General features: G+C 61.2%; 53 protein-coding genes (1 of these 53 cut by a window edge). 26 read left to right on the forward strand and 27 right to left on the reverse strand.

Annotated features, from left to right (window positions below):
- Positions 1-218 precede the first annotated feature (218 nt).
- The 3 genes from choV to JBE38_RS24945 all read right to left on the reverse strand — a co-directional run bounded on the left by choV (position 219) and on the right by JBE38_RS24945 (position 3,256).
- A complete protein-coding gene (choV, locus tag JBE38_RS24935) occupies positions 219-1,397 on the reverse strand; it encodes a choline ABC transporter ATP-binding protein (RefSeq protein ID WP_104994887.1) in 1,179 nt (392 codons plus the stop codon).
- Positions 1,394-2,239 (reverse strand): choline ABC transporter permease subunit, encoded by an 846-nt coding sequence (gene choW, locus JBE38_RS24940; RefSeq protein WP_017139374.1) that lies wholly within the window; start codon positions 2,237-2,239, stop codon positions 1,394-1,396. The genes choV and choW overlap by 4 nt, the downstream gene beginning before the upstream one ends.
- 69 nt (positions 2,240-2,308) lie before the next feature.
- Positions 2,309-3,256, reverse strand: coding sequence for a choline ABC transporter substrate-binding protein (locus JBE38_RS24945; protein WP_060753384.1), 948 nt, complete (start codon positions 3,254-3,256; stop codon positions 2,309-2,311).
- A gap of 415 nt (positions 3,257-3,671) precedes the next feature.
- Here JBE38_RS24945 and JBE38_RS24950 point away from each other — a divergent pair, with 415 nt between their 5' ends.
- The gene (locus JBE38_RS24950) at positions 3,672-5,048 is read left to right on the forward strand and encodes an L-serine ammonia-lyase (RefSeq protein ID WP_060753383.1); all 1,377 of its coding nucleotides are present in this window, start codon (positions 3,672-3,674) and stop codon (positions 5,046-5,048) included.
- Between the two features lie 457 nt (positions 5,049-5,505).
- Positions 5,506-6,609, forward strand: coding sequence for a choline metabolism transcriptional regulator GbdR (gbdR, locus tag JBE38_RS24955; protein WP_060753382.1), 1,104 nt, complete (start codon positions 5,506-5,508; stop codon positions 6,607-6,609).
- Between the two features lie 128 nt (positions 6,610-6,737).
- On the opposite strand, the gene JBE38_RS24960 is transcribed toward gbdR, so the two are convergent.
- The 6 genes from JBE38_RS24960 to JBE38_RS24985 form a co-directional block, all read right to left on the reverse strand.
- Positions 6,738-7,001 carry a hypothetical protein gene (locus tag JBE38_RS24960; protein ID WP_060753381.1) on the reverse strand — a complete coding sequence of 88 codons (264 nt, stop codon included), beginning with the start codon at positions 6,999-7,001 and terminating at the stop codon, positions 6,738-6,740.
- A 376-nt stretch (positions 7,002-7,377) separates the two neighbouring features.
- The gene (locus JBE38_RS24965; protein ID WP_090368324.1) at positions 7,378-8,538 is read right to left on the reverse strand and encodes a gamma-butyrobetaine dioxygenase; all 1,161 of its coding nucleotides are present in this window, start codon (positions 8,536-8,538) and stop codon (positions 7,378-7,380) included.
- Positions 8,539-8,547: 9 nt separating this feature from the next.
- A complete protein-coding gene (locus tag JBE38_RS24970; protein ID WP_126870814.1) occupies positions 8,548-9,027 on the reverse strand; it encodes a thioesterase family protein in 480 nt (159 codons plus the stop codon).
- Between the two features lie 14 nt (positions 9,028-9,041).
- On the reverse strand, positions 9,042-10,007 hold the full coding sequence (locus tag JBE38_RS24975; RefSeq protein WP_090368329.1) for an L-carnitine dehydrogenase: 966 nt from the start codon (positions 10,005-10,007) through the stop codon (positions 9,042-9,044).
- Positions 10,008-10,133: 126 nt separating this feature from the next.
- Positions 10,134-11,021, reverse strand: coding sequence for a 3-keto-5-aminohexanoate cleavage protein (locus JBE38_RS24980; protein WP_060753377.1), 888 nt, complete (start codon positions 11,019-11,021; stop codon positions 10,134-10,136).
- 87 nt (positions 11,022-11,108) lie between these two features.
- Complete coding sequence (locus JBE38_RS24985; RefSeq protein ID WP_060753376.1) at positions 11,109-12,053, reverse strand: choline ABC transporter substrate-binding protein; 945 nt, start codon at positions 12,051-12,053, stop codon at positions 11,109-11,111.
- Between the two features lie 194 nt (positions 12,054-12,247).
- On the opposite strand from JBE38_RS24985, the gene JBE38_RS24990 reads away from it, so the two are divergent.
- A complete protein-coding gene (locus JBE38_RS24990) occupies positions 12,248-13,192 on the forward strand; it encodes a GlxA family transcriptional regulator (protein WP_060753676.1) in 945 nt (314 codons plus the stop codon).
- A 68-nt stretch (positions 13,193-13,260) separates the two neighbouring features.
- Positions 13,261-14,439, forward strand: a complete 1,179-nt coding sequence (locus tag JBE38_RS24995) for a hypothetical protein (protein ID WP_198762675.1) — start codon at positions 13,261-13,263, stop codon at positions 14,437-14,439.
- A 111-nt stretch (positions 14,440-14,550) separates the two neighbouring features.
- Here the strand turns inward: JBE38_RS24995 and JBE38_RS25000 are convergent, their stop codons facing one another.
- Both JBE38_RS25000 and JBE38_RS25005 read right to left on the reverse strand, forming a co-directional pair.
- Positions 14,551-14,967 carry a DUF3010 family protein gene (locus tag JBE38_RS25000; RefSeq protein WP_205345382.1) on the reverse strand — a complete coding sequence of 139 codons (417 nt, stop codon included), beginning with the start codon at positions 14,965-14,967 and terminating at the stop codon, positions 14,551-14,553.
- Positions 14,968-15,006: 39 nt separating this feature from the next.
- On the reverse strand, positions 15,007-15,408 hold the full coding sequence (locus JBE38_RS25005) for a lysozyme inhibitor LprI family protein (RefSeq protein ID WP_090368335.1): 402 nt from the start codon (positions 15,406-15,408) through the stop codon (positions 15,007-15,009).
- Between the two features lie 218 nt (positions 15,409-15,626).
- Between JBE38_RS25005 and JBE38_RS25010 the strand changes: the two genes are divergently transcribed.
- From JBE38_RS25010 to etfB, 6 genes are all read left to right on the forward strand, one after another.
- Positions 15,627-16,604 carry a dipeptidase gene (locus JBE38_RS25010; RefSeq protein WP_060753372.1) on the forward strand — a complete coding sequence of 326 codons (978 nt, stop codon included), beginning with the start codon at positions 15,627-15,629 and terminating at the stop codon, positions 16,602-16,604.
- Between the two features lie 75 nt (positions 16,605-16,679).
- Complete coding sequence (locus JBE38_RS25015) at positions 16,680-17,210, forward strand: DUF5943 domain-containing protein (protein WP_027606002.1); 531 nt, start codon at positions 16,680-16,682, stop codon at positions 17,208-17,210.
- A gap of 15 nt (positions 17,211-17,225) precedes the next feature.
- Entirely contained in the window at positions 17,226-19,286 is a 2,061-nt protein-coding gene (dgcA, locus tag JBE38_RS25020) for a dimethylglycine demethylation protein DgcA (protein ID WP_205345383.1), read from the forward strand.
- A 153-nt stretch (positions 19,287-19,439) separates the two neighbouring features.
- Positions 19,440-21,383, forward strand: coding sequence for a dimethylglycine demethylation protein DgcB (gene dgcB, locus JBE38_RS25025; RefSeq protein ID WP_060753370.1), 1,944 nt, complete (start codon positions 19,440-19,442; stop codon positions 21,381-21,383).
- Positions 21,383-22,603 carry an electron transfer flavoprotein subunit alpha gene (gene etfA, locus JBE38_RS25030; RefSeq protein ID WP_205345384.1) on the forward strand — a complete coding sequence of 407 codons (1,221 nt, stop codon included), beginning with the start codon at positions 21,383-21,385 and terminating at the stop codon, positions 22,601-22,603. Before dgcB ends, etfA begins: the two co-directional genes overlap by 1 nt.
- A 10-nt stretch (positions 22,604-22,613) precedes the next feature.
- Positions 22,614-23,384, forward strand: coding sequence for an electron transfer flavoprotein subunit beta (gene etfB / locus JBE38_RS25035; protein ID WP_205345385.1), 771 nt, complete (start codon positions 22,614-22,616; stop codon positions 23,382-23,384).
- A 673-nt stretch (positions 23,385-24,057) separates the two neighbouring features.
- Here the strand turns inward: etfB and gbcA are convergent.
- Positions 24,058-25,353, reverse strand: a complete 1,296-nt coding sequence (gene gbcA / locus JBE38_RS25040) for a glycine-betaine demethylase subunit GbcA (RefSeq protein WP_060753367.1) — start codon at positions 25,351-25,353, stop codon at positions 24,058-24,060.
- Between the two features lie 282 nt (positions 25,354-25,635).
- Between gbcA and gbcB the strand changes: the two genes are divergently transcribed.
- On the forward strand, positions 25,636-26,736 hold the full coding sequence (gene gbcB, locus JBE38_RS25045) for a glycine-betaine demethylase subunit GbcB (RefSeq protein WP_060753366.1): 1,101 nt from the start codon (positions 25,636-25,638) through the stop codon (positions 26,734-26,736).
- Between the two features lie 628 nt (positions 26,737-27,364).
- Here the strand turns inward: gbcB and JBE38_RS25050 are convergent.
- The 3 genes from JBE38_RS25050 to JBE38_RS25060 all read right to left on the reverse strand — a co-directional run bounded on the left by JBE38_RS25050 (position 27,365) and on the right by JBE38_RS25060 (position 29,403).
- The gene (locus tag JBE38_RS25050; RefSeq protein WP_090368343.1) at positions 27,365-27,898 is read right to left on the reverse strand and encodes an REP-associated tyrosine transposase; all 534 of its coding nucleotides are present in this window, start codon (positions 27,896-27,898) and stop codon (positions 27,365-27,367) included.
- A 91-nt stretch (positions 27,899-27,989) separates the two neighbouring features.
- Positions 27,990-28,190 carry a hypothetical protein gene (locus JBE38_RS25055; RefSeq protein ID WP_205345386.1) on the reverse strand — a complete coding sequence of 67 codons (201 nt, stop codon included), beginning with the start codon at positions 28,188-28,190 and terminating at the stop codon, positions 27,990-27,992.
- Positions 28,191-28,362: 172 nt separating this feature from the next.
- Positions 28,363-29,403 (reverse strand): threonine aldolase family protein, encoded by a 1,041-nt coding sequence (locus tag JBE38_RS25060; protein ID WP_060753363.1) that lies wholly within the window; start codon positions 29,401-29,403, stop codon positions 28,363-28,365.
- Positions 29,404-29,493: 90 nt separating this feature from the next.
- On the opposite strand from JBE38_RS25060, the gene JBE38_RS25065 reads away from it, so the two are divergent.
- The 8 genes from JBE38_RS25065 (at position 29,494) to fdhA (ending at position 39,445) form a co-directional block, all read left to right on the forward strand.
- Positions 29,494-30,222: a TraX family protein gene (locus JBE38_RS25065; protein WP_205345387.1), complete on the forward strand. Its 729-nt coding sequence runs from the start codon at positions 29,494-29,496 to the stop codon at positions 30,220-30,222.
- A 236-nt stretch (positions 30,223-30,458) separates the two neighbouring features.
- The gene (glyA, locus tag JBE38_RS25070) at positions 30,459-31,712 is read left to right on the forward strand and encodes a serine hydroxymethyltransferase (RefSeq protein WP_060753361.1); all 1,254 of its coding nucleotides are present in this window, start codon (positions 30,459-30,461) and stop codon (positions 31,710-31,712) included.
- Positions 31,713-31,734: 22 nt separating this feature from the next.
- Positions 31,735-32,985, forward strand: a complete 1,251-nt coding sequence (locus JBE38_RS25075) for a sarcosine oxidase subunit beta (protein ID WP_010207084.1) — start codon at positions 31,735-31,737, stop codon at positions 32,983-32,985.
- Positions 32,986-33,000: 15 nt separating this feature from the next.
- Positions 33,001-33,303, forward strand: coding sequence for a sarcosine oxidase subunit delta (locus JBE38_RS25080; RefSeq protein ID WP_027605979.1), 303 nt, complete (start codon positions 33,001-33,003; stop codon positions 33,301-33,303).
- Positions 33,300-36,317 carry a sarcosine oxidase subunit alpha gene (locus JBE38_RS25085; RefSeq protein ID WP_161548693.1) on the forward strand — a complete coding sequence of 1,006 codons (3,018 nt, stop codon included), beginning with the start codon at positions 33,300-33,302 and terminating at the stop codon, positions 36,315-36,317. Before JBE38_RS25080 ends, JBE38_RS25085 begins: the two co-directional genes overlap by 4 nt.
- 131 nt (positions 36,318-36,448) lie before the next feature.
- Positions 36,449-37,081 carry a sarcosine oxidase subunit gamma gene (locus JBE38_RS25090; RefSeq protein ID WP_090368355.1) on the forward strand — a complete coding sequence of 211 codons (633 nt, stop codon included), beginning with the start codon at positions 36,449-36,451 and terminating at the stop codon, positions 37,079-37,081.
- 124 nt (positions 37,082-37,205) lie between these two features.
- Positions 37,206-38,063, forward strand: a complete 858-nt coding sequence (gene purU, locus JBE38_RS25095; RefSeq protein WP_005792124.1) for a formyltetrahydrofolate deformylase — start codon at positions 37,206-37,208, stop codon at positions 38,061-38,063.
- 182 nt (positions 38,064-38,245) lie between these two features.
- Positions 38,246-39,445 carry a formaldehyde dehydrogenase, glutathione-independent gene (gene fdhA / locus JBE38_RS25100; protein WP_060753358.1) on the forward strand — a complete coding sequence of 400 codons (1,200 nt, stop codon included), beginning with the start codon at positions 38,246-38,248 and terminating at the stop codon, positions 39,443-39,445.
- A gap of 46 nt (positions 39,446-39,491) precedes the next feature.
- Here the strand turns inward: fdhA and JBE38_RS25105 are convergent, their stop codons facing one another.
- Positions 39,492-39,842, reverse strand: coding sequence for a hypothetical protein (locus JBE38_RS25105; RefSeq protein ID WP_240202604.1), 351 nt, complete (start codon positions 39,840-39,842; stop codon positions 39,492-39,494).
- 171 nt (positions 39,843-40,013) lie between these two features.
- On the reverse strand, positions 40,014-40,472 hold the full coding sequence (locus tag JBE38_RS25110; RefSeq protein ID WP_060753357.1) for an anti-sigma factor domain-containing protein: 459 nt from the start codon (positions 40,470-40,472) through the stop codon (positions 40,014-40,016).
- Positions 40,473-40,683: 211 nt separating this feature from the next.
- Here JBE38_RS25110 and JBE38_RS25115 point away from each other — a divergent pair, with 211 nt between their 5' ends.
- Together JBE38_RS25115 and JBE38_RS25120 are read left to right on the forward strand one after the other, a co-directional pair.
- Complete coding sequence (locus JBE38_RS25115; RefSeq protein ID WP_060753356.1) at positions 40,684-41,247, forward strand: DUF2780 domain-containing protein; 564 nt, start codon at positions 40,684-40,686, stop codon at positions 41,245-41,247.
- Between the two features lie 144 nt (positions 41,248-41,391).
- Complete coding sequence (locus JBE38_RS25120) at positions 41,392-41,763, forward strand: hypothetical protein (protein WP_205345388.1); 372 nt, start codon at positions 41,392-41,394, stop codon at positions 41,761-41,763.
- Here JBE38_RS25120 and JBE38_RS25125 read toward each other — a convergent pair.
- Positions 41,760-42,653 carry an acyltransferase gene (locus JBE38_RS25125; protein WP_104994873.1) on the reverse strand — a complete coding sequence of 298 codons (894 nt, stop codon included), beginning with the start codon at positions 42,651-42,653 and terminating at the stop codon, positions 41,760-41,762. The two genes, JBE38_RS25120 and JBE38_RS25125, sit on opposite strands and share 4 nt — an antisense overlap.
- A 171-nt stretch (positions 42,654-42,824) precedes the next feature.
- Here JBE38_RS25125 and rloA2 point away from each other — a divergent pair, with 171 nt between their 5' ends.
- From rloA2 to creD, 4 genes are read left to right on the forward strand one after another with little or no spacing between them, the layout of a single operon-like run.
- A complete protein-coding gene (gene rloA2, locus JBE38_RS25130; RefSeq protein WP_060753353.1) occupies positions 42,825-43,325 on the forward strand; it encodes a retropepsin-like aspartic peptidase RloA2 in 501 nt (166 codons plus the stop codon).
- Positions 43,326-43,333: 8 nt separating this feature from the next.
- Entirely contained in the window at positions 43,334-44,002 is a 669-nt protein-coding gene (gene creB / locus JBE38_RS25135; protein ID WP_060753352.1) for a two-component system response regulator CreB, read from the forward strand.
- Positions 44,002-45,441, forward strand: coding sequence for a two-component system sensor histidine kinase CreC (creC, locus tag JBE38_RS25140; RefSeq protein ID WP_205345389.1), 1,440 nt, complete (start codon positions 44,002-44,004; stop codon positions 45,439-45,441). The genes creB and creC overlap by 1 nt, the downstream gene beginning before the upstream one ends.
- Before the next feature lie 52 nt (positions 45,442-45,493).
- Positions 45,494-46,867: a cell envelope integrity protein CreD gene (gene creD, locus JBE38_RS25145; RefSeq protein ID WP_205345390.1), complete on the forward strand. Its 1,374-nt coding sequence runs from the start codon at positions 45,494-45,496 to the stop codon at positions 46,865-46,867.
- An 84-nt stretch (positions 46,868-46,951) separates the two neighbouring features.
- On the opposite strand, the gene JBE38_RS25150 is transcribed toward creD, so the two are convergent.
- The 8 genes from JBE38_RS25150 to JBE38_RS25185 form a co-directional block, all read right to left on the reverse strand.
- Entirely contained in the window at positions 46,952-47,581 is a 630-nt protein-coding gene (locus JBE38_RS25150; protein WP_205345391.1) for a glutathione S-transferase family protein, read from the reverse strand.
- Positions 47,582-47,617: 36 nt separating this feature from the next.
- Complete coding sequence (locus JBE38_RS25155) at positions 47,618-47,794, reverse strand: hypothetical protein (RefSeq protein ID WP_090368369.1); 177 nt, start codon at positions 47,792-47,794, stop codon at positions 47,618-47,620.
- Positions 47,791-48,894 carry a PepSY-associated TM helix domain-containing protein gene (locus JBE38_RS25160; protein WP_205345392.1) on the reverse strand — a complete coding sequence of 368 codons (1,104 nt, stop codon included), beginning with the start codon at positions 48,892-48,894 and terminating at the stop codon, positions 47,791-47,793. Before JBE38_RS25160 ends, JBE38_RS25155 begins: the two co-directional genes overlap by 4 nt.
- Positions 48,895-48,956: 62 nt before the next feature.
- The gene (locus JBE38_RS25165; RefSeq protein ID WP_205345393.1) at positions 48,957-51,386 is read right to left on the reverse strand and encodes a TonB-dependent siderophore receptor; all 2,430 of its coding nucleotides are present in this window, start codon (positions 51,384-51,386) and stop codon (positions 48,957-48,959) included.
- Positions 51,387-51,619: 233 nt separating this feature from the next.
- The gene (locus JBE38_RS25170) at positions 51,620-52,612 is read right to left on the reverse strand and encodes a FecR domain-containing protein (protein WP_205345394.1); all 993 of its coding nucleotides are present in this window, start codon (positions 52,610-52,612) and stop codon (positions 51,620-51,622) included.
- Positions 52,579-53,097, reverse strand: coding sequence for an RNA polymerase sigma factor (locus JBE38_RS25175; RefSeq protein ID WP_060753345.1), 519 nt, complete (start codon positions 53,095-53,097; stop codon positions 52,579-52,581). The genes JBE38_RS25170 and JBE38_RS25175 overlap by 34 nt, the downstream gene beginning before the upstream one ends.
- Positions 53,098-53,197: 100 nt before the next feature.
- Positions 53,198-53,905 (reverse strand): exonuclease domain-containing protein, encoded by a 708-nt coding sequence (locus JBE38_RS25180; protein ID WP_205345395.1) that lies wholly within the window; start codon positions 53,903-53,905, stop codon positions 53,198-53,200.
- Entirely contained in the window at positions 53,902-55,824 is a 1,923-nt protein-coding gene (locus tag JBE38_RS25185) for a putative nucleotidyltransferase substrate binding domain-containing protein (protein WP_198762654.1), read from the reverse strand. The genes JBE38_RS25180 and JBE38_RS25185 overlap by 4 nt, the downstream gene beginning before the upstream one ends.
- Before the next feature lie 246 nt (positions 55,825-56,070).
- Between JBE38_RS25185 and JBE38_RS25190 the strand changes: the two genes are divergently transcribed.
- On the forward strand, positions 56,071-56,517 hold the full coding sequence (locus JBE38_RS25190; RefSeq protein ID WP_060753342.1) for a response regulator: 447 nt from the start codon (positions 56,071-56,073) through the stop codon (positions 56,515-56,517).
- 99 nt (positions 56,518-56,616) lie between these two features.
- Here JBE38_RS25190 and JBE38_RS25195 read toward each other — a convergent pair whose 3' ends face one another.
- A protein-coding gene (locus tag JBE38_RS25195) for a malate synthase G (protein WP_205345396.1) crosses the window boundary here: on the reverse strand, positions 56,617-56,770 show its 3' portion. The gene runs 2,024 nt beyond the window's last position; the window shows 154 of its 2,178 coding nt (coding positions 2,025-2,178); its start codon lies beyond the right edge, outside the window — the gene reads right to left on this strand; the stop codon is at positions 56,617-56,619.

Genomic DNA, 56,770 nt, shown 5'->3' on the forward strand with positions numbered 1-56,770 from the left:
CTGATGGGCTTCACCCAGGAGCAGATCACCCGGGATGTGCTCGACCAGTTTGAAAGCCATCGGCAACTCCTTGGCCGTGTCTACAGCTAGCCGCTGAATGCTCGTTCCCACGCTCCGCGTGGGAATGTAGCCATGGACGCTCCGCGTCTGCTCTTGAAGGCGTGACGCGGAGCGTCACCGGATGCATTCCCACGCAGAGCGTGGGAACGATCATGCTGCTAGCCCAGGTTTTTGCCCAGGAGGGCGTGGTAGAGCTCACTGTCGCCCAGAATCCCCACCACCTGGTTGTTGTCATGCAACACCAGTTTGTTGCCGGTCTGATAGCGAATCTGCAGCGCATCACGCATGCCGATGTTCGAATCCACCAGTGTCGGCACCCGCGCCAGACCTTCCACTGCTTGCCCCGGCGCCCAGTTCTGCAGGTTCATGGCCACGCCATTCTGACGTGCGCCCTTGATGGTGTTGCCTTCGGCCAGGTCCAGCCAGGAATCACCGCCCGGGTCCAGGCACACTGAACCGTTGATACGCTTGCAGTTATCCAGAGTGCGCATCAGGCTGCGGCCGCACAGTACGTTCAGCGGGTTGGTATGGGCGACGAATGTGCGCACATAGTCATCCGCCGGGTTCAGCACGATCTCTTCCGGCACGCTGTACTGGATGATCTTGCCGTCCTTCATGATTGCGATACGGCTGCCCAGCTTGAGCGCCTCGTCCAGGTCGTGGCTGACGAACACGATGGTCTTGCTCAGCTTGCGTTGCAGTTCCAGCAGTTCATCCTGCAGCCCCTGGCGAATCAACGGGTCGAGGGCGGAGAACGGTTCGTCCATCAGCAGGATGTCGGCGTCCATGGCCAGTGCGCGGGCCAGGCCGACGCGTTGCTGCATGCCACCGGACAGCTCGTCAGGCTTCTTGTTGCGCCATTGGCTCAGGCCCACCAGTTCGAGCTTGTCGTCGACCAGCTTGCGGCGGTCTTTTTCCGGGCGACCCTGCATCTCAAGGCCGAAGCTGATGTTCTCGCGCACCGTCAGCCAGGGCATCAGCGCGAACTTCTGGAACACCATGGCGATGCGCTTGGTGCGCATCATTTTCAGCTCGGCAGGCGTGCAGGAAGCGATATCGATCTGGCGCCCTTCATGTTCCACAAACAGTTGGCCACGGCTGACGGTGTTGAGGCCATTGATGCAGCGCAGCAAGCTCGACTTACCTGAGCCCGACAGGCCCATCAGTACGCAGATCTCGCCTTTCTCGATGTCCAGGCTGGCTTTTTCAACGCCGACAATCTGCCCGGTCTTTTTCAGGATCTCGTTACGGCTCATGCCCTGGTCCAGCAGCTTGAGCGCTTCGCGTGGGTCTTTGGAGAAGATCACGTCGACATTGTCGAATCGGATAATGCTCATGCATCACCCCCTACTTTAGCGTCGGGTTGTTTGCAGATGCGGTCGAGCATGATGGCCAGCAATACGATCGCCAGGCCCGCTTCAAAGCCCAGGGCGATGTCGGCGGTATTCAGCGCGTTGACCACCGGCTTGCCGAGGCCGTCGGCGCCTACCAGGGCCGCGATCACCACCATCGACAGCGACAGCATGATGCATTGGGTAATGCCGGCGGCAATGCTCGGCATGGCGTGGGGCAGTTCAATGCGTGAGAGCAACTGACGGCGCGAGCAGCCAAAGGCCTTGCCTGCGTCCATCAACTCTTGCGGTACATCGCGGATACCCAGGTAGGTCAGGCGGATAGGCGCGGCAATCGCGAACACCACCGTGGAGATCAAACCGGGCACCACACCCAGCCCGAAGAGGGTCAGGGTCGGGATGAGGTAGACGAAGGTCGGCACGGTCTGCATCAGATCGAGTACCGGCCGCATCATGGTGTAGAACAGCGGCTTGTGCGCGGCAACAATGCCCAGCGGCACGCCGATGACCACGCAGACCAGGGTGGCGAACAACACCTGCGCGAGGGTTTCCATGGTTTCCTGCCAGTACCCCAGGTTGAGGATCAGCAGGAAGGAGGCGATGACAAAAACGGTCAGGCCCCATTTGCGTTGAATAAAGTGAGCGAGTAGCGCAATCAGACCGATCAATGCCAGCGGATTGAACCAGGTCAGCGCAAACGTCACGCCGTGGATCATCGTTTCCAGTGTCGATGCGATTGCGTCGAAATAGTTGGCGCCATGCTTGGTCAACCATTCGACGAAGGCAGCGATGTACTGGCCTAGTGGGATTTTCTGTTCAGTCAGCATGGTAGTGAATGTCCACATGCGAAGGGGAAAACATCCCGGGCCAGCGCACCGGCCCGGGGTCAGCGGTGACTACTTGGCGAGATAAGCTTTTACGGCCTCCAGGCCTGGTTTGCCGTCCACGGTGGTTACGCCGGCAAGCCAGGTTTCAAGCACTTGCGGGTTCTTCTGCAGCCAGGCTTTCGCCGCGGCGTCGGGCTTCATTTTGTCGTCCAGGACGTTGCCCATCAGCGAGCTTTCCATGTTCAGCGTGAACGACAGGTTCTTCAGCAACTGACCCACGTTGCTGCATTCCTGGGTGTAGCCCTTGCGGGTGTTGGTATAGATAGTGGCCTGGCCGTAGTTGGGGCCGAATGAGTCATCACCCCCGGTCAGGTACTTGATCTTGAAGCGGGTGTTCATCGGGTGGGGTTCCCAGCCGAGGAACACGATGGGCTGGCCGCGCTTGGTGGCGCGTTCAACCTGGGAAAGCATCCCGGCTTCGCTGGACTCCACGACCTTGAAGCCCGCGTCTTTCAAACCAAACTGGTTCTTGTCGATCAGGGTCTGAATGGTGCGGTTGCCGTCGTTGCCCGGTTCGATGCCGTAGATCTTGCCACCCAGCTCATCCTTGAATTTGGCGATGTCGGCGAAGTCTTTCAGGCCCTTGTTGTACAGCTCTTCGGGCACGGCGAGGGTGTACTTGGCGTTTTCCAGGTTGGCACGTACGGTTTCCACGGTGCCGGCATCACGGTACTGCTTGATGTCGTTTTCCATGGTCGGCATCCAGTTGCCGAGGAAGACGTCCATGTTCTTGCCGTCAGCCAGGGACTTGTAGGTCACTGGTACCGAAATCATCGTGGTGCGCGGCTTGTAGCCCAGGCCCTTGAGGATTTCGCTGGTGGTCGCGGTCGTGACGGTGATGTCGGTCCAGCCGACATCGGAGAAGTTGACGGTCTGACATTGTGCCGGTTCTGCAGCGTGCGCCAGGACTGGCAGACTCAGCATGGCGGCCAACAACAACGAGGGTGAAGCTTTCATGGGGCTAGACTCCTGTGTTTTTTCTGACGGCATTCGCCGCGCTTTATAAGGGTTGCGGTTGGAGCGTGCTTTGAGGCGGCGCCACGGGGCCTTGCAAACGAGTCGAGACTGATCATGTACCAGTGAAAATCTGACGCCTACAGGGCGCGTCGTATCCAGTACAGGGAGGGTCGTATCCAGTGTCGGTGACGTCGCTTACAGATTTTTTAAGCCTCAAATCCAGGGTTTCCAGCGATCTGCACCGCAAAAAACGGCCAAAATGGCCCGTTGCCCGGGGGCGACGCTGGTGAGCATGGGTACGTCGGTGTGAGACGCCGTGGGCGGCAAAAAAAGCTTGATGATGCCGCCATTCAGGCGACTTGAGCGTAGCAGCTCCTGGTCGCCCGGCCTGTGCTCATAAAGAGGTTCCACGGCAATGGCTATCAGCGTTTTCGACTTGTTCAAGATCGGCATCGGGCCTTCGAGTTCGCACACCGTCGGCCCCATGCGCGCCGCGGCGTTGTTTGTTCAAGCACTGCGTGAGCGTGACCTGCTGGAGCAGGTGCGGCGCGTCGAGGTTCAACTATACGGTTCATTGTCGGCCACCGGTATCGGCCACGGCAGCGACACCGCCACCATCATGGGGTTGATGGGCGAATGGCCTGATGCAATCGACCCGTCGCAAATCGGTGTGCGCATCCATACCCTGCGCGAAACCGACACCCTGTTGCTCGACGGACGCCTGCCGGTGCCTTTCATCTGGGCTCGCGATATGCGCCTGCTCGACGAAAACCTGCCGTTCCATCCCAACGCCATGACGTTGGTGGTGTTCGGCGATGACGGTGAGCTGTACCGAGACACCTACTATTCGGTCGGTGGCGGTTTTGTGGTGGACGAAGCCCAGGCGCAAAGCGGTGTCGCCGACATGGACCGCACCGAACTGCCGTATGATTTTTCCAGCGCGGTGGAGCTGTTGCAGTTGTGCAAGAGCCATAACTTGCGTGTGGCCGAGTTGATGATGGCCAATGAAAGGGTCTGGCGCTCCGAAGAAGAAATCCGCAGTGGCCTGATGAAGCTTTGGCGTGCCATGCAAGACTGCGTGGAGCAGGGCCTCAAGCACGAAGGTATCTTGCCCGGCGGCCTCAACGTGCGCCGCCGCGCTGCCAAGTTGCACCGCAGTTTGCAGGAGCTGAACAAGCCCAATGTGATCGGCTCGACCTTGAGCGCCATGGAGTGGGTCAACCTGTTCGCCCTGGCGGTCAACGAAGAAAACGCCGCCGGTGGGCGCATGGTCACCGCACCCACCAACGGCGCGGCAGGGATCATCCCGGCGGTGCTGCACTATTTTATGAAGTTCAGCGAAGACGTCACCGAAGCCAACGTGGTCGACTATTTGCTCGGCGCGGCGGCGGTAGGGATTCTGTGTAAAAAGAACGCATCGATCTCCGGTGCCGAAGTCGGCTGCCAGGGCGAAGTCGGCTCGGCCTGTGCGATGGCCGCCGCCGGGTTGGCCGAAATCCTGGGCGCCACGCCGGAACAGTTATGCAACGCGGCCGAAATTGGCCTGGAACATAACCTCGGCCTGACCTGCGACCCGGTGGGCGGGCTGGTCCAGGTGCCGTGCATCGAGCGCAATGCGATTGCGGCGGTGAAGGCGATCAATGCGGCACAAATGGCGCTGCGCGGGGATGGCCAGCACTTTATCTCCCTTGATCGGGTGATCCGCACCATGCGCGACACCGGCGCAGATATGCATGACAAGTACAAAGAAACATCGCGGGGTGGGTTGGCGGTCAGCGCGGTTGAGTGCTGAGACCGTGTCGCCTGTATCGGGGGCTTGCCCCCGATAGCAATCACCCAGGCGCCACTGCTCATAAAGTGAACACCCGGACCAAAAGCGCCACCTTTTAGAGCGTCGCAAATAGATAAGTAGCTTGCGAACGATTTGCCGCTTGACCACTGGTCATCCGTGCTTGCGGTGACAGACTTTCCCTACGCCCCCAAAGCGCCTTCCCACAAGTGCTACCGTTCTGCTCACAGCCCTTGAGTAGGGCCGTTCCTACGTCTATTTCAGGTCATATCCCACGCATACCGCGCGGGCTTATATAGACGCGTCATCAGGTCGTTTTCAGGAGTTATTGAATGGCCATTCAATTTTAGGCACGGCATTTGCTCTACCCATTCAAAGCCTCTCGCCTTGCCGGATGAAGAGCGCAATAACAAGAGCCTCGCCTGAGGCCATCACCCGCTTTGTGTGAGGAGATACTGCGATGACGTCGTTCAACTCCGGGGCTCAACCCCAGAACCGTGCGCCTCAATCCATCGGCTTTTTGCTGCTGGACAATTTCACGCTGATTTCCCTGGCTTCAGCAGTGGAACCACTGCGTATGGCCAACCAGCTGTCCGGCCGCGAGCTGTATCGCTGGACGACCCTGAGTGTCGACGGAAACCAGGTGTGGGCCAGCGACGGTCTGCAAATCACCCCTGACGCCGCCATGCACAAAGCCCCGGCCCTGGACACGGTGATCGTGTGCGGTGGCGTGGGTATCCAGCGTACCGTGACTCGTGAGCACGTGTCTTGGCTGCAGAGCCAGGCGCGCCAGTCCCGTCGCCTCGGCGCGGTTTGCACCGGAAGTTGGGCACTGGCCTGCGCCGGTCTGCTCGACGGTTTCGATTGCAGCGTGCACTGGGAATGCCTGGCGTCGATGCAGGAAGCCTTCCCTCGCGTGTCGATGAGCACCCGGTTGTTCACCCTCGACCGTAACCGCTTCACCAGCTCCGGCGGCACCGCACCGCTGGACATGATGCTGCACCTGATCAGCCGCGATCACGGCCGTGAGTTGTCGGCCGCGATCTCCGAAATGTTTGTGTATGAACGCATCCGCAACGAACAGGACCACCAGCGTGTGCCGCTCAAGCACATGCTCGGCACCAACCAGCCGAAGCTGCAGGAAATCGTCGCGCTGATGGAGGCCAACCTCGAGGAGCCGATCGACCTGGATGAACTGGCGGTGTACGTGGCCGTATCGCGTCGCCAGCTGGAGCGCCTGTTCCAGAAATACCTGCACTGCTCGCCGTCGCGCTACTACCTCAAGCTGCGCCTGATCCGTGCGCGACAGCTGCTCAAGCAAACGCCGATGTCGATCATCGAAGTGGCGTCGGTGTGCGGGTTCGTCTCCACGCCGCACTTCTCCAAGTGCTATCGCGAATACTTCGGCATTCCGCCACGGGATGAGCGTGTGGGCTCCAACACCACCCAGCAGGTGGCGATGATGCCGATTCCGCAGGCGCTGGTATTGTCACCGTTGTCGGGGCCGATGTCGGCGTTGAGCCAGGCTCGGAATGAGTCGACTTTTGCCAGTGTAAGGCTCTAGTCCGAGGTGCTGCTATCGGGAGCAAGCCCCCTCCCACATTTGACCGCATTCACACATTTGGATGTGTAAACACAGTCAGTGTGGGAGGGGCGGTGCGACGATTCGACTTGCTCCCGATCAGCGGCGCCTCAGGCGCCGGAGTTCTGCTTGAACTGCATCAGAGCCGGTAACAGCTGCTTGTCGATCGCCTGGCGAACGGCCGGCAGAATCGTCGCGCTGCCGGTGTACATCTGCTCCACCATGCCCTTGAGTGCCTTGGCCCGCGCCGGGCTCAAGCCGCGTACTGCGCACTCGCAGGCCTGCTCGGCGGTGGCACCGCTGGACACTTCAAAACCCAGCGAGCGCAGGTGGCCCAGCAGGTCATCCTGGTCAATCAAATCCGCGTGCATCATGACATTCATCCTGGTGTAGAGAGCGGGGGTCGATTGGGATTCTGGTAGGCCAATGACCGGTCGGCAAGGGCAGAATCCACGAATGACTCAGATGGCTATGGACAGGTCGTTTTCGGGCCATTTGCTGATGGAAGGAATAGGCACACTGGGCACCAGGCACACACCTTGAAGGTTTGGTCACCCTCGGGATGTCACGCTCACACCAAGCGCTCTGCCCCGATCCAGTCACGGCTGGACCGGGGCTTTTTTGTCTGGAATCTGGAGTGACCGCACTGGCCTCTTCGCGAGCAAGCCCGCTCCCACACTTGATTGCATTCCAAAGGCGGAACTCGGTCAAATGTGGGAGCGGGCTTGCTCGCGAAGGCCGCGCTGCGGTCTATCGCTGCAACACCAGAATCCTGGAGAGCAACTCATCCCGGTCGATGTAGCACCCCTGGAAATGCCGCGCTCCGGACCCAGGGTCAAAAGCATTGCGCGCATGCAGGGTGCGGCGGTTGTCGAAGCACCACAGCTCCCCCGGATTCAGGCGCTTTACCAGGCGAAAACGCGCCTCGCGCGTCATGCCGATAAAGCGTCGATACGCACGATACAGCAACGGCATCCGGGCAACGCTGGTCTCGAACGGGCCACGCAAAAAGTTGGCCATGCGGATCTCCGCCACATCACCCATGGCATCCAGTGCAATGATCGGCGCCAGGCGGCGATAGTCGCTGTGACGGTCCTTGTTGCGAAACTCCACCGGGATTTCACACAGTGCCTGGAACGCTTCGGGATCCTCCTGACGCAAGGCGCTGGCGATGGCGAACCCATCGACAAAAATGCTCTCGCCGCCGTTGGCATCGTTCACCAGGCAATGCAGCAATTGCAGCCCCGGTTGCAGCTCCCGCGTAGGCAAATCGCTGTGCAGCGGCAGGTTGAAAGCCGTGTAGGCATTGCTGTCGGCATCGGCTTTGGATTGCACGTTGAACAGCACGCCAAAGTTACTCTCGCGGATAAACGCAATACGCCTGGCGACCAGCGCGAGGGAGCCGGGCTCGGTGGGGACGCCGCGGATTTGGGTGAGGCCGCCATCGCGCAGGGCCAGCAGCCATTGCAGCAGCGCGTTGGCGTCCTCCATGACTGCCGAATAGTCGAAAACCGGTAACTGCAACTGACTGTCCCATAGCCGGGGCTTGGGTTTTGCCGCACGCCGTTCAGCACGGGATTCATCGTCATAGGCGTGAGCCCGCAGCCAGCCGGGATCGTACCGGCTGCGGTGGCCGCCGCTCCATTCCACGCTCAGGTTGCCTTGATCGATGCGCGCAAAGGTCGCACTGAGGTCGGCATCCACATCGACGATCTCAAGCACCTGCTCGCGGGTCACGCTGTACACGCATTCCGGGCACGGGCAGTTGTCCCGCAGCCACTGATGATGAAACGGGCTGACCCGCCCATCGGCCCACTGCACAAGGAGCTGATCGGCCTGCACCTGCACCTGCGCGAGGTCGCAGATCTTCGGGTAAGTACGGAAATCGGCAACAGCGGCGGCGGTTTGCATGGCGGCTCCTTATGGTTTCTTGGGTGGCAATCCAATCACTCGGCCGAGCAGGGCAGGGCGCGGCAGGTCGGCCTGTTCGGCCAGGATGGCGGCGAGTTTTTCCAGCGTGGCCTCAGTGAACGGTGTCGAACTCGGCCCCGCCAGATCGACGTGCAACAGCATCTGTTCGTTGCCCGCCAGCTCCTTCGCATCGCCCACCCCATGCAGGCTGTGATAGAGGTGCAGGCGCTTGGCGTCATGCGCGATCAGTTGGGTGTGCACTTGCACCTGCGCACCGAGTTTCACTTCGTGCAGGTAGTTCAGGTGCAGCTCCAGGGTGAACAGCGAATGGCCGCTGGCTTCGCGGTTTTCGCAGGTCAAGCCCAGGGTGTCCATCAGCGCGTCGGTGGCGTAGCTGAAGATCAGCAGGTAGAACGCGTCGCGCAGGTGGCCGTTGTAGTCCACCCAGTCGGGGTGGACCTGGGTGGTGTAGGTGGTCAGTGCGGGCATGTCAGGGTTTCCCGTTATTCGGCGAAAGTCATGCCGTGCTTGGCTTTGGTGGTTTTCACCGCTTCCAGCACCGCCAGCAGGCAGTCATCACGATAGCGCTCCAGCGCCGAAATGCTGTGTTTGCCCAGTTGATCGCTGGTGCCATCGACCACGTCGTCGATCAGCTTGTCGGTCAGTTCCGGCGCCGGCAGGTAGGTCCACGGCAATTGCAGCGCCGGGCCGAACTGCGCCATGAAATGCCGCATCCCGGCATCGCCGCCCGCCAAGGTGTAGGTGAGGAAGGTGCCCATGAACGACCAGCGCAGGCCTGCGCCAAAGCGGATGGCGTCGTCGATCTCGCCGGTGGTGGCCACGCCGTCATTGACCAGGTGCAGTGCCTCACGCCACAACGCTTCGAGCAGGCGGTCGGCGATAAACCCGGGGACTTCCTTGCGCACGTGCAAGGGGCGCATGCCGAGGGACTCATACACCGTGATGGCCGCTTGAATCGCTTGCGGCGCGGTGTTCTTGCCGCCAACGACTTCCACCAGCGGCAACAGGTAAACCGGGTTGAACGGGTGACCGACCACGCACCGCTCAGGGTGGGTCGAGCCCTCGTAGAACTCACTTGGCAACAGGCCGGACGTGCTCGAACCAATCAACGCATTCGGCTTGGCCGCCGCGCTGATCTTGCTGTGCAACTCCAGCTTCAATTCCAGCCGTTCCGGCGCGCTTTCCTGGATGAAGTCGGCGTCTTTAACGCACTCTTCAATGGTGGCAACAAAGCGCAGGCGGTCCTGCGACGCACCCGGTGCCAGGCCCTGTTTCTCCAGGGCGCCCCAGGCATTGGCGACGCGCTTGCGCAGGGCGGCTTCGGCCCCGGGCGCCGGGTCCCAGGCGACCACATCCAGGCCGTGGGCGAGGGCGCGGGACACCCAGCCGCTGCCGATGACGCCACTGCCGAGGGCGGCGAAGGTTTTGATTTCAGTGATAAAGCTCATGGCAAATTCCTAAAGAGTTCGGTGATTCATGTGGGAGGGGGCTTGCTCCCGATGGCGGTAAGTCAGTCAACGAACCCGGCAACAGATCCACCACCATCGGGAGCAAGCCCCCTCCCACAAGTTTGATTAATGGCGTTTGGCAAGGCCCATTTTTGCCCGACCTTCGGCCGGGGTCAGAACCCGTGCGCCCAGGCGGCTGAGGATTTCACCGGCGCGCTCCACCAGTTGGCCGTTGGTGGCGAGCACGCCTTTGTCCAGCCACAGGTTGTCTTCCAGGCCGACCCGTACGTTGCCGCCCAGCAGCACCGCTTGCGCCGCCATTGGCATTTGCATGCGGCCGATGCCGAAGCCGGCCCACACCGCATCAGCGGGCAGGTTGTCGACCATGGCTTTCATGGTGGTGGTATCGGCCGGTGCGCCCCATGGGATGCCCAGGCACAGTTGAAACAGCGGGTTGTCGAGCAGGCCCTCTTTAATCATCTGCTTGGCGAACCACAGGTGGCCGGTGTCGAAGATTTCCAGTTCGGCCTTGACGCCCAGCTCCTGGATGCGTTTGGCGCCTGCACGCAGTTGCGCCGGAGTGGACACGTAAATAGTGTCGCCATCGCCGAAGTTCAGGGTGCCGCAGTCCAGGGTGCAGATTTCCGGCAGCAGCTCTTCCACGTGGGCCAGGCGGGTCAGCGGGCCGACCAGGTCAGTGTTGGGGCCGAAGTCCATCGGGCTTTCGCCGCCGCCGATTTCCAGGTCGCCGCCCATGCCGGCGGTGAGGTTGACGATAATGTCGATGTCGGCCTCACGGATCCGCTCCATCACTTCGCGGTACAGGGCAACGTCGCGGCTGAACTTGCCGGTTTGCGGGTCACGCACGTGGCAGTGCACCACGGTCGCGCCGGCCTTGGCGGCTTCAACGGCTGCGGCGGCGATTTGTTTGGGGGTGACCGGCACGTGCGGGCTTTTGGCGGTCGTGTCGCCAGCACCGGTGAGTGCGCAGGTGATGATGACGTCGTGGTTCATGAGGCGGTTCCTTACAGGCGTGATTTCAAGGGCGTGGCGATGCCGCTCGCGGTCGGAAGTGACCGCGAAACGGTGTTCGAAACAGATTTACTTACTGGTCAATTGCAGGTTCGCCGCCGCCGGCTTGCCGTCGAAGGTGGTGACACCTTCCAGCCAGCGCGCCTGGTCTTGCGGGTGGTCCTTGAGCCACTGCTTGGCGGACTCGATGGGGTCCTTGTGATCCAGCAACGGCTGCATCATTCGGCTCTCATCGGCGGCGGTGAAGGTCAGGTTGGTCAGCAGCTTGTGAACGTTGGGGCACTGTTGGGCGTAGTTGGGTGAAGTCACGCTCCACACCGTGGCCATGCCTTCGTTCGGGCCGAGGGCGTCGTCGCTGCCGGTGAGGTAGGTCATGGCGACGTTGACGTTCATCGGGTGCGGCGCCCAGCCGAAGAACACCACAGCCTCCTTGCGGCGTACCGCCCGGTCGACGGCGGCGAGCATGCCGGCCTCGCTGGATTCCACCAGCTGGAATTTACCCAGGCCGAACTGGTTCTTGGCAATCATGGCTTTGATCTGGGTATTGGCCCCCGAGCCTGGCTCGATGCCGTAGATCTTGCCGCCCAGCTCTTTCTCGAACTTGGCGATGTCGGCGAAGGTTTTCAGGCCCTTGTCCGCCAGGTAAGTCGGTACGGCGAGGGTGGCGCGGGCATCTTCCAGGCTGGGCTTTTCGAGCACCTTGACTTGCTTGGCGTCGACGAATGGGGTGATGGTCTGGGTCATCAGCGGGTTCCAGTACCCCAGGAACAGGTCCAGGCGCTGGTCGCGGATACCGGCGAAGATGATTTGCTGGGAGGCGCTGGTTTGTTTGGTCTTGTAGCCGAGGCCGTCGAGCAGCACTTGGGTCATGGCGCTGGTGGCGATTACGTCGGTCCAGTTCACCACGCCCATGCGCACGTTCTGGCAAGACGCCGCGTCGGCAGCCAGTACGTTCGTGCTCAAGATGGCGCTGGCGCTGAGTGCAAGCACACAGCGGCTGATCAGTCGGTTCATGGTGGATCCCTCGGCAGGTCGTTATTGTGGGGTTCCGGCGTCTTTGTGCGCCGTGAGGCCAAGTTACGCAAGCCAGGGGGCGGCAAAGCGCACGGCGGCGACCAGCTCTTGCACTGCAGCGACCTGCCCCCTTGAATCCGTGCATGAACGGGAGTATCACAGTGCCACGCTGCCCGTATGACGAGTGCGCCACCATGTCCCAGGATTTCTACTTTTTGCTGATGCCGGGTTTCTCGGCCATTGGCTTTATCTCCGCGCTGGAACCGCTGCGGGTGGCCAACCGCTTTCGGGGCGAGCTGTACCGCTGGCACGTATTGAGTGCCGATGGCGGAGCGGTGTTGGCCAGCAATGGCATGTCGGTGAATGCCGACGCCGCGCTGGAACCCCTGAAAAAAGGCGCGACGTTGCTGGTGGTCGCCGGCTTTGAACCGTTGCAGTTCGCCACGCCGGCACTGGAGCACTGGCTGCGCCGTCTCGACCACGACGGCGTGACGCTGGGGGCCATCGACACCGGGGCCTGCGTGCTTGCTGAAGCAGGCTTGCTCGACGGCTACCGCCTGACCCTGCACTGGGAGGCCATCGACGCTTTCAAGGAATCGTATCCACACTTGAGCGTGACCCAGGAACTGTTCGAGATCGACCGGCGCCGCATTACCTGCGCCGGAGGCACGGCCTCCATCGACCTGATGCTCGACCTGATCGCCCAGGCCCACGGCCCTGACCTGGCGATCCAGGTGTCCGAACAGTTCGTGCTCGGCCGTATCCGCCCACGCAAAGACCACCAGCGCATGCAGATCGCCACGCGTTATGGCATCAACAACAAGAAGTTGGTGCACGTGATCGGCGAGATGGAACAACACACGGAACCGCCGCTGAGCACCCTGGCCCTGGCCGACGCGATCAAGGTGACCCGGCGGCAGTTGGAGCGGCTGTTTCGCCTGCACTTGAATGATACGCCGAGCAATTTCTACCTCGGCCTACGCCTGGAAAAGGCCCGGCAACTGTTGCGCCAGAGCGGTATGAGTGTGTTGGAGGTGAGCATTGCCTGCGGGTTTGAGTCGCCGTCGTATTTCACCCGCAGCTACCGTGCGCGGTTTGCGAAATGTCCACGGGAGGATCGGCGACGGGAGGCGGTTTGACGGGCAATTATAGTTAATTATACTCAAGGCTATAATTTATAGTTGAATCCATAATTGGGTATAAAGGCATGTCCAAGAACAGCGGCTTTGTGTTTCGCCGTCCCGCCCTGGCAAGCAGCATCGCCGACGGATTGGTGGGGGTGGGGATTCAGGACTTCACGTCGGGGCTGTTTCTCGCGGCCCCTCGGCGCACCGGAAAAAGTACGTTCTTGCGCGAAGACCTGATCCCGGAGTGTCAGTTGCGGGGTTGGCTGGCCGTTTACGTCGATCTGTGGGCCGACAAGGAGAAAGACCCTGCGCAGTTGATCGCCAGCGCTATTGCGGCGGCCCTGGCGCCCTACGAAAAAGGCATTCGTAAACTGGCCAAGAACATTGGCATCGAGAAACTGAGCTTTCTGCGTACCCTGTCCTGGGACTTCACCCAGCCACAACTGCCTGCTGGTGCGACGCTGACCCAGGCCCTGGAATTGCTCCACAGCGCCGCAGAAAAACCCGTCGTGCTGGTGATCGACGAGGCGCAGCACGCGCTGACCAGTGAGTCGGGCCTCAATGCGATGTTCGCGTTGAAGGCTGCCCGGGATCAGCTCAACCAGGGCCGTGACGAGGAGGGCAGCGGTTTGCTCCTGGTGTTCACCGGTTCCAACCGCGACAAGCTGGCCCATTTAGTGTTGGGCAAGAGCCAACCGTTTTTCGGGTCGAGCATCACGCCGTTTCCGCTGCTGGGTAAAGAGTTCACCCAGGCATACACCGCACACCTCAACGCGCACCTGGCCCAGACCAACCAATTTAATGCTGCCGATATTGATGAAGCCTTCGAGCTGGTAGGCCGGCGCCCCGAGATGCTGCGCACGATCATCGGTGAAGTGGCACTGGAGCTGGGCGCGGCGAGCAACCTGGGCCAACTGCTGCACAGTCGCGCCGAATTGCTGCGCGCCGGTGTGTGGAGCGAATTTGAAAGCGCCTGGAACGCCCTGACCCTCCCGCAGCGCGCGGTGCTACAGGTGATGGTGGAGCGTTTGCAAAGCAATGAACCCTTTGCACCTTTTACCGACACCACGATTACCGCGGTCAGCAAGGCGTTGGAGGCGATGGGCAGCGATGTGGTGCCGGGCACCCAGACGATTCAGGCCTGCATCGATGCCCTGCGCGACAAGGAACTGGTGTGGAAGTCGAGCCGGGGCGGCTATGCGCTGGAAGACAAAACGTTTGGAGATTGGCTGCAGCACAAGGCCCGTACACCCAACTAAAGACAACGCAGGGTAGATGGGGGAGGGGGCTTGCTCCCGATAGCGGTGGGTCAGCTACAGATGTAGTGACTGACCGTCCGCCATCGGGAGCAAGCCCCTCTCACATGGGGTTTATTTCTTGAGCAGTGCCGCGCACGCCGCCTTGTAGGCTTCATGCTGGTATTTGTTCAGCGTCGCCGGCAGATCGAAAGTGTGCTTCTTGTTCTGCGCATTGAGGGTCTGTGGCGACAGCAGCGTCACCTCGGCCCCGTCCAGCAACTGAATCACCCCTTCGATCTTGAACGTGGTCGGGCCGCCGGCAAATTCACCTTTCTTGCTGCGTTTCTTGATGGCGATGCGCGTGATGGCGTTTTCCCGCACAAAAGCCTGCACCTGGGCGGCGAACGCCTTGACGTTGGCTGCCTCATCATCGTCTTCAAGCGCGATTTTCTTGGTCGCCAAGGGGATGTGGCTCAGCGCCTGATTGTCCAGGGAGGCGACGGCGATGATGGCTTCGCTGCCTTTGATTTCGATGCCGCAGGTCTTCATGAATAGCCTTGTTTAGAGGGAGGTCGCGGGGATTGTCGCCTATTCCTGCCCGATCGACTCCAAAAACTCCGACCGCTCATCACTCATTCGCGCCAGGCAATCATTGTGTTGGATGGCGTAGCCCTTGGTGCCCGCCACTGCCGGGAAAGTGTCCACCGCGCAATCGGCGTCACGCAGCTTTTCCCATTTCTGCTGGGCGTCCTTCAGACGAGCGGTAATGTCGGCGAGCTGCGTCTTGTTGCTGCCATAGGTCGAACCCATGCGTTCCAGAAGGCCCTGGTAGTTATCCTTGAGCAATTGCTCGGCAGTGGTTTTGTTGAAAGTGGCGCATTCCAGGGTTTGTTTGTCGTTTTCGATGCCATCGCACGGCGTGTTGTCGGTGTCTTCAGCCGCGTGGGCGGTGGTTGCGATGAGTGCCAAAGCCAGGAAAATCGATTTCATTGCGCCGTCTCATATCAAGTAATGGCCGAATTCTGGCTCAAGCGTAAGACAAAGAACAGCCACCAGTCAGGCCTGTCTTAACAGCCTTTGTCGCGGATTGACGCTTTCGGCAATTCCCCTGTCGTTTTTGCACCCGGTTCCGTCGGCCCCTGGGCATATGCTGGCCCAAAGCGCCGGCAGACGATTCGGCGCATGAATTGCCAATAAGGGGACGCCTGATGAGCCCAGCCGAATTGCACGCCGACAGCATCGTTATCGACGGGCTGATTATTGCCAAGTGGAATCGCGACCTGTTCGAGGACATGCGCAAAGGCGGCCTCACCGCCGCCAACTGCACCGTGTCGGTGTGGGAAGGCTTCCAGGCCACTATCAATAACATCGTGGCCAGCCAGACCCTGATCCGTGAGAACAGTGACCTGGTGATACCGGTGAAAACCACTGCCGATATCCGTCGTGCCAAAGAGCTGGGTAAGACTGGCATCATCTTCGGCTTCCAGAACGCCCATGCGTTCGAAGACCAGCTTGGCTATGTCGAGATCTTCAAGCAGCTCGGCGTGGGCGTCGTGCAGATGTGCTACAACACCCAGAACCTGGTCGGCACCGGCTGCTACGAGCGCGACGGCGGCCTGTCGGGCTTTGGCCGTGAGATTGTCGGCGAGATGAACCGCGTCGGCATCATGTGCGACCTGTCCCACGTGGGCTCCAAGACCTCCGAAGAAGTCATCCTCGAATCGAAAAAGCCGGTGTGCTACTCCCACTGCCTGCCATCGGGCCTCAAAGAGCACCCGCGCAACAAGTCCGATGAAGAGCTGAAGTTCATCGCCGACCACGGTGGTTTTGTCGGTGTGACCATGTTCGCGCCGTTCCTGGCCAAGGGCATCGATTCGACCATCGACGACTACGCCGAAGCCATCGAGTACACCATGAATATCGTTGGTGAAGACGCCATCGGCATCGGCACCGACTTCACCCAGGGCCATGGCCAGGATTTCTTCGAAATGCTGACCCATGACAAGGGCTACGCCCGCCGCCTGACCAACTTCGGCAAGATCATCAACCCGCTGGGCATCCGCACCGTGGGCGAGTTCCCCAACCTCACCGAGACCCTGCTCAAGCGCGGTCACCCTGAGCGTGTGGTGCGCAAGATCATGGGCGAAAACTGGGTCAACGTTCTCAAGGACGTCTGGGGCGAATAAGTCACCGCCCACGCATTTTTCCCTCGGCCATCCGTGCCGGGGGCATCCAAACGAATTTTCTGGAGTTAAGTTTCCATGGCCAAGATCGCCCCGCAATTGCCAATCGAAGTCGACAGCGAGACCGGTGTCTGGACCTCCGACGCCCTGCCGATGCTGTATGTGCCGCGCCATTTCTTCGTCAACAACCACATGGGTATCGAAGAAGTATTGGGCGCCGAAGCCTATGCCGAGATCCTCTACAAGGCCGGCTACAAATCCGCCTGGCACTGGTGTGAAAAAGAAGCCGAATGCCATGGCCTGGAGGGCGTCGCGGTGTTCGAGCATTACATGAAGCGCCTGTCGCAACGTGGCTGGGGCCTGTTCAAGATCCAGGACATCGACCTCGACAAAGGCACCGCCAGCGTCAAGCTCGAACACTCCGCGTTCGTCTACGTGTATGGCAAGGTCGGACGCAAAGTCGACTACATGTTCACCGGCTGGTTTGCCGGTGCCATGGACCAGATCCTGCAGGCGCGTGGCAGCCAGATTCGCACTGTGGCCGAGCAAGTCTACGGAGGCTCCGAAGAGGGCCACGATGACGGCTTGTTCACCGTCAAGCCGTTGTAAGCCGAGGATCGTGCCATGGCTTTCGAAGCAATGTTCCAGCCGATCCAGATCGGCAAACTGACTATCCGCAACCGCGTGCTCAGTACCGCCCACGCCGAGGTGTATGCCACCGATGGCGGGATGACCACTGACCGCTATGTGAAGTACTACGAAGAGAAAGCCAAGGGCGGTATCGGCCTGGCGATCTGCGGCGGCTCCTCGGTGGTGGCCATCGACAGCCCGCAGGAATGGTGGAGCTCGGTGAACCTGTCCACCGACCGCATCATCCCGCACTTCCAGAACCTGGCCGACGCCATGCACAAGCATGGCGCCAAGATCATGATCCAGATTACCCACATGGGTCGTCGCTCGCGCTGGGACGGCTTCAACTGGCCGACCCTGATGTCGCCGTCCGGCGTGCGTGAGCCGGTGCACCGCGCCACCTGCAAGACCATCGAGCCGGAAGAAATCTGGCGCGTGATCGGCAACTACGCCCAGGCTGCGCGTCGGGCCAAGGCCGGTGGCCTGGACGGGGTAGAACTGTCCGCCGTGCACCAGCACATGATCGACCAGTTCTGGAGCCCACGGGTCAACAAGCGTACTGACGAATGGGGCGGCACCTTCGAAGGCCGCATGAAGTTCGGCCTGGAAGTGTTGAAGGCCGTGCGTGCCGAAGTGGGTGACGACTTCTGCGTGGGCATGCGCCTGTGCGGCGACGAGTTCCACCCGGATGGCTTGTCCCACGAAGACATGAAACAGATCGCCAAGTATTACGACGACACCGGCATGCTCGATTTCATCGGCGTGGTGGGTTCAGGCTGCGACACCCATAACACCCTGGCCAACGTGATCCCTAACATGAGCTACCCGCCGGAGCCGTTTTTGCACCTGGCGGCCGGTATCAAGGAAGTGGTCAAGGTTCCGGTGCTGCACGCGCAGAACATCAAGGACCCGAACCAGGCTACGCGCATTCTGGAAGGCGGCTACGTGGACATGGTCGGCATGACCCGTGCGCACATCGCCGACCCGCACCTGATCGCCAAGATCAAGATGGGCCAGATCGACCAGATCAAGCAGTGCGTGGGTGCCAACTACTGCATCGACCGTCAGTACCAGGGCCTGGACGTGCTGTGCATCCAGAACGCCGCGACTTCCCGTGAATATATGGGCGTGCCGCACATCATCGAGAAGTCCACCGGGCCCAAGCGCAAAGTCGTGGTGGTCGGTGCCGGCCCTGCCGGGATGGAAGCGGCGCGGGTGGCTGCCGAGCGGGGCCACGACGTGACCCTGTTCGAGAAAAAAGAATTCATCGGCGGGCAAATCACCACGGCCTCCAAGGCACCGCAGCGTGACCAGATTGCCGGTATCACCCGCTGGTACCAACTGGAACTGGCGCGCTTGAAAGTCGACCTGCGCCTGGGGGTGGCGGCCGATGCCGATACCCTTCTCGACCTGCGCCCCGATGTGGTGGTGCTGGCGGTGGGCGGGCAGCCGAATGTGGAGCAGAACGAACACTGGGGCGCCGCCGAAGGTTTGGTCGTGAGCAGCTGGGATGTGCTCGACGGCAAAGTCGCACCGGGCAAGAACGTGTTGGTCTACGACACCATCTGCGAGTTCACCGGTATGTCGGTGGCGGATTTCCTTGCGGACAAAGGCAGCCAGGTCGAGATCGTCACCGACGACATCAAGCCGGGCGTGGCCATTGGCGGTACGTCGTTCCCGACCTACTACCGCAGCATGTACCCCAAGGAAGTGATCATGACCGGCGACATGATGCTGGAAAAGGTCTACCGCGAGGGCGACAAGCTGGTGGCGGTGCTGGAGAACGAATACACCGGCGCCAAAGAGGAGCGGGTGGTCGACCAGGTGGTGGTGGAGAACGGCGTGCGTCCGGACGAAGCCATCTACTACTCGCTCAAGGAAGGCTCGCGCAACAAGGGCCAGATCGACGTCGAAGCCTTGTTCGCGATCAAGCCGCAGCCGTGCTTGAGCGAGCCGGGTGAGGGGTACTTGCTGTTCCGCATTGGTGACTGTGTGGCCCAGCGTAATACCCACGCTGCGATCTATGACGCCCTGCGCTTGTGCAAGGATTTCTGACCCGACACCGAACCAATGTGGACTCGGTCTGAATGTGGGAGGGGGCTTGCTCCCGATAGCGGTGGGTCAGCTACAGATGTATCGACTGACAGTCCGCCTTCGGGAGCAAGCCCCCTCCCACATTAGACCTGTGTGGTCTGTGGGAGCTTCACCATGTTGAACACCTTGCTGCCTATCCTGTTATTTGCCGCTCTGGGCCTCGCGGTCCTCGGCGCCCTGCGCCGGGTGAACATGTGGCGCCGTGGTCGTGCCTCGAAAGTCGACCTGCTGGGCGGCCTGCTGGCCATGCCCAAGCGCTACATGGTCGACCTGCACCATGTGGTCGCCCGCGACAAATACATTGCCAACACCCACGTCGCCACGGCGCTGGGCTTCGTGCTGTCGGCGTTGCTCGCCATTCTGGTGCATGGCTTCGGCCTGCAGAGTCGCATCCTGGGCTACGCCTTGCTGCTGGCCTCGGTGCTGATGTTTGTTGGCGCCACCTTCGTCTACCTGCGTCGGCGCAACCCACCGTCGCGCCTGTCGAAAGGCCCATGGATGCGCCTGCCGAAAAGCCTGATGGCGTTCTCGGTGAGCTTCTTCCTGGTGACCTTGCCGGTGGCCGGGATTCTGCCCGCCGACTTCGGCGGCTGGCTGCTCGCGGCGATCTTGAGCGTGGGGGTGCTGTGGGGCGTCTCGGAGATGTTCTTCGGTATGACCTGGGGCGGCCCGATGAAGCACGCCTTTGCCGGCGCCCTGCACCTGGCCTGGCACCGTCGCGCCGAACGCTTCGGCGGCGGGCGTTCGACCGGTTTGAAACCGCTGGACCTGCGCGATAAAACCGCGCCCTTGGGTGTGGAAAAACCCAAGGATTTCACCTGGAACCAACTGCTCGGCTTCGACGCCTGCGTGCAGTGCGGCAAGTGCGAGGCCGCCTGCCCGGCCTTTGCCGCCGGCCAGCCGCTGAACCCGAAAAAACTCATTCAAGACATGGTGGTCGGCCTGGCCGGCGGCACCGATGCCAAGTTTGCCGGCAGCCCGTATCCCGGCAAAGCCATCGGCGAGCATGGCGGCAACCCGCATCAACCGATCGTCAACGGCCTGGTGGACGCCGAGACCTTGTGGTCGTGCACCACTTGTCGTGCGTGCGTGGAAGAGTGCCCGATGATGATCGAGCACGTGGACGCCATCGTCGACATGCGCCGCCACCTGACGCTGGAAAAAGGCGCCACGCCGAACAAAGGTGCCGAAGTCCTGGAAAACCTGATCGCCACCGACAACCCCGGCGGTTTCGCACCGGGTGGCCGGTTGAACTGGGCGGCGGACCTGAATCTGCCGTTGCTCAGTGACAAGGGCAGCTGCGAAGTGCTGTTCTGGGTCGGTGATGGCGCTTTCGACATGCGCAACCAACGCACCCTGCGCGCCTTCGTCAAAGTACTCAAGGCCGCCAAGGTCGACTTCGCCGTACTCGGCCTGGAAGAACGTGACAGCGGTGACGTGGCACGCCGCCTGGGCGATGAAGCGACCTTCCAACTGCTGGCCACGCGCAACATCCAGACCCTGGCCAAATACACCTTCAAGCGCATCGTCACCTGCGACCCGCACAGTTTCCATGTGCTGAAAAACGAATATGGCGCCTTTAACGGCAACTACCTCGTGCAGCACCACAGCACCTTCATGGCCGAGCTGATCGGCGAGGGCGCGCTGAACCTGGGCCAGCACAAAGGCAACAGCGTGACCTACCACGACCCTTGTTACCTGGGCCGCTACAACGGCGAATACGAAGCCCCGCGCCAGGTGCTGCGGGCGCTGGGGATCGAGGTCAAGGAGATGCAACGCTCCGGTTTCCGTTCGCGCTGCTGCGGCGGCGGTGGCGGCGCGCCGATCACCGACATTCCCGGCAAGCAACGTATCCCGGATATGCGCATGGAAGACATCCGTGAAACCGGCGCCGAGCTGGTGGCGGTAGGGTGCCCACAGTGCACGGCGATGCTTGAAGGGGTGGTCGAGCCTCGGCCATTGATCAAGGACATCGCTGAACTGGTCGCCGACGCGTTGCTCGAAGACGCCGCACCGGCCAAAGCCCCCTTGAAACGTGAACCTGCGGAGGTGCACTGATGAGCGACATTATCCGCCGCGACCCACGGGCCGAATGGATTGCACGTAACCGCCTGCACCCGCTGCATGCGGCGATGCAGCCGGTGCAACACAGCTGGATGGGGCCCAACGGCATCCTGCGCAAGAACGTGCATGGCGTCGGTTTCATCGGCCCCAATGGCATCAAGCGCATCGACCGCAGCGGCGCCCAACAGGGCGGCGCGAGCAAACGTACGGCTGCCGCCGAAGTGCAGTTGCCACTGCATCAGGTGGCAGCGCCTGCGTTCTATATCAACGTAGTGCCGGACATGGTCGGCGGCCGCTTGAGCAGCCACGACCGCGACTTGCTCGGCCTGGCCCGACAACTTGCCGGCAGCGACGGCGCCGTGCTGGCCGTGGTATTTGGCGAGCACAAGGAAAGTACCTTTGCCACGGCCGGTGTCGATCGCCTGCTGGTGCTGGAAGGGCACGAGTTCGACGGTTATTCACCGGAGCAACGCGTGCAAGGTTTGCGCGCTGTGGATAACCAGTTCAACCCGCGTCACTGGCTGCTGCCCGATAGCCGCAGTGGCGGCGGTGAGTTGGGCCGGCGGTTTGCCGCCAGCCTCAAGGAGCGCCCGGCCACGCGGGTCTGGCAGATCAAGGGCGAGGAGTGCATCGGCCGTGCCGGCGCCGGCCAGGAAGACTTGGCCCGGCCGTTGCCACGCTTGATTCTGGCGGCCGCCGAATGTGCCGACCCGGTCAGCGAGACCCGTCATGAAGTATTGCCCGTGGAGTTATCCACAACTCTGGCTCGCAGCCTGCCGCGAATCGAAGACCTCGGTGCGGTGGCGGTGGACCCGGCGGCGATTCCCATGGCCGAAGCCGAATTCATCTTCTCTGGCGGCAACGGCGTGAAGGATTGGGCGCTGTTCCACCAGACCGCTGCCGCCCTGGGCGCCACTGAAGGCGCGTCGCGGGTGGCAGTGGACGACGGCTTCATGGCGCGCGATCGCCAGGTCGGCGCCAGCGGCACCTGGGTCACTGCCCGTGTGTATGTGGCCGTGGGTATTTCCGGGGCGATCCAGCACCTGCAAGGCATCGGTGCCTGCGACAAGGTGGTGGCGATCAACCTCGACCCCGGTTGCGACATGATCAAGCGTGCCGACCTGTCGGTGATCGGCGAGAGTGCCGCGATATTGCAAGCCTTGATCGAGGCGGTGGCGGCCTACCGCAACGGCGCCAAGCGCGATGCAGCTTAGGACTATGACCATGACGACGAAAGTAATCAGCCTGGTTTCCATTGGCGCCCATCCCACCTCCGGGCGCCCGCGTCGTGCGGAGCAGGATGCGCGTGCGGTCGAACTGGGCCTGCAAATGGCTGGGGATAAGTTGCAGGTGTTGCACGCCGGCAATGTTGCCGAACCGACGTTGCGCAGTTATCTCGGCATGGGCTTGCCGCAACTGCATGTGCTGGAACAACCGGCCGGCAGCGATGCCTTGCCGGTGCTCGGTGAGTATCTGCGCGATGCGGGGGCCCAGGTGGTGCTCGCCGGCAGCCAGGCGGAAACCGGTGAAGGCTCGGGCATGTTGCCGTTCCTGCTGGCTGAGCAATTGGGCTGGCCGCTGATCGTGGGGCTCGCCCAGGTGGAGTCTATCGACGGCGGCGTCGCCCATGTGCTGCAAGCCTTGCCGCGTGGCCAGAGGCGGCGCCTGAAGGTGCGCCTGCCGTTCCTCGCCACGGTGGATAACGCGGCGCCCAAGCCTCGGCAGAGTGCCTATGGCCCCGCGCAGCGCGGTGAGCTGGAGGCGCATGAGGTTGAAGTGCTGGAGGATGAGTTATTCACAGGCGCCGTGCTGCAACCGGCCAAGCCTCGGCCCAAACGCCTCAAGGTGATCAAGGCCAAGAGCGGTGCCGACCGGATGAAGGCGGCCACCGCCAAAGCCAGTGGCGGCGGTGGTCAGGTGCTCAAGGGCCTCAGCCCCCAAGCGGGCGCCGAAGCCATTCTCAAGCTGCTGGTTGAGGAAGGCGTGGTTCGCTGATCCTGGTAGGAGCGAGCCGGCTCGCTCCTGCATTACCCACAATCCCTGTTGAACCGTCTGTGGATAACCTGTTCGCGGTTGTCCACACCCCATACAGATCAAGCCCTGTAGCCCTCTGTACGAAAAACAACCAGTCTAACTGGCGGTTTTTTATAGGTTTTTTCCTGACTTCATGCATTTCATTGTGCAGACTTTCCCCCAAAGTCTGTTGGCGCTTCTGTGGATAAGATGTTCGCTATTGGCTGGAACCCTTATGAATAAAGGCTTTCAAGGGGTTGGTCAAAATTTGATCTATTTCGGCTTTTTGTGCTCTGAAAATCCTGAATGCCGTGTTTTGTGAAGGTTTGGAGTGGTTTTCCACAGCGCAGCTGAAGTTGCCCCCAAAGTCTGTTGGTGGTTCTGTGGATAAGGTGTTCGCGTACTAATACAGGCCACGTTTTACGTAGCTTGTAGAGTTATGGTTAAAAAATGATCAGTGCCTGCTTGATATCGTCAACTTGAATAAGTCACGGATTTTCTTCAGTTAATTTCTGAGGGGAAGCGCAGTTGCCCACAATTGCTGTGGGTGGCTTTGTGGATAAGTTGTTGGGCGAAGGCTGGAGGGCAGGGGAATCAAGAGGGATCCGGGGGCTGGATGTTTTTTGTACAAACCAGCCCCTGGAGGATCAACGCGTTATTCGTGAACCGCAACACCCTTGAGGTATGGCGCCGGAGCGGCCCCCAGGTTGCTCAACATGCGCTCGCTGTACCAATCCACGAAGTTGACTACGCCGAACTCATAGGTCTTGGAGTATGGGCCTGGCTGGTAGGCGGTGGAGTTGATACCGCGCTGGTTTTCTTCGGCCAGGCGACGGTCCTGGTCGTTGGTGGCGTCCCACACCTGGCGCATACGTTCCACGTCGTAGTCCACACCCTCTACGGCGTCCTTGTGCACGATCCACTTGGTGGTGACCATGGTTTCCTGGGCGCTGATCGGCCACACGGTGAACACGATGATGTGGTCGCCCATGCAGTGGTTCCATGAGTGGGGCAGGTGCAGGATACGCATCGAGCCCAGGTCCGGGTTCTTGATGCGCCCCATGAGTTTGGCGCAGCCCTGCTTGCCGTCCATGGTCATCGACACGGTGCCCTTGAGCAGCGGCATGCGCACGATGCGGTTACGCAAGCCAAAGCTGGCATGGGCGTAAGGGATTTTCTCGGCATCCCAGGCAGCGGCGGAGGCGGCTACATGGTCCTTGAACGCCTGGTCGGCGCGGGGGTCGGTGACGTCGTCCCATTCCAGCAGGGTTTTCAGCAGTTCGGGGTGCGAGGCGTTGCAGTGGTAGCACTCGCGGTTGTTCTCCAGCACCAGCTTCCAGTTGGCTTTTTCCATCAAGGTGGTTTGCACCGCCACCTTGGTGTTCTCCATGTCGTAGGGTTCCATGTAGTGATTCAGGGTCGACAGGAAGTCGTCGATGGCCGGCGGGTTTTCGGCCAGGCTGATGAAGATGTAGCCGCCGGCGGTCTTCACATTCACCGGTTTCAGGCCGTACTGCTTCATGTCGAAGTCGGCGCCCATCTCGGTACCGGCGAACAGCAGGCGACCGTCCAGTTCGTAGGTCCACTGATGGTAGTGGCAGACCAGCTTGGCGACCTTGCCCTTGTCGCTGGTGCACAGGCGTGAGCCACGGTGGCGGCATACGTTGTGGAACGCATGCACCACACCTTCGGCGCCACGGATCACGATGATCGGGTTCTTGCCCACTTGCAGGGTCAGGTAGTTGCCCTTGGTGGGGATCTCGCAGGTCATGCCGGCGATCAGCCACTCTTTCTGGAAGATCTCCTGCATGTCGATATCGAACAGCCGGTCATCCGAATAGAACGGTTGTGGCAGCGAAAAGGTGCGCTCGCGTTCTTGCAACATTTGCGCGGTGGCCTTGCGTGCGGGTTCCAGCGGATCGCCCAAGCTTAAGGTTGCGGTGACGTCCATCGTATGTGTCCTCATGGCCATTCAGTGTGGCCGGCGAATAGTGGCTACGGTTGTACTACGCAAGGCGTAAAGAAAGCGTCGTTGTTGGGGGTGAGTGTGGGGCCGCCGACTGCCAGAACCTTGTCCATTAGCGACATGGCCCACTCTGATCCCGACGCGCAACCCCCGTGGTATGGGGGCTGGTCGCGATAAGTATGTGAATGTCGCAGATAGGTAAATGGGCGCATTCGGCGTTACGCAAAATCGCCATCATCAGGCCGACCTACGGCTACGGAGAACAGCATGTCCAATAACTTCCTGAACCCGGTAACTACCCAGACCTGGGCCAATGGTCGGCATATCGTCCGTTGCGTCAAAGTCATCCAGGAAACCTGGGACGTGCGCACCTTTTGCTTCATGGCCGACCAGCCGATCCTGTTCTTTTTCAAGCCGGGGCAATTCGTCACCCTGGAGTTGGAAATCGACGGCCAGCCAATCATGCGCTCGTACACCATTTCCAGTTCGCCATCGGTGCCGTACAGCTTCTCGGTGACGATCAAGCGCGTCCCGGGCGGCCGGGTTTCCAACTGGTTGCACGACACCCTGCATGAAGGCCAGGAGTTGGCGGTGCACGGGCCGGTCGGGCTGTTCAATGCCATCGACTTCCCGAGCCCGAAAGTGTTGTACCTCAGCGGCGGTGTCGGTATCACGCCGGTGATGTCCATGGCCCGTTGGTTCTACGACACCAACGCCAACGTCGACATGACCTTTATCCACAGCGCCCGCTCGCCCAAGGACATCATCTATCACCGCGAGCTGGAACACATGGCGTCGCGCATCGATAACTTCAGCCTGCACCTGATTTGTGAGAAGCACGGCTTGGGTGAGCCCTGGGCGGGGTATCGCGGTTACCTGAATCACAAGATGCTCGAACTGATGGTGCCGGACTTCCTGGAGCGCGAAGTGTTCTGCTGTGGTCCAACGCCCTATATGAACGCCGTGAAACGCCTGTTGGAGGCCGCAGGCTTCGACATGGCGCGCTATCACGAAGAATCCTTCGGGGCTACGCCGCCGGAAGCCCGCGCCGACGCGGTGGAGCAGGCCGAGCAAGCCGCCGAGGCGCCGGAAATCGATCTGGCGGATTTGCATCAAGTGGAGTTCATTGCTTCAGGCAAGAGCATTCGCGTGGCACCGGGTGAAACGGTGCATGCCGCAGCGGCCAAGCTTGGGCTGTTGATTCCAAAGGCGTGTGGCATGGGCATCTGCGGAACGTGCAAGGTGATGAAGCTGGGTGGAGAGGTCGAGATGGACCACAACGGCGGGATTACTGAGGAAGACGAAGCCGAGGGTTACATCCTGTCGTGCTGCAGCGTGCCTAAAGGTGATGTGCGAATCGAGTTCTGATCCACTTTTCACGCAAGGCTTACGGTGTGACGCGGAGCGTCACGGGCTGCATGCCCACGCAGAGCGTGGGCACGATCATCACCGGCCCAGCTCGTTCCCACGCTCCGCGTGGTAACGCCGCCAGGGACGCTCTGCGTTCCGCTTTCACGCACGGCTTGCGATGTGACGCGGAGCGTCACGGGCTGCATGCCCACGCGGAGCGTGGGCACGATCACCGGCCCAGCTCGTTCCCACGCTCCGCGTGGTAACGCCGCCAGGGACGCTCTGCGTTCCGCTTTCACGCAAGGCTTGCGGTGTGACGCGGAGCGTCACGGGCTGCATGCCCACGCGGAGCATGGGCACGATCACCGGTCCAGCTCGTTCCCACGCTCCGCGTGGTAACGCCGCCAGGGACGCTCTGCGTTCCGCTTTCACGCAAGACTCACGGTGTGACGCAGAGCGTCACGGGCTGCATGCCCACGCAGAGCGTGGGCACGATCACCGGCCCAACTCGTTCCCACGCTCCGCGTGGTAACGCCGCCAGGGACGCTCTGCGTTCCGCTTTCACGCAAGGCTTGCGGTGTGACGCAGAGCGTCACGGGCTGCATGCCCACGCGGAGCGTGGGCACGATCATCGGCTCGCGAGCTGTCAGTACCAGCGTTGGATGTCGATCAGCCCTGGCATTCCGGCATAGTTGCGGGCACTCGAATACCTCCAGTGTTCAGCCAGATCCACGTAACCCCGTTTGACCGGGTTATGGTGGATGTAATCGAGCTTCTGGTACATCACAGCCTCGCTGTACACCAACTCCGCGTGTGAGCCCTCCTGCCAAAGCTGATAAGCCCGATCCGCCTTGTGCGCGCGTTTACTGAAGCGAAGGCGTTGCAAAACCCGTTCTGCGCCTTTGCTCTGCAGGTCATCAATGATGGTTCGGGCAGTGAAGGACTTGAATCGGCTGACGCATTTGCCAAGGTCAGGCGCCTGGGCGACGAAATGCAGATGGTTCTCGAGGATGACATAGCCGTAAAGGTTCAAGGCTTCATGGCTCTGTTGGTATCGCCAGCAATCCAGAAGATGGCCGACGATGTAATCACGGGTAAACAACGGTAGCCATTCCATGACGGTACAGGTCAGGAAGTGTGGCTTTTCGGGTTCGGTGATGACGTAGCGGCTTCTGCCCATGGGGTCGTCCTTGCATCGGGGGCGGCTTGGGCGCAGAGCGCCCGGGGCATGCATTCCCACGCGGAGCGTGGGAACGATCAATCAAGGAGGGTTATTGGGCGTGGATGTGGACGACGAAGTGCTGGCCTGATGCTGTCAATTCATAGACTTTGTCGTAAATCCGCAATGTGCGCGATGGCTCTCGGATGGTGTCACCGACTTTTGCGTACTTCCTGAATTCATCCCAATCGATGACGGTGGTGCTGATAGTGCCGTCGCTTTGCAGAGTGTCGCCGTTGCTTTGGTATTCCATGGTTTGTCTCTCTTCTGGATTTCCGTTTCCAGCCGGATATGCGGCAGGCGGTTGGCCCGAAAGGCGGGCTGTGCAGCGGCCTTTTCCTTTCGGGTTCCAAGAGGTTAGTCAATGAAATTCCAGTGTGTAGCTGTCAGAAATATCAAATAACAGACTCGGCGTTACGCCAGTATCAGGCACCCATCACTGTTCGAATATCCGCGGCTAATTCTCTTACACGCTCCTCCTCGGTATCCCACGCACACATGAAGCGTGCGCCGCCTTTGCCGATGAAGGTGTAGAAGCGCCAGCCCTTGGCCGTCAGTGCGGCAATGGCTGGTTCCGAGAGCTGCAGGAAGACGCCGTTGGCCTGCACCGGGAACATCAGTTCAACCCCTGGAATATCCGCCACCAGGCTGCTCAGCAATTGTGCGCAGTGGTTGGCGTGCCGGGCATGCTTGAGCCAGGCGTCGTTTTCCAGCAGGCCCACCCAGGGGGCGGAGAGAAAGCGCATTTTTGACGCCAGTTGGCCGGCCTGTTTGCAGCGGTAGTCGAAGTCTTCAGCCAGTTTGTGATTGAAGAACAGGATCGCCTCGCCTACGGCCATGCCGTTCTTGGTGCCGCCAAAGCACAATACGTCCACACCGGCTTTCCAGGTCAGGTCGGCGGGGGAGCAACCGAGGAAGGCGCAGGCGTTGGAGAAGCGCGCGCCGTCCATGTGCAGGTTCAGGCCCAGTTCCTTGCAGGTGGCGCTGATGGCGCGGATTTCATCCGGGGTGTACACGCTGCCGACTTCGGTGGCCTGGGTCAGGGTTACCACGCGGGGTTTGGGGTAGTGGATGTCCTGGCGCTTGAGGGCGATCTCGCGGATGGATTCCGGGGTCAGCTTGCCATTTTCGGTGCGGGCGATGAGCAGCTTCGAGCCGTTGGAGAAAAACTCCGGCGCACCGCACTCGTCGGTTTCGACGTGGGCGGTTTCCGAGCAAATCACGCTATGGTAGCTCTGGCACAGTGAAGACAGTGCCAGTGAGTTGGCTGCGGTGCCGTTGAAGGCGAAGAACACTTCGCAGTCGGTTTCGAACAGATTGCGGAAACCGTCGGCGGCGCGGTGGGTCCATTCATCATCGCCGTAGGCGCGTTGATGCCCCTGGTTGGCTTGTTCCATGGCGGCCCAGGCTTCCGGGCAGATGCCGGAGTAGTTGTCGCTGGCGAATTGTTGGCTCTTGTCGGTCATGGCCCATTCCTGTGGTCGATGTTGGTGCGCACTGTAACCAAGATTGTCGGGCATACGCACGCGCTGTAAATGCAGAGTCACTGGGGAATTATGCACGGTACTGAAACGATGGCTGTCGGACGTGTCCGCGATGGCGCTCTGGACCTGCTCAAGTGGCTGGCGCTGCTGAGCATGGTGCTGGATCACCTGCGCTATGTCGGCTTAAGCCTGGATGGCTTGTATGTGCCGGGGCGCCTGGCGTTCCCGTGGTTTTGCCTGGCGATTGCGGCGAATCTGCATCGGGGCCGCGACCTGCCGGCAAGAGGCCGCTGGCGCTATCTGGGCTGGTTGTTGCTGTTCAGCGCGATCAGCGAAGTACCGTACCGGTTGTTTATCGAGGATGCCGATACGTTGAATGTGCTGCCAACCTTGGCGCTGGGTTTGCTGGTTGCCCGAGGATGGCAGCAAAAGGGCCGGGTTGATCGAGGCATGGCGCTGATCGCCGTCACGATAGCCGCCCTGTTTTCAAGCCACTTAATGTTCGGTTTCTTTGGTGTATTGCTGCCATTGGTGATGCTGCTGGTGTTCCGTCGCCGATGGTATTTCAGTGTGTTGCCGGGCTTGGTCTGCGTGGCCGCCAACCAATGGCAGATATTGCTCGATAACGGCACGCCGGTTGCGCTGATGGGATTGGTTGCCTGCCTGATTGCGCCACTGGCGGGCCTGGTCTTATTGCGACACGCCAAAAACGCCTCGCCGCCCGCCATGCGCCGCTGGGCCTATACCCTCTATCCCGTGCATTTCCTGCTGCTGCTACTCGTTCGTCAAACTATCGCCTAACCCCTTGTGGGAGGGGGCTTGCTCCCGATAGCGGTGTGTCAGCCACTGCATTTGAAAGCTGGCCCACCGCTATCGGGAGCAAGCCCCCTCCCACATTTGTTCTGTGTTGTTCGGGCCATGTCGTAAACGCACCTTTGCGTGGCGTGCGTAGGCATTTGACCTGTCTGCGCCAGCCCTACCATCGCATCAAAGGGCCTGTATGGGCCTCACCAATACGAAAGGCTGGGAGAGACGCGATGTTCAGCAAACAAGACCAGATCCAGGGATATGACGACGCACTGCTGGCGGCCATGAATGCCGAGGAGCAGCGCCAGGAAGATCATATCGAGCTGATCGCGTCAGAGAACTACACCAGCAAACGCGTGATGCAAGCCCAGGGCAGTGGCTTGACCAACAAATACGCCGAAGGCTACCCGGGCAAGCGCTACTACGGCGGCTGCGAGCATGTGGACAAGGTGGAAGCCCTGGCCATCGAGCGCGCCAAGCAACTGTTCGGTGCCGATTACGCCAACGTACAGCCGCACTCCGGTTCGTCCGCCAACAGCGCGGTGTACCTGGCCCTGCTGCAAGCGGGCGATACCATTTTGGGCATGAGCCTGGCCCACGGCGGTCACCTGACCCACGGTGCCAAGGTGTCGTCCTCGGGCAAGCTGTACAACGCGGTGCAATACGGCATCAACACTGACACCGGCCTGATCGACTACGACGAAGTCGAGCGTCTGGCGGTTGAGCACAAGCCGAAGATGATCGTTGCAGGCTTTTCCGCCTACTCCAAGACTCTGGATTTCCCACGTTTTCGTCAGATCGCCGACAAGGTCGGCGCGCTGCTGTTCGTCGACATGGCTCACGTTGCTGGCCTGGTTGCCGCCGGCCTGTACCCCAACCCGCTGCCGTACGCTGACGTGGTGACCACCACCACCCACAAGACCCTGCGCGGTCCACGGGGCGGTCTGATCCTGGCCAAGTCCAACGAAGAAATCGAAAAGAAACTCAACGCTGCCGTATTCCCCGGCGCCCAGGGCGGCCCGCTGATGCACGTCATCGCCGGCAAGGCCGTGTGCTTCAAGGAAGCGCTGGAACCTGGTTTCAAGGCTTATCAGCAACAAGTAATCGACAACGCACAGGCCATGGCCAGCGTGTTTATCAAACGCGGCTACGATGTAGTGTCCGGCGGTACCGATAACCACCTGTTCCTGGTCAGCCTGATCCGTCAGGGCCTCACTGGCAAAGAGGCGGACGCCGCCCTGGGCCGCGCCCACATCACCGTCAACAAGAACGCCGTGCCGAACGACCCGCAGTCACCCTTCGTGACCTCGGGCCTGCGCATCGGCACCCCGGCGGTGACCACGCGTGGTTTCAAAGTGCCGCAGTGCATCGAGCTGGCCGGCTGGATCTGCGACATCCTCGACAACCTCGGCGATGCCGATGTCGAAGCCAACGTGGCCAAGCACGTGTCTGCCCTGTGCGCTGATTTCCCGGTTTATCGCTGAGCGCGGTTTTGGAGTAATGACTATGCAACGCTACTCGGGCTTCGGCCTCTTCAAGCACTCCCTCAGCCACCACGAAAACTGGCAGAAGATGTGGCGCACGCCGACCCCGAAAAAGGTCTACGACGTGGTCATCGTCGGCGGTGGCGGGCATGGTCTGGCGACCGCCTACTACCTGGCCAAGGAACACGGCATCACCAATGTGGCCGTGGTCGAGAAAGGTTGGTTGGGCGGCGGCAACACCGCGCGCAATACCACCATCGTGCGTTCCAACTACCTGTGGGACGAGTCGGCGCACCTGTACGAACACGCGATGAAGCTGTGGGAAGGTTTGTCCCAGGACCTGAACTACAACGTGATGTTCTCCCAGCGCGGCGTGTACAACCTGTGCCACACCCTGCAGGACATCCGTGATTCCGAGCGGCGTGTGAGCGCCAACCGCCTTAACGGCGTGGACGGCGAACTGCTCAACGCCAAGCAAGTGGCCGACGAGATCCCGTACCTCGACTGCTCGAAAAACACCCGTTACCCGGTACTCGGCGCCACCGTGCAACGGCGTGGCGGCGTGGCCCGTCACGATGCCGTGGCCTGGGGCTTTGCCCGTGCGGCTGACGCACTTGGCGTGGACTTGATCCAGCAGACCGAAGTCATCGGTTTCCGCAAGGAAAACGGTGTGTGCATCGGCGTGGAAACCAACAAGGGCTTCATCGGCGCCAAGCGCGTCGGTGTGGTCACCGCGGGTAACTCCGGGCACATGGCGTCGCTCGCCGGTTTCCGCCTGCCGATCGAATCCCACCCGCTGCAGGCACTGGTGTCGGAGCCGATCAAGCCGATTATCGACAGCGTGATCATGTCCAACGCCGTGCACGGTTACATCAGCCAGTCCGACAAGGGCGACCTGGTGATCGGCGCCGGCATCGACGGCTACAACGGCTACGGCCAGCGCGGTTCGTACCCGGTGATCGAACACACCATCCAGGCCATCGTCGAGATGTTCCCGGTGCTGTCGCGCGTGCGCATGAACCGTCAGTGGGGCGGCATCGTCGACACCACGCCGGACGCGTGCCCGATCATCTCGAAAACCCCGGTACCGAACATGTTCTTCAACTGCGGTTGGGGCACCGGTGGCTTCAAGGCCACCCCAGGCTCAGGCAACGTGTTCGCCGCAAGCCTGGCCAAGGGTGAAATGCACCCGCTGGCCGCGCCATTCTCCATCGACCGTTTCCACAACGGTGCGTTGATCGACGAACACGGCGCTGCGGCCGTCGCCCACTAACAGGAGAAAAATCCTATGTTGCATATCTTCTGTCCTCACTGTGGCGAACTGCGCTCCGAAGAGGAATTCCATGCCTCCGGCCAAGCGCACATCCCGCGCCCGCTGGACCCGAATGCCTGCACCGATGAAGAGTGGGGCGACTACATGTTCTTCCGCGACAACCCGCGCGGCCTGCACCATGAGCTGTGGATTCACGCTGCCGGTTGCCGCCAGTATTTCAACGCCACCCGCGATACCGTGACTTACGAAATTCTTGAAACCTACAAGATCGGTGAGAAGCCACAATTCACCGCCAAGGCCTCTGGAGAGAAGGTATGAGCCAGACCAATCGCCTGTCCAACGGTGGCCGCATCGACCGTAATAAAGTCCTGACGTTTACCTTCAATGGCCAGAGCTACAAGGGCTTCGAAGGCGACACCCTGGCCGCCGCACTGCTGGCCAATGGCGTCGACATCATCGGCCGCAGTTTCAAATATTCGCGTCCACGCGGCATCTTCGCCGCCGGCGCCGAAGAGCCGAACGCGGTGCTGCAGATCGGTGCCACCGAAGCCACCCAGATTCCCAACGTGCGCGCCACGCAACAGGCGCTGTACCAGGGCCTCGTCGCCACCAGCACCAACGGTTGGCCGAGCGTGAACAACGACATGATGGGCATCCTCGGCAAGGTCGGCGGCAAGCTGATGCCGCCGGGTTTCTACTACAAAACCTTCATGTACCCGCAATCGTTCTGGATGACTTACGAGAAGTACATCCGCAAGGCTGCCGGCCTGGGTCGCTCGCCGACCGAGAACGACCCGGACACCTACGACAACATGAACCGTCACTGCGACGTGCTGGTGGTGGGCGCAGGCCCCGCCGGCCTGGCCGCTGCACTGGCCGCTGCGCGCAGCGGGGCGCGGGTGATCATTGCCGATGAGCAGGAAGAGTTCGGCGGTTCGCTGCTCGACTCCCGCGAAAGCCTCGACGGCAAGCCGGCCATGGAATGGGTCGCCAGCGTGATCGCCGAATTGAAAGCCTTGCCGGACGTGGTGCTGCTGCCTCGCGCCACCGTCAACGGCTACCACGACCATAACTTCCTGACCATTCACGAACGCCTCACCGACCACCTCGGTGACCGTGCACCGGTGGGTGTGGTGCGTCAGCGTATCCATCGGGTACGGGCCAAGCGTGTCGTCCTCGCGACCGGTGCCTGCGAGCGCCCGCTGGTGTACGGCAACAACGACGTGCCGGGCAACATGCTCGCCGGTGCGGTCTCCACCTATGTGCGCCGCTACGGCGTGGCACCGGGCAAAAAACTGGTGCTGTCGACCAACAACGACCACGCCTACCGCGTGGCGCTGGACTGGTTCGACGCAGGCCTGCAAGTGGTGGCCGTGGCCGATGCACGCCACAACCCACGCGGTGCCCTGGTTGAAGAGGCCCGTGCCAAAGGCATCCGCATCCTCACCGGCAGCGCCGTGATCGAAGCGCGTGGCAGCAAGCATGTGACCGGCGCACGTGTGGCGGCCATCGACGTCAAGGCGCATAAAGTCACCAGCCCCGGCGAGTGGCTGGACTGCGACCTGGTCGCCAGCTCCGGTGGCTACAGCCCTGTGGTTCACTTGGCCTCGCACTTGGGCGGCAAGCCGACCTGGCGTGAAGACATCCTCGGTTTTGTACCGGGCGAAGCCCCGCAGAAACGGGTGTGTGTCGGCGGCATCAACGGCGTCTACGGCCTTGGCGATTCCCTGGCCGATGGTTTTGAAGGGGGCGTGCGCGCCGCCAGCGAAGCCGGGTTTGCACCCGTGGAAGGCACTCTGCCCAAGGCTTTGAGCCGTCTGGAAGAGCCGACCCTGGCGCTGTTCCAGGTGCCTCACGAAAAAGCCACCGCACGGGCGCCCAAGCAATTTGTCGACCTGCAGAACGACGTGACCGCCGCCGCCATCGAACTGGCGACCCGCGAAGGTTTCGAGTCGGTCGAGCACGTCAAACGCTACACCGCGCTGGGCTTCGGCACCGACCAGGGCAAGCTGGGTAACGTCAACGGCCTGGCGATTGCGGCGCGCTCCCTGAACGTGACCATCCCGCAGATGGGCACCACCATGTTCCGTCCCAACTACACGCCGGTGACATTCGGCGCGGTGGCGGGCCGTCACTGTGGGCACATCTTCGAACCGGTTCGCTACACCGCGCTGCACGCCTGGCACGTCAAGAACGGCGCCGAGTTTGAAGACGTCGGCCAATGGAAACGCCCGTGGTACTTCCCACGCAATGGCGAAGACCTGCACGCTGCGGTGAAACGCGAATGCCTGGCCGTGCGCGACAGCGTCGGCCTGCTGGATGCCTCCACCCTCGGCAAGATCGACATTCAAGGCCCGGATGCCCGCGAGTTCCTCAACCGCATCTACAGCAACGCCTGGACCAAGCTCGACGTGGGCAAGGCGCGCTACGGCCTGATGTGCAAGGAAGACGGTATGGTCTTCGACGACGGTGTTACCGCCTGTCTGGCCGACAACCACTTCCTGATGACCACCACCACCGGCGGCGCCGCGCGCGTTCTCCAGTGGCTGGAAATCTACCAACAGACCGAATGGCCGGACCTCAAGGTGTACTTCACCTCGGTCACCGACCACTGGGCGACCATGACCCTGTCCGGCCCCAACAGCCGCAAGCTGCTGGCCGAAGTCACCGACATCGACCTGGACAAGGACGGCTTCCCGTTCATGACCTGGAAAGAAGGTCTGGTGGGTGGGGTGCCGGCGCGGGTGTTCCGCATCTCGTTTACCGGCGAGCTGTCGTACGAAGTCAACGTACAGGCCGACTACGCGATGGGCGTGCTGGAAAAAATCGTCGAGGCCGGCAAAAAGTACAACCTGACCCCGTACGGCACCGAGACCATGCACGTCCTGCGGGCCGAGAAGGGCTTCATCATCGTCGGCCAGGACACCGATGGCTCGATGACCCCTGACGACCTGAACATGGGCTGGTGTGTCGGGCGTACCAAGCCGTTCTCGTGGATCGGCTGGCGCGGCATGAACCGTGAAGACTGCGTGCGTGAAGAGCGCAAGCAACTGGTGGGCTTGAAGCCGGTCGATCCAAAAGTGTGGCTGCCGGAAGGCGCGCAGTTGGTATTCGATCCGAAGCAGTCGATCCCGATGAAGATGGTCGGTCACGTGACCTCCAGCTATGCCCACAACTCCCTCGGTTATTCGTTCGCGATGGCGGTGGTCAAGGGCGGCTTGAAGCGTATCGGCGAGCGGGTGTTCTCACCACAGGCCGATGGCAGCGTGATCGAAGCGGAGATTGTGTCTTCGGTGTTCTTTGACCCGAAAGGCGATCGCCAGAACATTTGACACCTGATCGTTCCCACGCTCTGCGTGGGAATGCATCCCGGGACGCGCGGCGTCCCAAGAGCGGACGCCGAGCGTCCATCGCGGCATTCCCACGCAGAGCGTGGGAACGATCAATTCAGAACAGGTGCTATATGACAGCAGCCAATGTTTACCAACAACGCCCCACTAACGGCGCCAAGGCCGAGTCGTCGCTGCACCATGCCGACCTCGCCAGCCTGGTCGGCAAGGGCCGTAAAAACGCAGGCGTTACCGTCCGCGAGAAAAAACTCCTGGGCCACCTGACCCTTCGTGGCGATGGGCATGACGCCGCCTTCGCCGCCGGCGTGCACAAGGCGCTTGGCATCGAGTTGCCCGGTGCCCTGCAAGTCATCGTCAAGGGCGAAACCAGCCTGCAATGGCTCGGCCCGGATGAGTGGTTGCTGGTGGTGCCCAGCGGTGAAGAGTTCGCCGCCGAGCAGAACCTGCGCGCCGCCCTGGGTGACCTGCATATCCAGGTCGTCAACGTCAGTGGCGGCCAGCAGATCCTTGAACTCAGCGGCCCGAATGTGCGTGATGTGTTGATGAAGTCCACCAGCTACGACGTGCACCCCAACAACTTCCCGGTGGGCAAGGCCGTGGGCACGGTGTTCGCCAAGTCGCAATTGGTGATCCGCCACACCGCTGAAGACACCTGGGAACTGGTGATTCGTCGCAGCTTCTCGGATTACTGGTGGTTGTGGTTGCAGGATGCCTCGGCCGAATTCGGCCTCAGCGTAGTTGCATGATGATCGTTCCCACGCTCCGCGTGGGAATGCATCCCGGGATGCTCTGCGTCCCCAAGAGCGGACGCCGAGCGTCCATGGCGGCATTCCCACGCAGAGCGTGGGAACGATCAAGGAGTTACCCGATATGAGCCGCGCACCCGATACATGGATTTTGACCGCCGACTGCCCCAGCGTGCTCGGCACGGTGGACGCGGTCACCCGCTACCTGTTCGAACAGGGCTGCTATGTTACCGAGCACCACTCGTTCGATGACCGGCTTTCGGGCCGGTTCTTCATCCGTGTGGAGTTTCGCCAGCCAGACGGTTTTGACGAACAGGCCTTCCGCGATGGCTTGGCCACACGCGGTGAAGCCTTCGGCATGATCTTCGAGCTGACGGCGCCGAATTATCGGCCCAAAGTGGTGATCATGGTGTCCAAGGCCGATCACTGCCTCAACGACCTGTTGTATCGCCAGCGCATCGGCCAGTTGTCGATGGACGTGGTGGCGGTGGTGTCCAACCATCCCGATTTGAAACCCCTGGCCGACTGGCACCAGATTCCCTACTACCATTTCCCCCTCGACCCCAACGACAAGCCGTCCCAGGAGCGTCAGGTGTGGCAAGTGGTGGAAGACACCGGCGCTGAACTGGTGATCCTCGCGCGCTACATGCAAGTGCTGTCGCCGGAGCTGTGCCGCAAGCTGGACGGCAAGGCCATCAATATCCATCACTCGTTGCTACCCGGGTTCAAGGGCGCCAAGCCGTATCACCAGGCGTACAACAAAGGGGTGAAGTTGGTGGGGGCTACGGCGCATTACATCAACAACGATCTGGATGAAGGGCCGATCATCGCGCAGGGCGTGGAGGTGGTGGATCACAGCCATTATCCCGAGGACTTGATTGCCAAAGGGCGGGATATCGAAGGGCTGACCCTGGCGCGTGCGGTGGGGTATCACATTGAGCGGCGGGTATTTCTGAACGCCAATAGAACGGTGGTGCTCTGACTGACGCTATCGGGAGCAAGCCCCCTCCCACCCTGGAATTGTGAATACCTTCAAATGTGGGAGGGGGCTTGCCCCCGATGAGGCCCTCACTAACAACGCAAAAACAGCATCTGTACCCGAGCACTTAACGCGCTGCCTGCCTGGGCAACGTGGTTCCATAAAAACAACAGCGAGGTGAAAGCATGTCTGGTAATCGTGGTGTCGTGTATCTCGGCAACGGCAAGGTCGAAGTACAGAAAATCGACTATCCCAAAATGCAGGACCCCCGTGGCAGGAAGATTGAGCACGGCGTCATCCTGCGCGTGGTTTCCACCAATATCTGCGGCTCCGACCAACACATGGTGCGTGGCCGTACCACTGCCCAGACCGGCCTGGTGCTCGGTCACGAGATCACCGGCGAAGTGATCGAGAAGGGCAACGACGTCGAAAACCTGAAAATCGGCGACCTGGTTTCCGTCCCCTTCAACGTTGCCTGCGGCCGCTGCCGTTCCTGCAAAGAGCAGCACACCGGCGTGTGCCTGACCGTCAACCCGGCGCGTGCCGGTGGCGCCTACGGTTATGTCGACATGGGCGACTGGACCGGCGGCCAGGCCGAATACGTGCTGGTACCGTATGCCGATTTCAACCTGCTGAAACTGCCGGACCGTGACAAGGCCATGGAGAAAATCCGCGACCTGACTTGCCTCTCCGACATTCTGCCGACCGGCTACCACGGTGCCGTCACGGCGGGCGTTGGACCGGGCAGCACCGTATACATCGCGGGTGCCGGCCCAGTCGGTCTGGCCGCTGCCGCCTCCGCCCGCCTGCTGGGCGCGGCGGTGGTGATCATCGGTGACGTCAACCCGATCCGCCTGGCTCACGCCAAGGCCCAGGGTTTTGAAATTGCCGACCTGTCCAAAGACACGCCACTGCACGAGCAAATCGCCGCACTGTTGGGCGAGCCTGAAGTGGACTGCGCCGTCGATGCCGTAGGTTTCGAAGCCCGCGGTCACGGCCACGAAGGCGTGAAAGCCGAAGCTCCGGCCACCGTGCTCAACTCGTTGATGGGTGTCGTACGGGTGGCGGGCAAGATCGGGATTCCGGGCCTGTACGTCACCGAAGATCCAGGTGCGGTGGATGCCGCTGCGAAAATGGGCAGCCTGAGCATTCGCTTCGGCCTGGGCTGGGCCAAATCCCACAGCTTCCACACTGGGCAAACGCCCGTGATGAAGTACAACCGCCAACTGATGCAGGCGATCATGTGGGACCGTATCAACATTGCCGAAATCGTCGGCGTGCAGGTGATCAGCCTGGATGACGCGCCGCGTGGGTATGGCGAGTTCGATGCGGGCGTGCCAAAGAAATTTGTGATTGACCCGCACAAACTGTTCAGTGCGGCATAACGCGCAGTGAAAAAATGGCGACCCTCAGAGGTCGCCATTTTTTTGATCATTTAAGTGTCGACAGCCTCAGGTAGGGGTCGGCCACTTCCCCGTTTTTGACCACGCGATTGCCACCGTAATCACACAGCAGCTTGCCGTTGCGTTGATGGATGGCTTCGGGCCGCAGCGCGTATTCAGCGGCCAGGTAATCGTCGTCGGTTCCCGCCGTTTGCCCTGTCCATGTCCTGCCGTTGGCAGTGGCCGTGTATTGATAACCCTCGCCGTAACGCGGTGGCAGGTCAGGATCCGTGTAGGCCGTTGAGTGGATAGTTTTTGTGGCAGGGCATTGGTCGATGCCGGGAGGCGGGGGTGGCAGCAGCTGGGTGCGCGCCGCATAAAGCAGAAGGCCGATTACCATAGTTCTAACTCCTTGTTAACGGGTAAACCTCGCGGGTTGTCGGTACGCGGGAGGCCAACCTGAGTGGGAGTCTCTGGGCTTTCGTTCCTTCGCAAGCTGCTACTGGAGGTTACCTGAAACGCATAAGGGCGGTCCGAAGACCGCCCTTATGCGTTTGCTTGAACTATGGCGTTATCGAGCCGCCAGCGCCCCCTGGTACACCGTCGGCCCCGTCGGCTGCTTGCTGAGCGAGCCACCTTTGGTTTCTGCGCTCACCATCAATTCCACCGGCTTGCTGATGGATTCCTGTTGGCGAGGGTTGAGTCCGATAATGCCTTTGCCGTCTTCCGGCAACAGGCCCAGTGACACCGGTGTGCCGCCCTCGGGGATCGCCCACAGCTCCAGGCTGTGGTCCGGCGCAGGGGCGGTGGCAGCGATCGGCTGCACTTCCAGGTAATCCTTGTGCGCCATGATCTGCGCGGCCGGTTGTTGCTCGGTGGTGACCAGGGTGGCAGCGGATTTGACGCTGTCCTGGGTATAGAGGGCGCCGCCGATACCGGCAACCACCACTGCGCAGGCGCCGATGAACAGGCGAGGGCCGCTCCAGAATGAGGGTTTGTGCTCAATGACTTGGGGTTGGTTCGCAGTCATAAGTCTGTTCCTGACAAAATTTGTAGTCAGTTGATGGACCTTGCCAAGGGCGATGGGTTCCTGAACCCAACGATATGGGCGGCGCACCTCGTCGGAATTTTCCACAACTGCGGATGCAATATTTTCTGAACTAATCTGAGGGTGGGAACATTCCTTCAGGAGTGTCAGTCAAACGCCTGCTTTTTAGCTCTTACATTCTGAGGTTGTCTTGATGAAGATTTCACGCGGTTTTGCCCTGTCCTGCCTGTTGACCGTGGCCGCCAGCCCGGTGTTTGCCGCAGGCTTCAGCTTGGGCGATGTGGCCAATGCCGTTTCCGGCGCCCAGGGCAACAACAAGGCGGCTGCCGCAGCGCCAAGTTCCCAGACCGCCGGCCTGCTGCAGGCGCTGACCTCGCAACTGAATGTCACCCCGGAACAAGCGATTGGTGGCACCGGCGCCATGCTGGGCCTGGCCAAGAACCAATTGAGCGGCACTGACTATTCGCAACTGGGCAAGAGCGTTCCCGGCCTGGATAAGCTGGCCGGCACCAACTCCCTGGGCAGCCTGGGCGCGTTGAGCGGCATGCTCGGCCAGAGCGGCGGCAGCAAGACCAGCGGCCTGGACGGCCTGCTGGGTAACGTGAAAGACACCAACGACCTGAACACCGCGTTCAGCGCCTTGGGCATGGACAGTGGGATGGTCGGCCAGTTTGCACCGGTGATCCTCAAATACCTGGGCGACCAAGGCGTGGGCGGTTCCTTGCTGCAAAGCCTGGGCAGTGTCTGGGGCGGCTGACGCGATCAGATCCGAGGTGTTTTGAGAATGTGGTGCAACATTTTTCTTTGAACCGTATGGGATGTTTTACCACCCAGAGAGACCGTTCCGGGGCGCCGCAAGGCCCGGAGCGGATTCTTCAATTCATTCAGGTGAACATCTCATATGAACATTGCCCATGCATCGAGCCTCAATAACGCCTTTCAACTGATGGCCAGGGACACTGCGGTTGCATCCGCGCCAGGCAACGCCATTTATCAGGGAACACAGGCACAGGCGGATGCTGTTGCCAAGCAAGACACTATGGTTCGCGAGTACCGCCATCCATTGGGTCGGTGCCCGAGCGACACCCATTCAGCGGATGAAGTGGGACCGGCCATGCGGCCCACCGTGAATCCATTGGACATTTACAAGCCTATGTCGGACGAAGAGGCGATGGCTTGGTTGAAACCGGCGTTTATTCATCCCGGCAAGCTGACTGAAAAGCCTGCATCCCTTGGCCAGGCGATGCTGGAGATCAGGTCGCTTCTGCGCTAAGGCGCTGTTTGATCCGATAACAGCTGCTGTATGCGCTGGTCCTTCTCCTTCCAGAGCTGGTTCACCCAGTTCTGGACGGTCTGGCGAAAGGCCGGATCGTTCTCGTAATCGCCCTGCCATAACGCCGGGTCCAGTTCGCGCGTGCGGATATCGATGATCACCTTTGGTACCGAGCCGCTGATCAAGTCCCAGAAGCCCGGAATCTTCTGCTGCGGATAAACCACGGTCACGTCGAGGATCGCGTCCAGTTGTTCGCCCATGGCGGCCAAGACAAACGCCACGCCGCCCGCCTTGGGCTTGAGCAACCGGGTGAAGGGTGAGTCCTGCTGCTTGCGTTTGGCCTCGCTGAAGCGCGTACCTTCCAGATAGTTGACCACCGTCACCGGCTGGCGCTTGAACAGTTCGCAAGCCTGCCGGGTGATCTTCAAGTCCTGCCCCGCCAGTTCCGGATGCTTGGCCAGGAACGCCTTGGTGTAGCGTTTCATGAACGGGTAGTCCAGCGCCCACCACGCCAGGCCCAGGAAGGGCACCCAGATCAGTTCTTTTTTAAGGAAGAATTTGAAGAACGGCGTGCGCCGGTTCAACGTCTGGATCAACGCCGGAATATCGACCCAGGATTGGTGGTTGCTGATGACCAGGTAGGAAGTGTCACCGCGCAGGTCGGCGCCGCCGCGAATATCCCATTGGGTCGGGATGCACAGCGAAAAGATCAGTTTGTCGATCTCGGCCCAGGTTTCGGCAATCCACATCACCGCCCATGAGGCGTAGTCGCGAAAGCGACCGGGGGCCACCAGTTTGAGCAGGGCAAACACCATCAATGGCCCGAACAGCACCAGGGTGTTGAGCAGTAGCAGCAATGTGACAAAACAGCCGGTGAGCAGGCGGCGCATAAGCAACTCTTGGGAGGGTTTGGCGGGCCATGATAAGCAAGCTGAGTCTAGAGGCCAAATCGCAAATTGCCGGACGAATGTTTCACAATGTGCCGGGTATGGTTGAGCGAGCTAACTAAGCAGCGCTTTTGCGGTCTAGAATCCGCCTACTTCTTTCGAGGAAATCACTCCGTGAAATTGCTCCTTGCCTCGCTTGCCCTGGTCGCCTTGCCTGTCATGGCCGCCGAACCGACCCTCTACGGTCGCTACGAATACATCCAGTTGCCGGAGATCGGCCAAACCTTCAAGGCCAAGATGGACACCGGTGCACTGACCGCGTCGCTGTCGGCGCGCAACATCGAGACCTTCCAGCGCGACGGCGACGACTGGGTGCGTTTCCGCCTCGGTGGCAAGGATGCGAGCGACAAGGTCTATGAACACAAGGTGTCGCGCATCAGCAAGATCAAGAGCCGCGCCGATGAGGACGAGGACAAGGACGAAGCCACCGTGGCCAAGCGCCCGGTTATCGACCTGGAAATGTGCCTGGGCAACGTCAAGCGCACGGTCGAGGTCAACCTGACCGACCGCAGCAGCTTCAACTACCCGCTGTTGATCGGCGCCAAGGCGTTGCGTGAATTCGGCGCAGCGGTAAACCCGGCGCGCCGTTACACTGCCGACAAACCCGACTGCTGATCGAGCCCATGCCCCACATCCTGATTGTCGAAGACGAAGCGGCGATTGCCGATACGCTGATATTCGCCTTGCAAGGCGAGGGGTTCGGCACTACCTGGCTGAGCCTCGGCCAGGAGGCGTTGGCTCATCAACGCCAGACCCCGGCGGACTTGATCATCCTCGACATCGGGCTGCCGGACATCAGCGGCTTTGAAACCTGCAAGCAACTGCGCCGCTTCACGGAAGTGCCGGTGATGTTTCTCAGTGCCCGGGATGCTGAAATCGACCGGGTAGTGGGGCTGGAGATCGGCGCCGACGATTATGTGGTCAAGCCGTTCAGCCCCCGGGAAGTGGCCGCGCGGGTCAAGGCGATTCTCAAACGGGTCGGCCCCAGCGTGGCGCCGACGTCATTCCAGATCGACCTGGAGCGTATGCAGATTCAGTATCGCGGCCAGCCGTTGAGCCTGACGCGCCACGAATTTCGCCTCTTGCAAAGCCTGCTGGAGCAACCCGAACGCGTCTTCAGCCGCGAGCAGTTGCTCGATGCGGTGGGCGTCCCCGCCGATGCCGGCTACGAGCGCAATATCGACAGCCATATCAAAAGCCTGCGCAGCAAGTTGCGCAATATTGCGGCGGATGCCGAACCGATCCAGACCCATCGCGGCCTGGGCTACAGCTATAGCCCGAGCCATAGCTGATGCGCCTGGGGCTGCGGATCTTCCTGGTGTACGCGTTGTTCATCGGCCTGACCGGCTACTTCGTGCTCAACACGGTGATGAAGGAAATCCGCCCCGGCGTGCGCCAGTCCACCGAAGAAACCCTGGTGGACACCGCCAACCTGCTGGCCGAGATCCTGCGCGATGACGTGAAGAACGGCACGCTCGGCGACAGCCATTGGCCGCAACTGCTCAAGGCTTACGGCAATCGCCAGCCAGGCGCGACCATCTGGGGGCTGCCGAAGAATCAGGTCAACCACCGTATCTACGTGACCGACGCCAAGGGCATCGTGCTGCTCGACTCCAGCGGCGAAGCGGTGGGCCAGGATTATTCGCAATGGAACGACGTGTACCTGACCCTGCGCGGTGAGTATGGCGCCCGTTCCACCCGCAGCGATGCGGGCGATCCGGCCTCTTCGGTGATGCACGTTGGCGCGCCGATCCGCGACAACGGCCAGATCATCGGCGTGGTCACGGTGGCCAAACCCAACAGCTCGTTGCAGCCCTATGTCGACCGCACCGAGCGCCGCCTGCTGTGGTACGGCGCCGGGCTGGTGGTCCTCGGCCTGCTGTTGGGCGCTTTGCTGTCGTGGTGGGTGAGCGCGGCGTTAAGACGACTGACCGCTTACGCCGAGGCGGTCAGCGAAGGGCGGCGTGCCGAACTGCCGCATTATCGCGGTGGCGAGCTCAAGCAGTTGTCCACGGCGGTGGAGCACATGCGCACGCAGTTGGAAGGCAAGGCCTATGTCGAACATTACGTACACACCCTGACCCATGAATTGAAAAGCCCCTTGGCGGCGATTCGTGGTGCGGCGGAGTTGCTGCAGGGCGATATGACCCGCGAGCAGCAGCAGCGCTTCGTTGGCAATATCGACAGTGAAAGTGCGCGCCTGCAGCAACTGATCGAACGCCTGCTGAACCTGGCGCAAGTCGAGCAACGCCAGGGCCTGGAAGGGCAGGCAAGCATCGCGCTGGCGGCGATGGTCGACGAAGTGCTCAAGGCGCAATGCGCGCGCATCGAAGGCGCAGGCTTGCATGTCGAACAAGGGATTGCCACGGATGTGAAGGTGTTCGGTGAGCCCTTCCTGTTGCGCCAGGCCCTGGGCAATCTGCTGGATAACGCCTTGGACTTCACGCCACCCGGTGGCGCTCTACGGTTCAGCGCTCAAACGCGACACAACGACGTGCAGGTGAGCCTGTTCAACCAGGCGGCGCCGATTCCCGATTATGCGCTGCCACGTTTGAGTGAGCGCTTCTACTCGCTGCCACGCCCGGGCAGCGGGCGCAAAAGCACCGGCCTGGGTCTGAACTTTGTTGAAGAAGTGATGAAGCTGCATGGCGGTGCGTTGCAGATCGGCAATGTGCCGGGCGGGGTGCAAGTGGTGCTGCATCTCCACACAGTCTCCACACTGCCCACATAAATCTCCCACACGCGCCGCGCAGTCTCTGCCTATCAAACACAGGGAGAGACCCATGAACCGCAGTCTGCTTTTCAAACTGGGCGCGATTGCGCTGCTGATCGTGTTGTTGCTGATTCCGCTGCTGATGATCAACGGCATCATCAGCGACCGCCAGCAGCTGCGCGACGGCGTCTTGATGGACATTGCCCGTAGCTCCAGCTACAGCCAGCGCCTCACGGGCCCGGTGATGGTGGTGCCCTATCGCAAGACCGTGCGCGAGTGGAAGCTCAATGAAAAGCTCAACAAGCGCTACGAGGAAGTCCGTGAAGAGCGCGGTCGTCTGTATTTCCTGCCGGACCGTTTTGAACTCGACGGCAAGGTACAGACCGAACTGCGCGCGCGGGGCATCTATCAGGCGCGGCTGTTCCATGCCGACAGTCGTATCAATGGGCGTTTCGAGCTGCCTGCACAACTGGGCATTACCGAGGACTTTGCCGATTACCGCTTTGAAGCGGCGTTTCTGGCGGTCGGTATCAGCGATATTCGCGGCATCGAAAACGCGCTGAAGCTTGAGCTGGGTGGCCAGCGCCTGGACTTCGAGCCTGGCTCCCAAGTGGACTGGTTGGGGGAGGGCGTGCACGTGACACTGCCTGAGCTGGACAGCAAAAAAACCAGCGTGGTGGATTTCGCTTTTGACCTGCGCCTGCAAGGCACCGAGCAACTGCAAGTGGTTCCGGTGGGCAAGACCAGCCAAGTATCCCTGGCTTCCAACTGGCCGCATCCGAGCTTTATCGGCAATTTCCTGCCGGCCCAACGCGAGGTCACCGACACGGGGTTCACCGCCAACTGGCAGACCTCGTTTTTCTCCACCAACCTGGAACAAGCCCTGCAAACCTGCCTGGACGAGCGGGGGTGTAACGACTTCAACAATCGCAGCTTTGGCGTGAACTTCATCGACCCGGTGGACCAGTACCTCAAGAGCGATCGCGCGATCAAATATGCGCTGCTGTTTATTGCGCTGACGTTTGCCGGGTTCTTCCTGTTCGAAGTGCTCAAGAGCCTGGCAGTGCACCCGGTTCAATACGCCTTGGTGGGCTTTGCGCTGGCGTTCTTTTACCTGCTGCTGTTGTCATTGTCCGAGCACATAGGCTTCGCCATGGCCTATCTGTGCTCTGCTGGCGCCTGCGTGTTGCTGATCGGCTTCTACGTGTGTCATGTGCTGCGCAGCGTCAGTCACGGCCTGGGTTTTTCGGTGGGGTTGGCAGCCTTGTACGGCTTGTTGTACGGGCTGTTGAGCGCCGAGGATTACGCGTTGCTGATGGGCTCGCTGCTGCTGTTCGGGTTGTTGGGGACGGTGATGGTGCTGACACGCAAACTGGATTGGTATGGCGTGGGCAAGCGCAAGGTCGCCGAACCCTTGCAGTTTGACCTGGAGGCGGTGCAATGATCGGGTTACGCGAGGATCAACAAATCAAGGCGCAGTTGGTGGCGAGGATCATGGCCTTTCTTCCCTCGCCACCGATTCACCGGGTCAAACCGGCGGTTGGGTTTGCTGCATCGAAGGGCGCTGGCTGACCTCTGCGTACCATTGGGCAAGTTTCGGGTTGTCCAGGCGCCATTGCAGGTCAGGGTGGCGGAAGTCCAGATAACCCAAGGCGCAGGCCACGCTGATGGCAGCGATGTCGAAGTGGGCGGCGAGTTCGCCAAGCGCATTCGCCTCCCATTCGGCGAGGGTGCGGCGGATTTTGTTGCGTTGCTCATCGAGCCATTGGTCCCAATGCTTCTCGACCGGCCGCATGGCGGTTTCGTAGCGCACCAGCACGGCGGCGTCCATGACGCCGTCGGCCATCGAGGCCAGGGTCAGGCGACGCCAGCGAGCGGCGCCCTCGCGGGGGATCAGCGGGGTGCCAGCGTGCTGATGGTCGAAGTAGTCGAGGATCACTCGGCTGTCGTGCAGGACCGAGCCGTCGGCCAGGCGCAGGGCCGGGATCTTGCCCACGGGGTTGTCTTGCACCAGTTGCGCATCGGGGTTGACCGGTGTCGGCAGGCAGCCTTGCAGGGTGACGCGGTCTTGTTGACCGGTCTCGCTCAGTAACACGCGGACTTTGCGAACAAACGGTGAGGCAGGGTTGTGGAACAAGGTCAGGCTGGGCGCGGACATTGGGCATTCCTCGAAAAAGGGCAGCGCTAATCTAGCTCAGCGTTTGATCAAAGCCCAAGCACCGATTGCAGCAGGAACCCCCAGCCCTGCCCAGCTCAACGAATCCCACCACCCGTCCCCCAGCAATGCGGCAAACAACCCGGCGGCACTGAGCAGGCCAATCCCCAGCGGCATGGCAAATACCTTCCAGAAATTCGATTGACGCGGCTTCATGGCCGAGCCGCCTTGCGCCGCACGATCCACAGGTAAACCCCACTGCCCAGCACGATGATGGTCAGCACATCCAACACGGCCCAGAGGACTTTCATCGGCATGCCGCCGTAGTCGCCGAAGTGCAACGGTTGGGACATGCCCATGGCGTCCATGTACCACGGCCGTTCGGCGATGGCGGTGACGGCCAGGGTGCTGGCATCGATCAGTACCGGCGTGAGCAGGTGCGAGGTCAGGTGGGTGCTGCCTTTCATGAACACCGCGTAATGGTGCTCGCTGGAAAAACGCGTGCCGGGGAAGGCGATGAAGTCCGGCGTCATGCCGGGCGCGGCCTTGGCGGCAATGCTCAGCAGTTCAGTGGCGGGCGCGCGTTGGGCCAGCGGCGGGGCGTTTTGGTAGGGCTCGATCATGGCGCTGAGGCTGTCCTGGCGCCAGGCGGCGATGATCAGGTCGGCGCAGGCGCTGATCACACCTGTGACGCCTACCACCAGCGCCCAGGTCAGGGTGACCACGCCGATCAGGTTGTGCAGGTCCAGCCAGCGCAGGCGCGTGGATTTGTCGTTGCGCACGGTGGCGAATTTCAAGCGGCGCATGAACGGCAGGTACAACACCGTGCCCGAGATAATCGCCAACACAAACAGCACGCCCATGAACGCCAACATCAGCTTGCCCGGCAGGCCGGCGAACATGTCTACGTGCAGGCGCAGCAGGAACAGGGTGAACCCCCCATTGGCCGCCGGGGTTTCCACGGCTGCGCCGGTGCGGGCGTCGAGCATGAAGGTGTGGGACGCATTGGGCTCGGTGCCGGCCGTGGCGGCCATGATCGCAATCACGCCATTTTTGTCGTCTTCGTCCCAGGCCAGGTATTGCATGGCGTCGCCGGGGCGATGGGCTTGCGCTGCGCTGACCAGTTGCTCCAGGTTGAGCTGCGGCGTGTCGGCAGGCATTTGCGCCAACTGCGGCTCGTTGCCCAGCAGATGATCGATCTCATGGTGAAACACCAGCGGCAGGCCGGTGAGGGCGAGCATCAGCAGGAATACCGTGCAGATCAGGCTGGTCCAGGTGTGGATGAAGGACCAGCGGCGGATGGTTGTGCTTTTCATGTTCTAGCCTTCAGACACGCCAAAGCCGCCCCGAAGGACGGCCTGGTGGTTAACTCAGCCGATCACCACTGGTAGGTGGCACTGGCGACGACGCTGCGTTGGTCGCCGAAGTAGCAGTAGGAAGCGTCACAGGTGGAGATGTAGTCCTTGTTGAACAGGTTGGTGGCGTTCAACTTCAGCGATGCGCCTTTGAGGCTGTTGTCCAGGCGGCCCAGGTCGTAATGCACGGCGCCGTCGAACACGGTGTAGGCGTTGGCCTTGCCCAGCCAGGTGTTGGCCTGGTCGCCGTAGGTGTTGCCGGTATAGCGGGCACCGAAGCCGATGCCGAAACCGTCGAGTACGCCGGTGTGCCAGGTGTAGTCGGTCCACAGGGAGGCTTGCTGGTTTGGCATCAGTTGCAGGCGGTTGCCTTTGAAGTTGCCCTTCTGTACTTCGGATTTGGCCAGGGTGTACGCGGCAATCACTTTGAGGTTCTCGGTGACGTCAGACACGGCTTCCAGCTCCAAGCCTTTGACTTTCACCTCGCCGGTCTGGTCCGTGACCGACTGGCCACCGGCCCCGGTGCTGGCAACCAGCACGTTTTTCTGGGTCAGGTCGTAGACCGCGGCGCTCAATAAGGTGTTGGAGCCCGGAGGCTGATACTTGATCCCCAGCTCCCATTGCTTGCCCTCTGTGGGTTTGTACGACTGCAGTGGGTCGACGCTGGCGTTGCTCGCCGGCTGGAAGGACTCGGCGTATGACAGGTAAGGCACAAAGCCTGAGTCGAACACATAGCTCAGCGCCGCGTTACCGCTGAAGTTCTTGCTGCGGTCGGTGTTGGTCGCATCGTTCTTGTTGAAGTAGGTGGTGCCTTGGTGCACCCAGTCTTCACGCCCGCCGAGGGTCAGGCGCCAGTTGTCCAACGCCATCTGGTCTTGCATGTAGAGGCCGGTCTGGATGGTTTTCTGGTTGTAGTCGTAGTACGCCGTGGAGCGCGCCGGGCGTTCCACGGGGCGGGTATTGACCGGGTTGAAGATGTTGACGGTCCCGGCGGAACCATAAATCGACAGATAGGAGGTATCGGTACGCTGATGGTCCAGGCCGAGCAGCAAGGTGTGGGTGACGTCGCCTGTGGCGAAGTCGGCCTGGAAGTTGTTGTCGACCGCGAACTGGCCGATGTTCTCGTCAACGTTGGTTGAGGTACGGCCGATATTGCCGGCGGCATCAACCGGGAAATAGCTATAGGCGCCCACGGTCAACTGCTGGAACGCCAATTCCGACTTGGTGTAACGCAGGTTCTGCTTGAACTGCCAGGTATCGTTGAAGCGATGTTCGAACGCATAGCCCAGTGCGTAATAAGTGCGGTCGTAGAATTCGTAGTCCGGGTCGCCCAGGTTCTTGTGATGTGACACGTCCCCCAGCGGCGATTTGATCTTGGTGCCTACGATCGGCAGGAACTGGCTGGTGGCGCCGGTATCGTCGCGGGTGAACTGCGACAGGAAAGTCAGCTTGGTGTCGGTGTCGATGTTCCAGGTCAGGCTCGGCGCAATGTTGTAGCGCTGGTTGTCGATGTGGTCGACCTGGGTGCCGGCATCGCGCACCACGCCGCTGAGGCCATAGAGGAACCGGCCTTCATCATCGAGCTTGCCGGTGCTGGCGAAGTTGAGTTGGCGGTAGTTGTCGCTACCGTATTGCACTTGGATGGCGTTGCTCGACTCCGCACTCGGGCGACGGCTGACCATGTCCAGCAGGCCGCCCGGCGGGGTCTGGCCATACACCGAGGACGCCGGGCCACGCAGCAGCGCGAGGCGGTCGAGGTTCCAGGTTTCGGCCTTGGGGTTGGCGTAGACGCCACGCGGCAATGGCAGGCCGTCGAGGAATTGGGTGGGTTCGAAACCGCGTACACGCATCCAGTCATAACGGGTGTCGCTGCCGTAGCTGGCGGACACGATGCCGGGCATGTACTTGACGGCGTCATCCAGGTTCTGGACGTTACGATCCTGCATCTGCTCGCGGGTGGCCACGGAGATCGAGCGCGGGGCTTCGACCAGTGCGGTGTCGGTCTTGGTGCCGGCGGCGGTACGTGTCGCCAGGTAGCCGGTCACGGGGCCCCAAGCGCTTTCAGTGTTGCCTTGGGCGATGATGCTGGTCTGCGGCAACGCCACGACGCCTTCGGCAATCGCCACCAGGGTAAAGGTGCCTGCGCTGCTCTGCTCCAGCTGCAAGCCGGTGCCACGCAACGCCTCCCGCAACGCGCCCTGGGCATCGAACTGGCCTTTGACCGGCGCCGAGGTCTTGCCCGACGCCAGCGTCGGATCGAGGGTCAATGCCAGCCCCGCCTGGCTGGCGATCTGGTTCAGGGTCGTGGCCAACGGCGCGGCCGGCAGGTTGTAGGCGCGAACGCTGGACGCTTGCTCGGCAGCGATCAGCGGGGTGCTGGCCAGCGGGGCGCTGAGCGCGATGGCGATGGCTAACAGGCTGGGGCGCAACAAGGTGTCTAGCGTGCGGGACATAGGTGGCTCCTGAATGGAAATATTTCTCAATTGCCTAGGTGCCGGACGAGAATCGAAAAGTGATAGGGCAGGATGAAAATATTTTTGCGCTGAGGTTTTCGAGGTGTTCTTCAGGGCCTTATCGGGAGCAAGCCCCCTCCCACACTGGCTGTGTTTGCAAATCAAGGTGTGTGAATGCAGTCAGTGTGGGAGGGGGCTTGCTCCCGATAGCAGTCGCCCGGCCACAGCAGAACCTACGGCTTGCTTTTCACCGTCACCCACCACGGCGTGTGCTGCTCGATCTGCACCGGCAGCGTCGGCAACAGCGCATTGAGCGCCAGGGTGGTGTCGTGCAGCGGGAAACTGCCGGTGATGCGCAGGTCGGCCACGTCTTTATCCACACCCAGGTGCCCGGTGCGGTAACGGCTCAGTTCCTCGATCACATCGCCCAGGCGGGCGTTGTCCACCACCAGCATGCCGCGGGTCCAGGCGTCGGTGGCGGGGGCGACGGCCAGCAGCGGGCCGAGGCCATCACTGCGCATGAGCACCTGCTGGCCCTCTTTGAAGATCTGTTCCTGGTGCAGCGCTTCGGGCTGGGCCGCCACGGCAGACTGCAGCACGCTCAGGCGCGTAGCGCCGTCTTCGCGCTTGACGATAAACCGCGTGCCCAGTGCGCGCAGGCTGCCGTCGCGGGTTTGCACGTAGAACGGGCGGCCATCGTTGTGCCCGGTCTCGATCAGAATCTCACCTGCCTGCAGCACGATCAGCCGGCGTTTTTCATCGAAACGCACGTCGATGGCGCTGTGGGTGTTGAGGTTGATCAGCGTGCCGTCGGACAATTTCAGCGTGCGCTGCTCGCCGGTGGCGGTGCGTTGGTCGGCCAGCCAATAGTGGATGGGCACGTAACGCTCACCGGCCAACAGCGCCAGGCCGCACACCAGTGCGATGCTGGCGAGGCCCGTGCCCAACTTGCGCACGCGCTGGCGAATCCCTTCGCGTGACTGCAACAGCGCCGCCCGCGCCGGGCCAGACGCCACGCTGAAACGCTGGTCGAGCATGCCCAACTGACGCCAGGCCCGCGCATGTTCTTCATCGCTGGTCAGCCACTTGGCGAACTCTTCCTGCTCCACCGCACTGCCGTCGCCGGAGTCGAGGGACAGTTGCCAGGCGATCGCCGCATCCAGCACGCGGGCTGAAACCGGTCTGGAACCGGTCACAGCGGTTCGCCATACAGGGCGATGTAGCATTGGCGAATGCCCTGGGCCAGGTATTGGCGCACACGGGGCACCGACACACCGAGGCGCCGGGCGATTTCGGCGTGGCCCAGGCCATCGAGGCGGTTATAGAGGAAGGCGGCGCGGGCCTTGCTCGACAGCTTGCCGAGCAGGCGGTCGATGGCCTTGAGGTCTTCGAGGATCATTTGCTGGGCTTGCGGCGACGGGTGTTCGCTTTCCGGAAGCAGCATCAGTTCGGTGAGGTAGGCCTGTTCCAACGCGGCGCGCCGGAAGTAGTCGAACAGCAAACCTTTGGCGATGGCCACCAGAAACGCCCGCGGCTCGCGAGGTTCGCGCAGCTCGTCACGGCCCAGCAGGCGCATGAAGGTGTCCTGGCTGAGGTCCTCGGCGCGGCTCGGGCAGGCCACGTTGCGGCGCAGCCATGCCAACAGCCAGCCGCGATGGTCGCGATACAACGCGCCAACCAGCTCACTGTGTGGGTTTGGGACCGACGACAAGGCATCACCGAATAAACAAGAGGTTTAAACTAACGAGAATTATTCGCGATTGTGTCAGAGGCGTCGGGTGGGCGCAATTGGCGTCTGTCGGGCGGTGCTATTAAAACGATGGCGCTTGTTTACGCCGTTTCCATTGGCTCAAGCGTTCTTGCAATTGCTGGGGGGAGTCGAGGTGTTGCTGGCGTGCGCGGCTGAACAGGATGAGCATCAGTTCCGCCGTGGCCAAGGCATCGGCGCTAGCGTGATGGCGCTCGCCAACCTGCAGGTGAAAGTGGTTGATCCAATCGTCGAGCCCGGCTTCGCGAATATTCGCCTCGGGGCACAGCAGCGGGGCGATGTCGGCGACGTCGAGAAACGGATGAGCCAGGCGATACCCCAGGCTGTCCTTGAGTGCCCGGCACAGCATGTGTTGATCGAAGGGGGCGTGGAACGCCAGCAGGGGGCTGTCGCCGACGAAATCCATAAAATCCAGCAGGGCGTCGATCGGGTCGCTGCCGGCGGCGATCGCACTGGGCCCCAGGCCATGGATCAGCACGCTGGGGCTGAGTTTGGTTGCGCTGCGTTGCAGGGTCCGCTCGAACAGTTGTGAGAAGTCTATCGCACCGTCTTCGATCACCACGGCGCCGATGGACAGGACCTGGTCACGGTTGAGGTTCAGGCCGCTGGTTTCCAGGTCCACCACCACCCAACGCTGGCTGCGCAAGAGGCCGTCGCCCAGCTCCACGGCTTTGGGCAGTTGGTCCAGGCGCTGTTGTTGCGCCGTGTCGAGCCCAGGCTTTTTCGGGCGTAGCCAACCGAGCCAGCTCACAGCTGATACCGCAAGGTCAGGCTGCTTTGCAGGCGTTGCGCCTGACGCAGGGATTCACGCAGGATGCGCCGGTCCAGGTGGTTGAGGCTGTCGGGGTCGACGCGGTTGGAATAGGGCTGGTTCTCGCGGGTTTGCAACTGGTGCTGCTGCATGCGGGTTTGCTGGATAAAGTGATACGCCTCTTCATAGGCGGCACCGTCCAGCGCGTCGATGACTTCCTTGAGTACCAACTGGCGCAGGCGCTCCAGGGTGTTGTTGGCGTGGATGCCATTGGCCAGGGCCAGCAGGCGCGCACCATCGACAAAAGGGGTCAGGCCTTGCACCTTGAGATCGAGCGTGGCCTTTTCGCCGCCTTTGCGCGTCAGCACAAACTCCCGGAAACGTCCGACTGGCGGACGCTGGCGCAGGGCGTTCTCGGCCAGCATGCGTTGGAACAGCCGGTTATCCGCAACCTGATCCAGGATGCCCTGGCGCAATTGTTCGCAACCGCGCTCATCGCCCCAGACTACCCGCAGATCGAAATAGATGCTCGACCCCAGCAGATTCTCCGGCGTCGCCTCGCGTATGAACGCTGCAAAGCGTCGCGCCCATTCGGCCCGTGACAGGCACAGCTCGGGGTTGCCCGCCATGATATTGCCCTTGCACAGGCTGAAGCCGCACAACGCCAGGCTCTGGTTGATCTGCTGCGCCAGGGGCAGTAACCGCGCCCGGATCGACGCGGCTTCGGCGGCGTCCTTGGCTTCGAACAAAATACCGTTGTCCTGGTCGGTGAACAGGGTTTGTTCACGGCGACCTTCGCTGCCGAAACACAACCAGCTGAACGGCACGCCAGGGTCGCCTTTTTCGGCAAGCGTCAGCTCGATCACCCGGCACACGGTGTGATCGTTAAGCAGGGTAATGATGTGGGTGATCTGCGTAGACGAGGCGCCGTGGGCCAGCATGCGTTCGACCAGTTGGCCGATTTCGCCGCGAATCGCCACCAGGTTTTCCACGCGGGGCGCATTGCGGATGGTGCGGGCCAGGTGCACCAGGTCGACCCGTTGCAAGGAAAACAGGTCGCGCTCGGACACCACGCCACACAGGCGCTGGTCTTTGACCAGGCACACATGGGCGATATGCCGCTCGGTCATGGCGATGGCGGCGTCAAAGGCGCTGTGGTCCGGGGTCAAGAAGAACGGCGCCTGGGTCATATGCCCTTCGATGGCCTGGTTGAAATCACTGGTGCCGTCGGCCACCACCTGGCGCAGGTCGCGCAGGGTAAAAATCCCCAGGGGCGCTTTATGCTCATCCACGATCACAATGCTGCCCACCTGCTGCTCGTGCATCAGCGTCACCGCCTCGCGTAGCGGCGTGCCGGGTTGGCAGGTGACCGGGTGGCGCATGGCCAACTCGCCAAGACGGGTGTTCAGCGAATATTGAGTGCCGAGGGTCTCGACGGCTTTTTGCTGGACTTGTTGGTTGACCTGGTCCAGCAGGCTACTGACCCCGCGTAGGGAAAAGTCGCGGAACGGGCTGGAAAGCGCGAACAGCTTGATAAAGGCCGGCTTGTTCAATTGCAGGCAGAAGGTGTCTTCGGCGGCCTTGTGTTCGGTGCGGGTGGCTCGTTCGCCGAGCAAGGCGGCGAGGGGGAAGCATTCGCCCGTGGTGATTTCGAAGGTGGTTTCGGTGCTGTCCGGCCGCTCACCCACGACGCGGCCCTGCTTGACAATATAGAAGTGCTCAACCGGGCCGCCCGACGGTTTGAGGATACTGTCGCCGGGGGCATAGAAGCGCATTTGGCATTGTTCAACCAGAAACGCCAAGTGGGCATTTTCCATCTGGTTGAACGGGGGAAAGCGTTGCAGGAATTGCAGGGTGCCGTGGATGTTCTGCAACACGGCGGTTTTTCCCGCCTGCGTGAAAGCATCAGCTTTACTCATAACAGTGACCGCAGTTTTTTGTCGTTATCGTCCTTCATGGTCAACTCCCGTGCCGTGGGTGCCCATTGGACGTAAGTCTAGGTAGCGGTTAAACGATGCATGACTAGGGAAAAACCTTACAAGGCTATGGTGCAAAACCCGTAGAACGCCCACTAGGCAAACTTTCCGACGAAGTGCACATTGTTCACCTTTCGGCAGATGTCTGACGAGTGTGCTGAAAGAGTGATGAGAACTGCTGAGAAATGTATGACCGACAACGATATTTTGAGCGATGCGGAGCGCGAGGCGCTGAGCGCCGTGATGCTGGAACCTGATTTACCGCCGCAACGTGTGCTGATTGTTGATGACGACAAGGACGCGCGTGAACTGCTGGCGCAAATCCTGGGTCTGGACGGTATTCGCTGCATGACCGCCGAGAGCGGTGAGGCGGCGTGGAATCTGCTGAACTCCAACACCTCCATCGGCTTGCTGATTACCGATTTGCGCATGACGCCCAGCAGTGGCCTGGAACTGATCCGCCAGGTGCGCGAATCCTCCCGGGCGGCATTGCCGATCATCATCATGTCAGGGGACGCGGAAGCTCCCGATGTGATCGACGCCATGCATTTGAGCGTGGTGGACTTTCTGCTCAAGCCGATCGATAGCGTGAAGTTGGCGAAGATGGTGAAGCGGGAGTTGGGGATGGTGCAGTAGGCACCGATAGTACTTTCAGCGACTGACGGGTTTGATCCATCATAAAATTCGACAGCTCATAAAAAACCCTGGTATTTCGACCAGGGTTTTTTTCTGCGTTTAAAGAGCGTTTTTAGCCTTGAACTCCCGACGCCTGCGGTGCAACACCGGCTCGGTATAGCCATTCGGCTGCTTTGTGCCTTCAATCACCAACTCCAACGCCGCCTGGAACGCGATGTTGCTGTCGAAGTCCGGCGCCAGTGGGCGGTACAGC

This window comes from Pseudomonas sp. ICBG1301 (assembly GCF_016918385.1).
GTDB lineage: Bacteria > Pseudomonadota > Gammaproteobacteria > Pseudomonadales > Pseudomonadaceae > Aquipseudomonas > Aquipseudomonas palleroniana.

Bases quoted from the DNA above. Each gene is read 5' to 3' on its own strand.
- JBE38_RS25160 (WP_205345392.1), bottom strand. From the start codon at position 48,894: ATGAAAAGCACAACCATCCGCCGCTGGTCCTTCATCCACACCTGGACC.
- JBE38_RS25085 (WP_161548693.1), top strand. From the start codon at position 33,300: ATGAGCCAGACCAATCGCCTGTCCAACGGTGGCCGCATCGACCGTAAT.
- gbcA (WP_060753367.1), bottom strand. From the start codon at position 25,353: ATGGACGTCACCGCAACCTTAAGCTTGGGCGATCCGCTGGAACCCGCA.
- JBE38_RS24945 (WP_060753384.1), bottom strand. From the start codon at position 3,256: ATGAAAGCTTCACCCTCGTTGTTGTTGGCCGCCATGCTGAGTCTGCCA.
- creB (WP_060753352.1), top strand. From the start codon at position 43,334: ATGCCCCACATCCTGATTGTCGAAGACGAAGCGGCGATTGCCGATACG.
- etfB (WP_205345385.1), top strand. From the start codon at position 22,614: ATGACGACGAAAGTAATCAGCCTGGTTTCCATTGGCGCCCATCCCACC.
- JBE38_RS25155 (WP_090368369.1), bottom strand. From the start codon at position 47,794: ATGAAGCCGCGTCAATCGAATTTCTGGAAGGTATTTGCCATGCCGCTG.
- JBE38_RS24965 (WP_090368324.1), bottom strand. From the start codon at position 8,538: ATGCAAACCGCCGCCGCTGTTGCCGATTTCCGTACTTACCCGAAGATC.
- dgcA (WP_205345383.1), top strand. From the start codon at position 17,226: ATGGCTTTCGAAGCAATGTTCCAGCCGATCCAGATCGGCAAACTGACT.
- JBE38_RS25185 (WP_198762654.1), bottom strand. From the start codon at position 55,824: ATGAGTAAAGCTGATGCTTTCACGCAGGCGGGAAAAACCGCCGTGTTG.
- creC (WP_205345389.1), top strand. From the start codon at position 44,002: ATGCGCCTGGGGCTGCGGATCTTCCTGGTGTACGCGTTGTTCATCGGC.
- JBE38_RS25165 (WP_205345393.1), bottom strand. From the start codon at position 51,386: ATGTCCCGCACGCTAGACACCTTGTTGCGCCCCAGCCTGTTAGCCATC.
- dgcB (WP_060753370.1), top strand. From the start codon at position 19,440: ATGTTGAACACCTTGCTGCCTATCCTGTTATTTGCCGCTCTGGGCCTC.
- JBE38_RS25105 (WP_240202604.1), bottom strand. From the start codon at position 39,842: ATGGTAATCGGCCTTCTGCTTTATGCGGCGCGCACCCAGCTGCTGCCA.
- JBE38_RS25015 (WP_027606002.1), top strand. From the start codon at position 16,680: ATGGCCAAGATCGCCCCGCAATTGCCAATCGAAGTCGACAGCGAGACC.
- JBE38_RS25170 (WP_205345394.1), bottom strand. From the start codon at position 52,612: ATGCTACATCGCCCTGTATGGCGAACCGCTGTGACCGGTTCCAGACCG.
- creD (WP_205345390.1), top strand. From the start codon at position 45,494: ATGAACCGCAGTCTGCTTTTCAAACTGGGCGCGATTGCGCTGCTGATC.
- JBE38_RS25125 (WP_104994873.1), bottom strand. From the start codon at position 42,653: ATGCGCCGCCTGCTCACCGGCTGTTTTGTCACATTGCTGCTACTGCTC.
- JBE38_RS25110 (WP_060753357.1), bottom strand. From the start codon at position 40,472: ATGACTGCGAACCAACCCCAAGTCATTGAGCACAAACCCTCATTCTGG.
- choW (WP_017139374.1), bottom strand. From the start codon at position 2,239: ATGCTGACTGAACAGAAAATCCCACTAGGCCAGTACATCGCTGCCTTC.
- gbdR (WP_060753382.1), top strand. From the start codon at position 5,506: ATGACGTCGTTCAACTCCGGGGCTCAACCCCAGAACCGTGCGCCTCAA.
- JBE38_RS25055 (WP_205345386.1), bottom strand. From the start codon at position 28,190: ATGGAATACCAAAGCAACGGCGACACTCTGCAAAGCGACGGCACTATC.
- JBE38_RS25080 (WP_027605979.1), top strand. From the start codon at position 33,001: ATGTTGCATATCTTCTGTCCTCACTGTGGCGAACTGCGCTCCGAAGAG.
- JBE38_RS25000 (WP_205345382.1), bottom strand. From the start codon at position 14,967: ATGAAGACCTGCGGCATCGAAATCAAAGGCAGCGAAGCCATCATCGCC.
- JBE38_RS25115 (WP_060753356.1), top strand. From the start codon at position 40,684: ATGAAGATTTCACGCGGTTTTGCCCTGTCCTGCCTGTTGACCGTGGCC.
- JBE38_RS24985 (WP_060753376.1), bottom strand. From the start codon at position 12,053: ATGAACCGACTGATCAGCCGCTGTGTGCTTGCACTCAGCGCCAGCGCC.
- purU (WP_005792124.1), top strand. From the start codon at position 37,206: ATGAGCCGCGCACCCGATACATGGATTTTGACCGCCGACTGCCCCAGC.
- gbcB (WP_060753366.1), top strand. From the start codon at position 25,636: ATGTCCAATAACTTCCTGAACCCGGTAACTACCCAGACCTGGGCCAAT.
- JBE38_RS24950 (WP_060753383.1), top strand. From the start codon at position 3,672: ATGGCTATCAGCGTTTTCGACTTGTTCAAGATCGGCATCGGGCCTTCG.
- glyA (WP_060753361.1), top strand. From the start codon at position 30,459: ATGTTCAGCAAACAAGACCAGATCCAGGGATATGACGACGCACTGCTG.
- JBE38_RS24990 (WP_060753676.1), top strand. From the start codon at position 12,248: ATGTCCCAGGATTTCTACTTTTTGCTGATGCCGGGTTTCTCGGCCATT.
- JBE38_RS25005 (WP_090368335.1), bottom strand. From the start codon at position 15,408: ATGAAATCGATTTTCCTGGCTTTGGCACTCATCGCAACCACCGCCCAC.
- JBE38_RS25090 (WP_090368355.1), top strand. From the start codon at position 36,449: ATGACAGCAGCCAATGTTTACCAACAACGCCCCACTAACGGCGCCAAG.
- JBE38_RS24995 (WP_198762675.1), top strand. From the start codon at position 13,261: ATGTCCAAGAACAGCGGCTTTGTGTTTCGCCGTCCCGCCCTGGCAAGC.
- JBE38_RS25050 (WP_090368343.1), bottom strand. From the start codon at position 27,898: ATGGGCAGAAGCCGCTACGTCATCACCGAACCCGAAAAGCCACACTTC.
- JBE38_RS25190 (WP_060753342.1), top strand. From the start codon at position 56,071: ATGACCGACAACGATATTTTGAGCGATGCGGAGCGCGAGGCGCTGAGC.
- JBE38_RS24960 (WP_060753381.1), bottom strand. From the start codon at position 7,001: ATGATGCACGCGGATTTGATTGACCAGGATGACCTGCTGGGCCACCTG.
- JBE38_RS24970 (WP_126870814.1), bottom strand. From the start codon at position 9,027: ATGCCCGCACTGACCACCTACACCACCCAGGTCCACCCCGACTGGGTG.
- fdhA (WP_060753358.1), top strand. From the start codon at position 38,246: ATGTCTGGTAATCGTGGTGTCGTGTATCTCGGCAACGGCAAGGTCGAA.
- JBE38_RS25150 (WP_205345391.1), bottom strand. From the start codon at position 47,581: ATGTCCGCGCCCAGCCTGACCTTGTTCCACAACCCTGCCTCACCGTTT.
- JBE38_RS25075 (WP_010207084.1), top strand. From the start codon at position 31,735: ATGCAACGCTACTCGGGCTTCGGCCTCTTCAAGCACTCCCTCAGCCAC.
- JBE38_RS25120 (WP_205345388.1), top strand. From the start codon at position 41,392: ATGAACATTGCCCATGCATCGAGCCTCAATAACGCCTTTCAACTGATG.
- etfA (WP_205345384.1), top strand. From the start codon at position 21,383: ATGAGCGACATTATCCGCCGCGACCCACGGGCCGAATGGATTGCACGT.
- JBE38_RS25060 (WP_060753363.1), bottom strand. From the start codon at position 29,403: ATGACCGACAAGAGCCAACAATTCGCCAGCGACAACTACTCCGGCATC.
- JBE38_RS24975 (WP_090368329.1), bottom strand. From the start codon at position 10,007: ATGAGCTTTATCACTGAAATCAAAACCTTCGCCGCCCTCGGCAGTGGC.
- choV (WP_104994887.1), bottom strand. From the start codon at position 1,397: ATGAGCATTATCCGATTCGACAATGTCGACGTGATCTTCTCCAAAGAC.
- JBE38_RS25065 (WP_205345387.1), top strand. From the start codon at position 29,494: ATGCACGGTACTGAAACGATGGCTGTCGGACGTGTCCGCGATGGCGCT.
- JBE38_RS25010 (WP_060753372.1), top strand. From the start codon at position 15,627: ATGAGCCCAGCCGAATTGCACGCCGACAGCATCGTTATCGACGGGCTG.
- JBE38_RS24980 (WP_060753377.1), bottom strand. From the start codon at position 11,021: ATGAACCACGACGTCATCATCACCTGCGCACTCACCGGTGCTGGCGAC.